This is a genomic window from Mesorhizobium sp. WSM4845, from assembly GCF_055811455.1.
The window spans coordinates 1-57,671 of the sequence record NZ_JBVVQA010000037.1; the positions used below are offsets into that span (position 1 = coordinate 1).

Genomic DNA, 57,671 nt, shown 5'->3' on the forward strand with positions numbered 1-57,671 from the left:
TGGTACAAGATGATCGCGCTGGTGCAGGGTCCGCTCGATGTCAGTGGGCTGATCACCCACCGCATCGGCGTGGACGACTTCCAGACCGGCTTCGAGGCGATGAAGAGCGGCAATTCCGGCAAGGTGGTGATGGACTGGTGAGTGTTGGCCGGGTGCCGTTCCGGAAACGTTGGAGGGGTGGGAAGGATCGCTGCATAGCAGTTTCATAGCTGCGTCGTTGATCTATCCAATGCCCCCTTAAGTGCCGCCATCCCTTCCCTGACCGCCGCTCGCTCGCTCGCGTTCAGCCTTCCCAGCAGGTCCCGCTCGAACGCTTTTGCCAACGGCACCATCTCGCGATAGGCGGCAAGGCCCGCGTTGGTCAGCGTCAGATGCTCGACACGGCGGTCTTTTTCATCAGGTTTTCGCGTCAGCCAGCGGCGTCGTTCGAGCTCGGCGATGGCGCGGGAAACCTTGGTCTTGTGCATGGCCGACTGTTCGCCGAGCGCTGTTGCCGTCATCGTGCCGTGCTGGCCGAGACCGGCCAGCGTGCGCCATTCGGGCCGCGTCAGGCCGTGGCGGTCCTTGTAAACCCTGGAAAATTCGCGGCTGACAGCATCGGCAAGGCGATAGAGCCGGTAGGGCAGGAAACTTTCAAGTTCGAGGGTGTCAGCCTCCACGGTCTGCTCCATCACGATTGATAGTTACATTTTCGATGGTTACAAATGAAACCAATTTGGTCAATCCAGGGAGAATGCCATGGCCTTTTCCTACATGCCGGGGTTCGGCAACGACTTCGAAACCGAGACTTTGCCCGGTTCGCTGCCGCAAGGGCGGAATTCGCCGCAGCGGCCGGCCTACGGCCTTTATGCCGAGCAGCTTTCGGGCTCGCCCTTCACCGCGCCACGCGGCACCAATGAGCGTTCCTGGCTTTATCGCATCAGGCCGAGCGTCAGGCACACCGGCCGCTTCAAGGCGGCGGATTATCCGCTGTGGAAAAGCGCGCCGAATGTCGGCGATCACGAACTGGCGCTTGGCCAGTACCGCTGGAACCCGGTGCCGATGCCGAAGGAACCCACCGACTTCATTGCCGGCATGCGCTCGATCACCACCGCCGGCGACGTGCTCGGCCAGACCGGCATGGCCGCCCATGTCTATGTCGCCAACCGCTCGATGGCCGACGATCATTTCTTCAACGCCGACGGCGAGTTGCTGGTCGTGCCGCAGGTCGGCAGTCTGCGCTTCGTCACCGAGATGGGCGTCATCGAATTGCGACCGGGCGAGATCGCCGTGCTGCCGCGCGGCCTCGTGTTCAAGGTCGAACTGATCGATGAAACAGTGCGCGGCTATGTCTGCGAGAACTACGGCGCCAAGCTGACGCTGCCGGATCGTGGCCCGATCGGCGCCAATTGCCTGGCCAATCCGCGCGATTTCAAGACGCCTTGCGCCTGGTTCGAGGACAAGGAGACGCCGTGCCGGCTGATCGTGAAATGGTGCGGCCAGTTTCATGTCACCGAACTCGATCATTCGCCGCTGGATGTGGTGGCGTGGCACGGCAACTACTCGCCCTACAAATATGATCTCGCAACGTTTTCGCCGGTCGGCGCCATCCTGTTCGACCATCCCGATCCGTCGATCTTCACGGTGCTGACCGCGCCGAGCGGCGAAGAGGGCACCGCCAACATCGACTTCGTCATCTTCCCGCCGCGCTGGCTGGTGGCCGAAAACACGTTTCGCCCGCCCTGGTATCACCGCAACATCATGAGCGAGTTCATGGGCCTGATCCACGGCCAGTACGACGCCAAGGAAGAGGGTTTCGTTCCCGGTGGCATCAGCCTGCACAATCTGATGCTGGCCCACGGGCCTGACGCAACAGGTTTTGAAAAAGCCTTCCACGCGGATCTGAAACCGGTCAAGCTCGACAACACCATGGCCTTCATGTTCGAGACGCGATTCCCACAGATGCTGACCCGCTACGCCGCCGAGGTTGAAACCCGGCAGGACAATTACATCGACTGCTGGGCCGATCTGAAGAAGCGCTTCAACGGCACGCCCGAGGGCGACTGGTCTTGAGCGCTGATCCAATGCGGGATCGGCTGGTGCTGCTGGGCTCGAAGGGCGGCCCGGCGCTCCGGCCGGGCGGTCGGTGGCCGAGTTCGTCGCTGCTGATATTCGGCGGACGTACCATTGTCGTGGATTGCGGGCTTGGCGTGACGCACGGGCTGGCCGAGACCGGCATCAGCCTGAAGTCGCTCGACCTGGTCTTCATCACGCATCTGCATTCCGACCATGTGCTGGAACTCGGTCCGCTGATCCACACCGCCTGGACGGCGGGTCTGGCGACACCGGTCACCGTGTTCGGCCCGCCCGGCACCGGCCATTACTGGCAGCGCTTTTGCCAGGCGATGGAATTCGACATCGAGATACGCATAGTCGACGAAGGCCGGCCTGATATCGCAGATTTGGTTTCGATCATCGAGTTCGGCGAAGGCCGGGTGATGGAGGAGCGCGGCCTGAAGGTTTTGGCGCTACGCGTCGACCATCCGCCGGTGAACGACTGCTTTGCGCTGCGCTTCGAGCATGCCGGACAGAGCGTGGTGTTTTCCGCCGATACGGCGTTCTTTCCGCCATTGGCGGATTTCGCCAAAGGCGCCGACATTCTCGTCCATGAAGCCATGCTGGAAGACGGCATCGAGCGGCTCGTCGCGAAAACCGGCAATGGCGCGCGGCTGAGGGAGCATCTGCTCGCCAGCCATAGTTTTGCTGAGGAAGCGGGGCGCATCGCCAGTGACGCAGGAGCCAAAAGACTGGTGCTCAACCACCTCATCCCGGCCGATGATCCCGAGATCGGCGAGGCCGACTGGATCGCCGCCGTCAGGAAAACATGGGCCGGAGACTTGACGATTGCCCACGACGGCCTTGTTGTGGGACTGGAGCATGATCCCGAACCGAAGGACCGCGTTAGCGAAAAGTGAGAACCGGTTTTCGGAAGAGATCATAAGAACAAAATTCAAAGCGGCACCAAAGCCGCATCAGGAGAGGAAACCGCATGAAGCTTGCCACATTGAAGGACGGGACGCGCGACGGAAAGCTGGTCGTCGTCTCGCGCGACCTGACGCGGTTCACCGATGCCTCGTTTCTGGTGCCGACGCTGCAGTCGGCGCTCGACGACTGGAACCGGATCGCGCCGCATCTGGCGACAATAGCGGAATCGCTGGAGAACAATGCGGTGCCGTCAGCGCGCTTTCACGAGCATGATGCCCATTCGCCGTTGCCGCGCGCCTACCAATGGGCCGATGGCTCTGCCTATGTGAATCATGTCGAACTGGTGCGGAAGGCGCGCGGCGCCGAGATGCCGGCAAGCTTCTGGACCGATCCGCTGATCTACCAGGGTGGTTCGGACAGTTTCATCGCGCCGCGTGATCCGATCCGCACGGTCGACGAGGCTCTTGGCGTCGACATGGAAGGGGAAGTCGCTGTCGTCGTCGACGATGTGCCGATAGGCGCAAGCCTCGATGCGGCAAGAGCCGCGATCCGGCTGGTCATGCTGGTCAATGACGTCACGCTGCGCTCCCTCACCGCGCCAGAGCTTGCCAAGGGCTTCGGCTTCTTCCAATCAAAGCCGTCCTCGGCGTTTTCGCCCGTCGCGGTGACGCCGGACGAACTTGGCGAGGCCTGGGATGGCGGCAAGGTCAACCTGCCGCTGCTGGTCGATCTCAACGGCAAGCCGTTCGGCCGCGCCAACGCCGGCGTGGACATGACATTCGATTTTCCGGCGCTGATTGTGCATGCCGCGAAAACCCGGCCGCTGGCCGCCGGCACCATCATCGGTTCGGGCACGGTCTCCAACAAGCTCGACGGCGGGCCTGGCAAGCCTGCCTCGGCGGGCGGCGCCGGCTATTCCTGCATAGCCGAGTTGCGCATGATCGAGACCATCGAGGCTGGCGAACCGACAACCCCGTTCCTGGGCCTTGGCGACATTGTGCGCATCGAGATGAAGGACAGGATCGGACATTCGATTTTTGGTGCGATCGAGCAGAAGGTCGAGAAATACATCAGGTAAGATTGCACTGGGAGGACGTCTGAAACGATTAACCTGCTGGACCATTTCAGCCGCATGGCGCGCAACAATCTCTGGTCGAACGACCGGCTCTATCGCGCCGTGCTGCAGCTTGAGCCCGGCGAATTCGAAGCCGAGCGAACCAGCTTCTTCCCGTCGATCATGGCAACGCTCAACCACATCCTGGCGGTCGATCATCTCTATCTCGATTTTCTCGAAGAGGGCGACGTTGGCGCCGCGGCCCATGACGATTTCGTGCCGTTCGATGAACCACAAGCGCTGTTTGACGCCCAGGGCGCATCCGACCGGCGACTGATCGCCTTTTGCGATCATTTGTCGGCGGCCGATCTCGACCGCCGTGTCATCACCGACCGGCGCGAGGACGGAAAAATACCGGAGCGCATCAGCGATCTGCTCGCCCACCTCTTCATCCACGACATCCATCATCGCGGCCAGGTGCACGCCATGCTGTCCGGCACCTCGGTAAAGCCGCCGCAGCTCGACGAATTCTTCCTCGACTATGATCTGAAGCTGAGGAGAGCGGAGGTCGAGCGGTTGGCGATTGATGGCGGCAATTAATTGTAGTTACGAAAATTCTTGACTTAATTATTGTAGGTACATAAATTTCGGATGAAGATCGTCTGGGACGAACCGAAACGGTTGGCCAACATCGAAAAGCACGGGTTGGATTTTGCCACACTGGATGAGGAATTTTTCCTTACGTCAACGATCCGTGCGGCCAAAGCTGATCGTCTCATGGCAATTGGTCGGATGATTGACGGGATCGTTGCCGTGATCTTTGCCCGGCTCGGCTCCGAGGGCATCTCGATCATTTCGATGCGCCCGGCCAACCCGGCTGAAAGAAGATTGTACAATGACAAAACCTAAGCTGCAGACAAAATTCGAACCGGGGCGCGGCTACAGCAAGGAAGATTGGGATGCCGTTTCGGACAATCCGGAATGGACAGAGGAGGATTTTCGAAACGCTCGTCCCTTCGCTGAAGTATTTCCGGACCTCGCCGAAAGCATTCGCCGTTCGCGCGGGCGGCCGGCGCTCGACAATCCCAAGAAACAGGTGACGCTGCGCCTCGACAGCGATGTGGTCGCTCGCTTTCGCGCCGGCGGTCCCGGCTGGCAGAGCCGGATTAACGACATTCTGCGCAAGGCCGCCGGCTTGCCCAAATAGGCGTCGCCTCACTCCGCCGCCTGCACCTTCAGCACGCCGCGCTTGATCTGGTCCTGCTCGATCGATTCGAACAGCGCGCGGAAATTGCCCTCGCCAAAACCCTCGTCGCCCTTCCTCTGGATGAATTCGAAGAAGATCGGCCCGATTACGGTTTTCGAGAAGATCTGCAGCAGGATCTTGGTCGTGCCGCCGTCAACCACGCCTTCGCCGTCGATCAGGATGCCGTGCTTTTTCATCCGCTCGATCGGCTCATCATGGCCGTGCACGCGGGCATGAGACATCTCGTAATAGGTTTCCGGCGGACCGGGCATGAACTTCAGCCCGTTGGCTGCCAGCCTGTCGGTGGCGCCGTAGATCTCGTCCGTGCCGACAGCGATGTGCTGGATGCCTTCGCCATTATACTTCTTCAGATATTCGGCTATCTGGCTGGTGTCGTCCTTGGACTCGTTGAGCGGGATGCGGATCTTGCCGCAGGGCGAGGTGATCGCGCGGCTGACCAGGCCGGTGATCTTGCCGTCGATGTCGAAGAAATGGATCTGCTTGAAGCCGAACAGGTCACGATAGAAATCCCACCATTTGTCCATATTGCCGCGATAGACATTGTGGGTGAGGTGGTCGAGATAATAGAAGCCGACGCCTTCCGGCTTCGGGTCGGGCTCGCCCAGCCAGTCGAATTCGGCTTCGTAGGCCGAGCCTTTGTCGCCGTAGACCTCGATGAAATAAAGCAGCGAGCCGCCAATGCCTGATATCGCCGGCACATCGAGCGCCTTGTCGGCGCCTTCATAGGGTGTGGCGCCTTTGGCGACAGCATGGTCGAACGCGTGCTTGGCATCGACCACCCGCCAGGCCATCGAGGAAGCGCAGGGGCCGTGCTTGTCGACGAATTTCATCGCATGCGAGCCGGGTTCGGCATTGACGACATAGTTGATGTCGCCCTGCCGCCAGACGGTGATGTTCTTGGTGCGGTGCTTGGCTACCGGTACATAGCCCATGCGGGTAAAAAGCTCGGCGAGCTTTTCCGGTTCGGGATGCGCGAACTCGACGAATTCGAAGCCGTCGGTGCCGGCGGGATTGGCCTTGCTGATCGTTGCGGGCGGTGCATCGTGCGGGAAGGGACCCATGGTGTTGTCCTCCTAAGCTGCTTGGCCGCAAAGGGCCATTTTGACGCTACTATAGCGCGGAGCAGGCGCATGGTGCTTGCATTCAAACGCTTTAAACGAATAAATCATGCGGGAATTGTGCATGGTGGATGAAAAAATCATGGATGAGGCGCGCATAGACCAGTTTGACCGCAAGATAATGGCTCTCTTGCAGGGCGACGCACGGCTGACCAACAACGATTTGTCGGAACGGGTGAACCTGTCGGCGTCGCAATGTTCGCGCCGCCGCCAGAGGCTGGAGGAGGACGGCTATATCAGGGGCTATCGCGCGGTGCTCGACCGCGACAAGCTCGGCTTCTCACTGGTCAACGTCATCTCGGTGACGCTCGCCACCCACAACCGTGACAATGCGCGGCGCTTCGGCGAGTTGGTGGCGCGGTTGCCGCAGGTGCAGGAGGCGCACGCGCTGACCGGCGAGATGGATTACATCCTGAAAGTGGTGACGCCCGACCTGAAATCGCTGTCGGAATTCGTCAACGGCGTGCTTCTGCCGCACGAATCCGTGCAGCATGTGAAGACGGCGATCGTGCTGGAAACGCTGAAGGAAACCGGCGCGCTGCCGATTTAGCCCTTCGACTGCTGGATCAGCCCAAAAAGGTTGGTGCAGCGTGCGCCGGAACGGCAATAGGCGAACACCGGGCCTTCGAGCTCATCGAGCGCCTCAGCCTGGTCCTCGACATTTTGGGCCGTGATCTGGCCGCTGATGACCGGGATGTAGCGGAAGGTAAGCCCGGCGGCTTCGACTGCCGCTTTGACCGTGTCCGCCGAAGGCTGGCCGGGCTGCTCGTCATCAGGCCGGTTGCAGATGACGCTCTTGAAGCCGGCGGCCTTGATGGCGGCGACTTCTTCGGGCTGGATCTGGCCGGAGACCGAATAGTCCTCGGTGATCTGACGATATTCCATGTTTCCTCGCAAAACTGGTTTGACCGCAGTCTTAAGACTCCCGGACGAGATCGGCAATCCGCGCAGAATGAAATCCCACTGCGCAGATAGTTATTTTCGACGGAGAATCCAACAGAGCCGGCGCGGCCCGGCTGGCTAGGAAGGCATCAGCTTCCGAGGATCGCGCCTTTGATCTGGGCGATGTTGTTGTGCATCAGGTCGATATAGGTCGAGGCCGGGCCGTCGGGTTGCGACAGCGCATCCGAATAAAGCGTGCCGCCAACCTTGGTGCCGGTCTCGCTGGCGATCTGCTCGATCAGCCGGGCGTTGCTGATGTTCTCGATGAAGACAGCCGCCGCCTTGTCCTGCTTCACCTGGCCGACCAGCTTGGCGACGTCGGCAGCGGACGGCTCCGACTCGGTCGATACCCCTTCGGGCGCCAGGAAGGTGAGGCCATAGGCCTTCTCGAAATAGCCGAAGGCGTCATGCGAGGTGATGACGACGCGTTTCTCTTCCGGGATCGACTGGATCGCCGTCTGCACTTCGCCCTCAAGCGCGTCGAGTTTCTCGGTATAGGCGGCGGCATTGGCCTTGTAGCCGTCGCAACCCCCAGCGTCGGCGGTGCAGAAGGCGTCGGCGATGTTCTTCACATAGATCTTGGCATTGGCGATCGACTGGAAGGCATGCGGATCGGTATCTTCGCCTTCAGCGGCGTCGGCATCGGCGAATTCGGGTTTGAAGTTGATCGGCGTGACGCCCTTGGTCAAAACGGCGATCGTCGCCTTGGTGGCACTGGCGTCGACCAGGCGCTGCAAAAAGCCTTCGAAATGCAGGCCGTTGACCAGCACCACATCCGCACCCGCCATCGCCACCGCGTCAGCCGGGCTCGGTTCGTAGACATGGGCATCGCCATCCGGCCCGACGATGGTGGTCAGATTGATCCGGTCGCCGCCGACATTTTTGGCGAAATCGGCAATGATCGTGAAGCTGGCGACCACTTTCAACGGCTCCGCGAGGGCCGACGACGCGCCAAAGGCTGACAATGTCATAACGCCCACTGCCAAGGCGGCGCGGATCGATTTCAGCATGGACAGCACTCCTTTGGGATCAGGCGGTTCTGTGGCGGTGATGGATAATGCGGGCGCGCAGGATGCCGCGCGTGCCGAACAGGATCGAAGCAAAATAGACAACGCCGGCCGACAGGATGATGGCCGGGCCGGAAGGCAGCGACACGTGGTAGGACAAAAGCAGCCCGGCGACACAAGAGGCAAAGCCGATCAGCACCGCCAGCACGCACATCGGCTCGACGCGCATGGCCCAGAAGCGGGCGGCAGCCGCAGGCAGCATCATCAGCCCGACCGATAGCAGTGTGCCGAGCGCCTGGAAGCCGCCGACCAGGTTGAGCACGACGAGGCCGAGGAAGATGAAATGCACCGGGCTGCCCAGCCGGCTGACCGAACGCAGGAACAGCGGGTCGAGACATTCGGCGACGAGCGCCCGCCAGAAGATGGCGAGGCTGACCAGCGTGACCAGCACAATGCCGCCGATCAGTGTCAGCGCTTCATTGTTGAGCGCAAGCACGGTGCCGAACAGCACATGCATGAGATCGACGCTGGAGCCGCGGATCGACACCATCAGCACGCCGATCGCCAGCGAAATCAGGTAGAAGGCCGCCATCGAAGCGTCCTCGCGCTGGATGGTGAAGCGCGAGACGGCGCCGGCGCCGAGCGCGACGATGATGCCGGCAATCAGCCCGCCGATGGTCATCGGCAGGATTTCCAGCCCATAAAACAGGAACCCGGCGGCAGCACCCGGCAGGATGGCGTGGGCCATGGCGTCGCCGGAAAGGCTCATGCGCCGCAGCATCAGGAACACGCCGACCGGGCAGGCGCCGAGCGACAGCATCAGCGAACCGGCAAGCGCCCGCTGCATGAAGGCGAATTCGGCGAACGGAGCGATGAGAAGACCGTAGAGCGTGTCCATCATGCTGCCCGCGGCCCGGGGCCGTGATGATGGTCGTGCGCATGGTTGTGCCCGGGGCCGTGACCGTGATCACCGTGCCTGTCGGGCTCGCACCAGGGCGCGTTCTCCTCCCAGGCTTCGTGGAAGCGGCGCGCGCGCAACAGGTTTTCCGGCCGCAGGGTTTCCCTGGTTTCGCCCCAGGCGATTGGCTGGCGCGCCAGCAGCAGCGTCTCGGGGAAGTTCTGGCGCACCAGTTCCAGATCGTGGACGACAACCAGGATCGTGCGTTCCTCGCCATGCCAGCGCTTGATTAGTGCGATCAGGTCGCCGACGGTCTTGGTATCGACGGCGTTGAACGGTTCGTCAAGCAGAATGAGATCGGCGTCCTGCAGCAGCACGCGGGCGAACAGCGTGCGCTGCAGCTGGCCGCCCGACAGCGTGTCGATCGGGCGCTTCTCGAAGCCGCCGAGGCCGACGGCCATCAGCGCCTGGCTGACCGAATCGCGATCTTCCCTAGTGTAGCGGCCGAGCAGCCCGCGCCGTGGCCACAGGCCGAGCGAAACCAGATCAACGACCCGGGCGGGAAAGGAGCGGTCGAGTTCCGACTGTTGCGGCAGATAGGCGGCGCGCACGCCGGGCGCCCGGACAACCGTGCCGGCCATCGGCTTCAACACGCCGACGATACCCTTCATCAGGGTCGACTTGCCCGATCCATTGGCGCCGACGACGGCTGTCAGCGACCCGCGGCGGATTGTGCCATCGAGATGATGGATCGCCGGATGGCTGTTGTAGCCCAGCGTCAGGTCGCGGAATGTCAGGCAGGTTTTGGTCATGTGACGATCCGTGGGACACGACTAATACGGCAGCGGCGGTGGATATGTGATGTTATTACATTAGTCAACAAGTCAATCCGGCGGAATTGCGGCGACCGGAGCAATTTGCGTGTGCCTATTTTCGCCCCACGCCTGCTGGCTCAAGAGGATTCGCTCATGCAACCTTGCCGCCAGCGAACCGCGACTCTAAAGAGGCGCGACCCACAAAGGAAGGAAACGTCCAATGAGCATTCGTCGCATCGATGTTGGCCCACGCATGAGCCAGATCGTCATCCACGGCAACACCGTCTATCTGGCTGGTCAGGTCGGCGAACCAGGCGGAAACGTCGGCACCCAGACCAGGGACATCCTGGCGGCCATCGACGAATTGCTGGCCAAGGCCGGCACCGACAAGACCAAGATCCTGCAGGCGATCATCTGGCTGGCCGACATGGGCACCTTTGCCGAGATGAACGCGGAATGGGACAAGTGGGTGCCACAGGGCAATACCCCGGCCCGCGCCACCGGCGAGGCCAAGCTTGCCGGGCCGGAATATCTGGTCGAGATTATTATTACTGCAGCGATTTGAGATGCGGCTCTTAACCCTCCCCCTCGAGGGCCCTCAGAGGGGGAGGGTTACCCCTGCGACGGCGTGAACCGCGCGACCAGCGTGTGGCTGTCGGCCGCATAGGTGAAACGGACATGGGTGACCGGGTGCTCGGCGCTCCATGTCCGTCGCTCGACCACAAGGCAGGGGGCGCCGGACTCGATTTCGAGTGCGGTCGCAATGTGTCTGTCGGCGGCGACGGCGCGGATGCGGTGCTCGGCGGCACTCCATGGCACGCGGGCGATCAGCCACGGCCCAGGCGCGACGGCAAAAAATTCCTCGTTGGCAGCCTCGGCCACAGCGGCCAGGTTGATCAGCCGCTGTTCGTGGGCGAACGGCCGCTTGCCAGCGAAATGCCAGCATTCCAGCGCCAGCACCGGCCCGTTGGAGTCGAGTTCCAGCAAGGCGCGATCCTCGGCGCTGCTGCGCCTTTTATGTCGCGCGACACGCTCGTAGCGATAGGGCAGGCCGAGCGCCTCGACCTCGATCCTGATGTCATGGATTTCCAACACCGCGGCTTGCGACTGCGGCCGCCGGACAAAGCTGCCAGAGCGGCGGCGGCGCTCTATCAGCCCCGCCTTGGCAAGCTGCGACAGCGCCTTGTTCACCGTCATGCGCGAACATTTGTACTCGGCCGTCAGTTCGTGCTCGAACGGGATGCGGTGGCCGGGCGCCCAGGCGCCGGACAGGATTCGTTCGCTGATGTCGGACAGGATGCGTTGATGCAGCGAGAGGGGCTCGCCGCCGTCCGCATCCATTGTCTGGATCATGCTCATGGCGAAAGCGCCGTCATCACCTTGCGAAAACGCTCGGCAATAAAATCGCGCCTTGCATGCCTGCCACTGCTGACGAGTTTCTTGCCATGCACCCAGACACAATCGACCTTGGACCCGTTGGCGAAGATCCAGGTGTCGAGCACTGCATCGCCCGTCTTGCCGGCAAGCGACGGGTGCTTGCCATCGAGCGAGATGAAATCGGCTGGGGCGGCAGCGGCGATCCGCGAGGGGCTTGCGCCGAGCGCTGCGCTGCCGCCGTCGAGCGCGGCATCGAACAGTGCGCGCCCGGTCGAACCGCCGGCGACCGCCAGCAGGTTGCGGGCACGGTGGGCGAGGCGCTGCGAATATTCGAGCTGCCGCAATTCGTCCGGCAGGCCGATCAGCACGTTGGAATCGGAGCCGACGCCGAAGCGGCCGCCATGCTGTTTGAACAAAGGTGCTGCAAAGGTGCCGTCGCCGAGATTGGCCTCGGTGATCGGGCAGAGGCCGGCGATTGCTCCGCTTTTCGCCATGGCCGCCGTCTCGGTCTCGGTCATGTGGGTGGCGTGGATCAGGCACCAGCGACTATCGACCCTGGCATTGGCGAGCAGCCATTCGACCGGCCGCGCCCCAGACCAGGCAAGGCAGTCCTCGACCTCCTTCACTTGCTCGGCGATGTGGATGTGGATCGGTCCGCCGGGTGCCATTGTCGCGATGTTTTCCAACTGCTCCGGTGTCACGGCGCGCAGACTGTGCGGGGCGATGCCGACGACCGCGTGATTCAAGGTGCGAACGGTTTCGTGACATTTCTCAACAAGCTGCGAGAACCGATTCATATCGTTGATGAATCGCCGCTGGCCTTCATTCGGCGCTGCGCCGCTGAAAGAGGAATGTGCATAGAAGACCGGCAGCAGCGTCAGCCCGATGCCGGTGTCGGCAGCCGCGGCGGTGATGCGGTCGGCCATTTCGGCGACGTTGGCGTAAGGCTGGCCGTCGCGGTCGTGATGCAGGTAGTGAAACTCGCCGACACGTGAGAACCCAGCCTCCAGCATCTCGACATAGAGCTGCGCGGCGACCGCCTCGACCTGATCCGGCGTCATCGACAGCGCGAAGCGATACATCACCTCGCGCCAGCTCCAGAAACTGTCGGCTGAAGGGCCGCGCAGCTCGGCTAGACCGGCCATGCCGCGCTGGAAGGCGTGGCTGTGCAGGTTCGGCATGCCTGGCAGCAGAATGGCATGGCGTTCGTCGCCGGGCTGGGATGCGGTGTTCGGCTCGACCGTGGCGATGTGGCCATCACTGACGACGATCCGGGCATTGGAATGCCAGCCGTCTGGCAGAAGCGCCTGTTCCGCAAAGATCGCCGTCACGTTTTTCTCTCCGATTCCCTTTGTCCCGTGCAATGATACCACTTGCAGTGCGTTTCAATATGTATATACATAACCGCGGCCGATTGAAACGGAAAAGATGATGGCTGGAGAGAGCAAAAGCCGGGCAGGGGAGATCCGCCTCTGGCGCAATGCGCGTCTGGCGACCATGGCCGACAGCGCCGCCGGACTGGGTATCGTCGAAGACGGCGCGATCGTCGCCCGCGATGGTCTGATCGTCTATGCCGGCCCGGAAGCCGACATGCCGGCAGCCTTCAGCCAGAATGCCGAAATTGTCGATTGCGAAGGCCGCTGGATCACACCCGGCCTGATCGACTGCCATACTCATCTGGTCCACGCCGGCAATCGCGCCAACGAATTCGAGATGCGGCTGGCCGGCGCCACCTATGAAGAGGTCACCAGGGCCGGCGGCGGCATCGTCTCGTCGGTCAAGGCGTTGCGCGCTGCCAGCCAGCAGGAATTGGTTGCGCAGTCGCTGCCGCGCCTCGAAGCGCTGATCGCCGAAGGCCTCACCACCATCGAGGTTAAGTCGGGCTACGGGCTCGATCTCGAAAACGAGAAGAAATCGCTGCACGCCGCGCGGCTCCTGGGCGAAAACCGTCCAGTAACGGTAACAACGAGCTTCCTCGGCGCGCATGCCCTGCCGCCTGAAGCGAAAGGCGACAAGGACGCTTTTATCGATCTGGTCGCAAACGAGATTTTGCCGGCCGTCACCGCCGAGGGCCTGGCCGACGCGGTCGATGGTTTTTGCGAAGGCATCGCCTTTTCGCCCGAGCAGATTTCTCGCGTGTTCGACGCGGCGAAAGCAGCGGGCCTGCCGGTAAAACTCCACGCTGACCAATTGTCCAATCTGCACGGCGCAGAACTTGCGGCGCGCTATGGCGCCCTGTCGGCCGACCATCTCGAATACACTGACGAGGCGGGTGCGGCGGCGATGGCGAGGGCCGGAACCGTGGCGACGATCCTGCCCGGCGCCTACTATTTCATCCGTGAGACCAAGAAGCCGCCGATCGGCCTGTTTCGCCAGCATGGCGTCAAAATGGCGGTCGCCACCGACTGCAATCCCGGCACCTCGCCGCTGACCTCGCTGCTGCTGACCATGAACATGGCGGCGACTTTGTTTGGTCTGACTGTTGACGAATGCCTTGCCGGTGTCACCCGCGAGGCCGCCCGCGCGCTCGGACGGCTCGGAAGCACCGGCACGCTGGAGGCTGGAAAATCGGCCGACCTGGCGATCTGGGACATCGAGCGCCCGGCCGAACTCGTCTACCGCATGGGCTTCAACCCGCTGCATGCCCGCATCTGGAGGGGACAATGAGTGAACTCAAACTCAAGCCGGGCAACACGACGCTGGCCGACTGGCGCGAAATCTATCGTGGCGCGATGCCGAAGCTGGACGCGGCCTGCTGGCCAAAGATCAAGGCCAGCGCCGAGGCCGTTGCCCGCATCGTCGCCAAGGGTGAGCCGGTCTATGGCATCAACACCGGTTTCGGCAAATTGGCCAGCGTCCGTATCCCCGCCGCCGATCTCGAGACGCTGCAACGCAACATCGTGCTGTCGCATGCCGCCGGCGTCGGCGAACCGATGCCGGTCGGTGTTTGCCGGCTGATGATGGCACTGAAGCTGGCCAGCCTGGCGCAGGGCGCCTCCGGCGTGCGGCCGCAGACCATTGAGCTGCTCGAAGCGATGCTCGCCAACGACGTCATTCCGGTGGTGCCGGCGCAAGGCTCGGTCGGCGCATCCGGCGACCTCGCGCCACTGTCGCACATGACAGCGGTGATGATCGGCGTCGGCGAATGTTTTACCCCGCATGGCCGGTTCCCGGCCAAGGTCGCCTTTGTCTCGCACGGGCTGGAGCCGGTCACGCTTGGCGCCAAGGAAGGGTTGGCGCTGCTCAACGGCACGCAGTTCTCGACCGCCTATGCGTTGGCCGCCTTGTTCGACGCCGAAGTGCTCTACCAGTCGGCGCTGGTCGCCGGTGCGCTCTCGACCGATGCCGCCAAGGGTTCCGACGCCCCCTTCGATCCGCGCATCCACCTGCTCAGGAGGCATCCTGGCCAGATCGAGACGGCAGAGGCGCTGCGCAACCTGATGGCCGGCAGTGCCATCCGTGAATCGCACCGGGTCGGAGACGAACGCGTGCAGGACCCGTACTGCTTGCGCTGCCAGCCGCAGGTGATGGGTGCAGCGCTCAGCGTGCTGCGCCAGGCCGCCGGCACGCTGGGCACCGAGGCCAACGGCGTCACCGACAATCCGCTGATCTTCGCCGAGGACGACACAGCACTTTCCGGCGGCAATTTCCACGCCGAGCCGGTCGCCTTCGCCGCCGACATGATCGCGCTCGCCGTCTGCGAGATCGGCTCGCTGTCGGAACGGCGCATCGCCATGCTGGTCGATCCGGCGCTGTCGGGCATGCCGGCCTTCCTGACGCCGAAGCCAGGCTTGAATTCCGGCTTCATGATCCCGCAAGTGACGGCGGCGGCACTCGTCTCGGAAAACAAGCAAAAGGCCTATCCGGCCAGTGTCGATTCGATCCCGACCTCGGCCAATCAGGAAGACCACGTCTCGATGGCGGCACATGGCGCGCGCCGGCTGATCGGCATGATCGAGAATGCGACGGCCGTCATCGGTATCGAATTGCTGGCCGCCACGCAGGGCTGCGATTTCCATGCGCCGCTGGCATCGAGTGCGCCGCTCGAAGCGGTACGCAGGCTGGTCAGGGCCGAAGTGCCGCATCTCGACAATGACCGGCATTTCCACCCGGACATGGAAAAGGCCATCGCCATGGTGCGCAGCGGCGCTGCCGTGAAGGCAACGGGCGCGGTGGCGCTGCCGGGAATCGCGTCGTGAGGGCGCACACCTCGATAGGTCGCGATCCTTCGCGCCGTAGAGCGCCGGCGCAGGGAGACCATTCATGACTTTACCCTCCTGGCTCACTGTAACGCCCGGCACCGCCCCGCTGCTGGTCTCGATCCCGCACACCGGCATCGATCTCGTCGGCCTTGAGAACCGGCTGGTGTCGCCTTGGCTCGGCCGCCGCGACGCCGACTGGTGGATCGACAAGCTGTATGACTTTGCCGAAGACCTCGGCGCGACGGTGGTGCATACCGCGATCTCGCGCACCGTCATCGACGTCAATCGCGATCCGTCTGGAGTCTCGCTCTATCCCGGCCAGGCAACCACCGGCCTGTGCCCGACCGAGACCTTCGACGGCGATCCGCTCTATCGTGTCGGGGAAGAGCCTGATGCCTCGGAGGTCGACGAGCGCCGCGAAAAGTACTTTGTGCCTTACCATGCCGCCATGCAGGCCGAGATCGACAGGCTGCGCGCCGTGCACCGGAAGATCGTCCTCTATGACTGCCATTCGATCCGCTCGATGCTGCCGCGGCTGTTCGAAGGCACGCTGCCGGTGTTCAACCTCGGCACCAATGACGGCAAAAGCGCCGACCCGGGCTTGCAGGCAATGGTTGGCCAGATCCTCGCCGAGACCGGCGAGAGTTTTGTCGTCAACGGCCGCTTCAAAGGCGGCTGGATCACGCGCCATTTCGGCCAGCCGCACAACAACGTCCATGCGCTGCAGATGGAACTGTCCAACCGCGGCTATATGCGCGAGCCCGAGGGCAAAGGTACGCCCGACAATTGGCCGGTGCCTTACGACCCGGCATTCGCCGCGCCGATCCGCGCCACACTGAAGCGGATCCTGGAAAGCGCGATTGCCTGGGCCGGGCGCTGACGCATCGTCGCGCAGCTCATTCGAAAGGAAAAATGACGCCATGACCGATCCTCGCCACAACCTCCGCGAAGTCCGCAGCCCGCGCGGCAGCGAGCTCAACGCCCGCACATGGCTGACTGAAGCGCCGTTGCGCATGCTGATGAACAATCTCGATCCCGACGTCGCCGAAAACCCCAACGAACTGGTCGTCTATGGCGGCATCGGCCGCGCGGCGCGCACCTGGAACGACTTTGATCGCATCGTCGCCTCTCTGAAGACGCTTGGAGACGACGAGACGCTGCTGGTGCAGTCGGGCAAGCCGGTCGGCGTGTTTCGTACCCACACCGATGCGCCGCGCGTGCTGATCGCCAATTCCAACCTCGTGCCGCACTGGGCGACATGGGAGAAATTCAACGAGCTCGATAAGAAGGGCCTGATGATGTACGGCCAGATGACGGCCGGCTCGTGGATCTACATCGGCACCCAAGGCATCGTGCAGGGCACCTACGAGACCTTCGTCGAGGCTGGCCGCCAGCATTACGACGGCAATCTCAGGGGCAAATGGCTCCTGACCGGCGGCCTCGGCGGCATGGGCGGCGCCCAGCCGTTGGCCGCGGTGATGGCCGGCGCCTGCTGCCTGGCGATCGAATGCGATCCCGACCGTATCGATTTCCGGCTGCGCACTCGCTATGTCGACGAACGCGCCGACACGCTCGACGAGGCACTGGAAAGGATCGAGCGCTGGACCAGGGCCGGCGAGGCGAAATCGGTCGGCCTGGTCGGCAACACCGCAGACATCGTGCCGGAACTGGTGCGGCGTGGCGTGCGCCCCGACCTGGTCACCGACCAGACATCGGCGCATGATCCGCTCAACGGCTATCTTCCCAAGGGCTGGTCGCTCGCCGAATGGCGCGAGAAGCGCACCAGCGACCCGAAGGCGGTCGAAAAGGCGGCGCGCGCGTCGATGCGCGAACATGTCGAGGCGATGGTGGCGTTCTGGAATGCCGGCGTGCCGACGCTCGACTATGGCAACAACATCCGCCAGGTGGCGAAGGAGGAAGGGCTCGACAATGCCTTTGCCTTCCCGGGTTTCGTGCCGGCCTATATCCGGCCACTGTTTTGTCGCGGGATCGGTCCGTTTCGCTGGGCAGCCCTCTCCGGCGATGCCGAGGACATCTACAAGACCGACGCCAAGGTGCGCGAGCTGACACCCGGCAACACCCACCTGCACAACTGGCTCGACATGGCGCGTGAGCGCATCGCCTTCCAGGGTCTGCCGGCGCGCATCTGCTGGGTTGGTCTCGGCGACCGCCACCGGCTCGGCCTCGCCTTCAACGAGATGGTGGCGAAAGGCGAGCTCAAGGCGCCGGTGGTCATCGGCCGCGATCATCTCGATTCAGGCTCGGTTGCCTCGCCGAACCGCGAGACGGAATCGATGAAGGACGGCTCGGACGCCGTGTCCGACTGGCCGCTGCTCAATGCGCTGCTCAACACCGCCTCCGGCGCAACCTGGGTATCGCTGCATCATGGCGGTGGCGTCGGCATGGGCTTTTCGCAACATGCCGGCATGGTCATCGTTGCCGACGGCACACGCGAAGCGGCCAAACGCCTGGAGCGGGTGCTATGGAATGACCCCGCAACCGGCGTCATGCGCCACGCCGATGCCGGCTATGACCTCGCCATCGACTGCGCCAGGGAGCACCAGCTCAACCTGCCAGGCATCCTCGGCTGAACCGCGCCTTGCGCATCCTCCGGGCAGCCGAATACCGGTCCATGCCGTGGAAGAACGGCGGCGGGGTGACGACGGAAATCGCCGTCTCGCCCGCAGGTGCTGCGCTCGACGATTTCGACTGGCGCGTCTCCATGGCGCGCGTCGAAAGCGGTGGGTCATTCTCCGAATTTGCCGGAGTCGACCGGAGCTTGGCCGTGCTGGAAGGCGAAGGGATCATCCTTGATTTGGCCGGCCGCCCGGCAGCTACGGTGACCAAAACGTCCGCCCCGCTTTCCTTTCCGGCCGATGTGCCGACGGAAGCGGCGCTGATCGCCGGTCCGATCGCCGATCTCAACGTCATGACACGGCGTGGACGGATGACCCATGCCGTCGAACGCCTGGTGATTTCAGCCGCGACGGACATCCAGTCAGCCGCCGATGCGACCCTCATCCTGTGTGTTGACGGCGAGATCTCGGTGGCCGGCGCGGCGCCTGTCCACATCGGACCGCGCGACGCGCTGTTGCTCGGGCCGGACGACGCTCTGTCACAGCGCCTGGAGCCTGCGCGACCAGCGACGCTGTTCGTGATCCGCATCGATCGCGTTTCGGCAAACGATTAACGCCTGTTTCGAAACATGATCACAACACCGGCGAAATATGCCGTAAGCTCAAGCCCAGATCACGAAAAAGCCTGAATCCTTCCGTCGATCAACTCCCGGCGGGAGGGAGGTGGTTCGTCTGCAGGTCTTGGTGCGAAAATAAACTTTCGGCCCTTGTTTCGATGCAACTAATTCCATTTCAATCGGTTCTAGGGACATTGCCGTGGCGGTGACGCCGGTAACGCGTCCCCCATGCGGAATTTTCAATGAATATCCAGACAGACCCCACCCAAATGGAAAAGACAAGCGCGAGCTTTCCGGCCATCACGGAAGAGCCGATACGCTCCAATTTCCTGCCGGAAGAGCGCCTGCGCACGCTGGGTGCAAGCCTCGCCAAGGGTGACGTCAAGGATCTGTTCGGCCTGGAGCCGTTCGATTTCCAGCCACGCGTCCGCGACAGCGCCAGCAAGATTCTCGAAGTCTACCGTTCGACCAATGCCGCGCAGGCGAGAGGCGAGACGATCACGCCGGCGGCGCAATGGCTGCTCGACAACAATTATCTGGTCGAAGAAACCATCTTCCAGGTCAAGCGCGACCTGCCACGCCGCTTCTATCGTCAGTTGCCGACCCTGAAACTGTCCGACGGCGCCAGCGTGCCGCGCGCCCTTGCGCTGGCCTGGACCTATGTCGCCCATTCGGACAGTTCGGTCTCGGCGACCATGTTCAAGGCGATCGTCGAAGGCTTTCAGGCCGTCGAGCCGCTGAAGATCGGCGAACTCTGGGCGCTGCCATCGCTGCTGCGCTTCGTTTTGATCGAAAATCTTCGCCGGATCGCGGTTCGGGTCAGTCGTACCCGGCAGATGCGCCAGATTGCCAACGAGGTCGCAGACCGCGTGCTGGCACTCGATGAAACCGCCGACCGTCAGGCGATCCTGTCGAACTACGTCGCCCATGCACAAGACACCACCTTTGCCACCCAATTGCTCTACCGCCTGCGCGACGGGTCGCAAAATGCCGGCAGGGCGCTGGAATGGCTGGAGGGCGAGCTTGAAAGGTCCGGCTCCGATGCCGAGGAAATCATCATCAGCGAGCATCGCACGTTGTCCAGCGGCAACGTAACCACCGGCAACATCATCCGCGGCCTCAGGCTCATCAACGATATCGACTGGACGGTTTGGTTCGAAGACGTCAGCCGCATCGACACCTTGCTGCGCGAGCGCACCGATTTTGCCGCGCTCGATTTCTTCTCGCGCGACCAGTACCGGACCGCGATCGAGGAAATGGCGCGCCGCTCCGATCGTTCCGAATTCCGCGTTGCTGAAAAGGCGATCGAACTCGCCGGCCATGCCGCTGTCGCCGATACCACCGTCACCGGTCCGACCGCTCACACCGACGTCGGGTTCTTTCTGGTCGGTCCGCGCCGGCTGGAACTGGAAAAGGCGATCGGCTATCGGCCGACGGTCAGCGTCACGATCAAACGGGCGTTCCACAAGACCGGATGGCTGGGCATTGTCGTGCCGGTGTTCGCGCTGACGGTCCTGCTTCTTGTCCTCTCCGGCAACGCCCTTGCCAGTCTCGGCCTGTCCATACCGTCGATCGTCCTGATGCTGGCGCTGTTTGCCGTGCCGGCCAGCGAAGGCGCGCTTGCCTTCTTCAACACCGTCGTATCGTTGTTCCTGAAGCCGACGCGCCTCGTCGGCTACGACTATAAACGCGGCATGCCGCCCGAGGCGCGCACGCTGGTGGTGGTGCCGTCGCTGATCGGCTCGCGCGACGACGTCGAGGAGAACATCCGCAACATCGAAGTGCACCACCTGGCCAACACGGCGGACGAAATCCATTTCGCTCTGCTTTCGGACTGGCCGGACAGCAAAACCGAAATCGATGCGGCGGATATCGAGATCCTCCAATATGCTCGCGACGAGATCGCGCGGCTGAACGCCCGCTATCCCAGCGAAGGCGCGCCGCGTTTCTATGTCCTGCACCGCCGGCGGCTCTACAATGAATCCCAGGGCGCCTGGATGGGCTGGGAACGCAAGCGCGGCAAGCTCCACGAACTGAATCTTCTGCTGCGTGGCGACAGCGACACCACCTTTCTGCCGCTGGACGTGCCGTTGCCGGAAAAGGTCATCCATGTGATGACGCTGGATGCCGATACGCGCACCACCCGCGATGCCGTCGCCAGTTTGGCTGGAAAGCTTTGCCATCCGCTCAACCGCCCGCATTACGATGCGGCAAAGCGCGTCGTCACCGCCGGCTACACCATCCTGCAGCCGCGCATCACCGCTCCGCTGACCAGCGGCGACGACGCATCCTTCTTTCAGCGGGTCTTTTCTGCCAATCGCGGCCTCGATCCCTACGTATTTGCCGTCTCGGACATCTACCAGGACGTCTTCGGCGACGGCTCCTTCACCGGCAAGGGGCTCTATCACGTCGACGCCTTTGAGGCGGCGCTGAAGGGCCGCATCGAAGAAAACACCGTGCTCAGCCACGATCTGCTCGAAGGCGCGTTGGCGCGCGCGGCACTGGTCACCGACGTCGAACTGGTCGAGGACTATCCGACCCGCTATTCGGTCGACGCGTCGCGCCACCATCGCTGGGCGCGCGGCGACTGGCAGCTTCTGGGCTTCATTCTCAATCCGCGTTCCGGCGTGCCGGCGCTGTCGCGCTGGAAGATGGTCGACAATCTGCGCCGGTCGCTGACGCCGATCTTCTGGGTGATGGCCGCGATCGCCGGCTGGACGCTGCTGCCCTTCACCCAGGCGGCGCAATGGCAGGCGCTGCTGATCCTCACACTTTTCATGGCGCCCACATTCGACATCGTCCACGCCATCCTGCCGAAAAGCGGCGACCAGACGCCGCGCGGTCATTTCTCGGCGCTGGCGCGCGACGTCGTCTTCGGCACCGCCCTGGTGGCTCTGAAGATCGTGCTGATGGCGCATCTGGCCTGGATGATGGGCGATGCCATCATTCGCACGCTCTACCGCCTGTTCGTCAGCCGGAAGAACATGCTCGAATGGCGCACTGCCTCGCAGGCTCACAAGATCGGCGACAACGATCTCGGCTCCTATTACGGCATGATGTACGGCGCTGTGATCGTCGGCGTCGTCGGCCTCGCCATCCCTGTTGTGGCCGATTCCACCGGAGCTTTCGTCGCCTTCTTCTTCGCGCTGTTCTGGATCGGCTCGCCGGCCTTCGCCTTCTTTATCAGCCGCTCGGCCGAAACCGAGGACCGTTTGCGCATATCGGCGGCGGACATCCATGTGCTGCGCACGATTGCGCGGCGCACATGGCATTATTTCGAGACCTTCGTGACGGCCGAGCATCACAATCTGCCGCCCGACAATTTCCAGGAAAGCCCGGCGCCTGTCGTGGCCCCCCGCACCTCACCGACCAATATCGGCGTCTATCTCCTGTCAGTTGTTTCGGCGCGCGATTTCGGCTGGATCAGCCTGTCCGACGCCACCACCCGCATCGACGCGACGATGTCGACTATCGAGAGCATGCCGCGTGAGCGCGGCCATCTCTTCAACTGGTATGACACGACGACGCTGAAGCCGCTCTATCCGCTGTACATTTCCGCTGTCGATAGCGGCAATCTCGCCGGCCATCTGGTGGCGGTGGCGGCAGCCTGTGCCGAATGGGCGGAAGCGCCTGCAGTCCACCTTCAGGGCGACTTCGAGGGTATCCTCGATACGGTGACGATCCTCGACGAAAGCCTGGCGGAGTTGCCTGACGACCGCCGTCAGTTGCGGCCGTTGCGCCAGCGACTTGCCGATCGCCTCGATGGCATGCGACGCGCGGTCGAATCGATCAAGGCACAGCCCGAGATGGCTTCGATCCGCACCATCAATCTGGCCGTTCTGGCCGGCGAGATCCGCAAGCTCGCCATCGCCATCCATACTGAGGCCGCATCGACGCAGAGCGACACCATCGCCGACTGGGCGGCGAGACTGGAAGCCACCTGCGAAGCGCATGTCCATGACGCGCATAGCGACGACACTGCCGTCGAGGCGCTGCGGGCCAAGCTTCTGTCGTTGCGCGAGCGTACGCGCCGCTTTGCCTTCGAGATGGATTTCTCCTTCCTCATGCGCAAGGAACGCAAGCTTCTGTCGATCGGCTACCGGGTCGAGGAGCATCAGCTCGACGAAAGCTGCTACGACCTGCTGGCTTCCGAGGCGCGGCTGACCAGCCTGTTCGCCATAGCTAAGGGCGATCTGCCGACGGAGCACTGGTTCCACCTCGGCCGGCCGATCGTCGAGATCGGGTTCAAGGGCGCGCTGATGTCCTGGTCCGGCTCGATGTTCGAGTATTTGATGCCGCCGCTGGTGATGAAGGAGCCGCAAGGCAGCATCCTTAACCAGACCAGCAAGCTCATCATCAAGCGCCAGATCCAGTACGGCCGCTCGAAGGACGTGCCTTGGGGGATTTCGGAAGCGGCCTACAACGCCCGCGATCGCGAACTGACCTACCAGTACACCAATTTCGGCGTGCCCGGGCTGGGCCTGAAGCGAGGTCTCGGCCAGAACACGGTGATTGCCCCTTATGCGACCGTGCTGGCGGCGCAGTTCACCCCGCGTGAATCGGTGCAGAACCTGGCCAGGCTGCGGCGGCTCGGCGCCCTTGGCCGGCACGGCTTCTACGATGCGGTCGATTTCACGCCGCAACGCGTGCCGGAGGGCACCGACCATGTCGTCGTGCTGAACTACATGGCCCACCATTCCGGCATGTCGATCGCCGCCGTCGCCGACGCCATCTTCGAAGGACGCCTGCGCGACCGCTTCCACAGCGATCCGGTGATCGAGTCGGCCGAGTTGCTGCTGCAGGAAAGAGCGCCGCGCGACATCCCGACCGCCACCGTCAGGACCGAGGCCGACGAACGGTCGAAGGACGAAACGGAAGCCGAAAGCCCCGATACGCGCATCGTGCTCAACCCGCTCAAGGCGCTGCGTTCGACCAGCGTCATGTCCAATGGCCGCTACTCGGTCATGGTTACCGCGACCGGCTCCGGCTATAGTCGCTGGGGCGAGCTTGCCGTCACGCGCTGGCAGCCGGACCCGACCGAGGATCGGCTTGGCTCCTACATCTTCCTGCGCGACTCCGGCACCGGCGACTGGTGGTCGGCCACCGCCGAGCCGAAGCGTGCCACCCACGAAGAGGTGCGGACGCTGTTCTCCGACGACAAGGCGAGCTTCGTCAAGTCAGTGGGATCACTGCGTTCGGAGGTCGAATGCATCGTCATTTCGGAAGGAAATGGCGAAGGCCGGCGGGTGACGCTCTACAATGACGGCCCGGTCGACCGGCATATCGAAGTGACCTCGTTCGCTGAACTGGTGCTGGGCTCCGAAGCATCCGACAACGCGCATCCGGCGTTCTCGAAAATGTTCGTGGAAACCGAAATCGCTGCGAATAACGCAGCGATCTTCGCCACCAGACGTAAGCGGGAAACGGACGAGCCTGATGTCGCCATGGTGCATTTCGTCACCGACCCGTCTGGGTCGACGCGCGACGCCGAGGCCGAAACCGACCGGCGCGCCTTCATAGGCCGCGGCCGCACCATTACCGAGGCCGCCGCCTTCGATCCCGGCGCCAAGCTTGGCGGCCATTCCGGCTTCACGCTGGATCCGGTCGCGGCACTTCGCCGACAGGTGCGCGTGCCGGCCAACAAGAAGATAGCGCTGACCTTCTGGACTGCCGTCGGCGCCAACCGTGCCGAACTCGAAGAAGCCATTGCGCGGCTTGATCATCCGGAAGCCTTCGCGCGCCAGGCGATGCTCGCCTGGACCCGCTCACAGGTGCAGACCCGGCATCTCGGTCTCAGCCTTGCCGATGCCGCCAATGTGCAGAATCTGGCGCGCTACCTGATCTATCCGGATCCGTTCCTGCGGCTTCCGGCCGAATCGATCGCTTCCGGGCTCGGTAGGCAATCGGGCCTATGGCCGACCAGCATATCCGGCGACTTTCCGATTTTCCTGGTCAGGATCGGCGATGTCGCCGATCTCGAAATCGTTGCTCAGGCGCTCCGCTTCCAGGAATACATGCGCGCCCGAGGCATGATGATCGACTTTGTCGTCATCAACGAGCAGGCTTCGTCCTACGTGCAGGACCTGCAACGGGCGGTCGAGACGCTGTGCGAAAACAGCCGCCTGCGCGGCAAGGAGCTAGGACCCCGCCAGCACATCTTCGCGGTGCGCCGCGACCTCATGGACGAGGCGACCTACAAGACGCTGCTGGCCACTGCTCGCGTCGTTCTGCACACGCGCAACGGCACCATCTTCGATCAGATCGAGCGCGCCGAGGCCGCTGCGCTGCAAGCGCGGGACGCCTTGCAGCCGGCGGGTGCAGCAGCGCTTCGTGAACCGTCTCCGCCGGCGCCACAGACGTGGGCCCAAGCCTCGTTCGACGGCAGTGCCGACGGCAGCGGGCTTAACCAGTGGAACGGTTTTGGCGGTTTCGAGGGCGACGGACGCCACTATGTCGTGCGCCTTGCTGGCCGCCGCACGACGCCGCAGCCCTGGATCAACGTCGTCTCCAACGCCTCGTTCGGTTTCCACGTTTCGGCTGAGGGCGCTGCCTTCAGCTGGAGCCGAAACAGCCGCGACTATCAACTGACGCCGTGGGCGAACGACCCGGTCACCAACCGGCCAGGCGAGGGCATCTATATCTACGATCATGCCAGCGGCCGGGCGTTCTCGCCGCTGGCCGCCGTGGTCCGCGATCCCGCCATGACCTACGAAACATGGCACGGGCAGGGGTTTTCGACCTTCCGTTCGAAGCGCGGGCCGCTGTCGATGGACCTTACCCATGTGGTGGATTCCGTCGATCCGGTGAAAATCTCCCGGTTGCGCATCCAGAATTCCGGTTCGGGGCCGGCGCGCCTGCGCGTCTATGCCTATGCGGAATGGGTTCTTGGCAGCCATCGTTCGCGCACGGCGGCGACCATCGTTCCCTCGAGGGATGCCGCGACGGGCGCGTTGCTGGCGCAAAATCCCTACGGGCTCGATTTCAGCGAGCGGGTCGCCTTCCTGGCCGCCGACGGCGCGGCACACTCGGTGACGGCCGACCGCGGCGAGTTCATCGGCCGAAACGGTACCAGCGAACTCCCGCAAGCCGTGCTCAGCGGCGCAAGCCTGTCGGGCCGCGTCGAGGCGGGCGACGATCCTTGTGCGGCAATTGCACGCGACGTCGACATCCCTGCCGGCGGCGACGTGACGCTGCTCTGGCTGCTCGGCGATGCAGCCTCTGCCGAGGAAGCCAGCGCGCTGGTACAGCATCATGGCAGCAAGGATTTCGATCAGCGGCTGACTGACAATGAACGCACCTGGCGAGGGTTTCTCGACACCATCCAGGTCGAGACGCCGGACAGGGCGCTCAACGCGATGGTCAACCACTGGCTGCCCTATCAGAGCCTTGCCTGCCGCATCCGCGCCCGCTCGGCGTTTTACCAGGCGAGCGGCGCCTTTGGCTTCCGCGACCAGTTGCAGGACACGCTGGCCCTGCTTCTCCATGATCCGAAACTGGCGCGCGACCAGATCCTCAACGCGGCGCGGCGGCAATTCCCCGAAGGCGACGTGCAGCATTGGTGGCTGCCGCGAACCGAGGCAGGCGTCCGCACCATGATTTCCGACGACGTGGTCTGGCTCGCCCACGCCACGGCACACTACTTGCTGGTGACCGGCGATACCGCGATCCTCAGGGAACAATTGCCCTTCATCGAAGGGCCGTCGCTGGAAGAAGGTGAGCACGACGCCTTTTTCACGCCGGAGATATCGAAGAAGACCGCTTCACTCTATGATCATTGTGCGCGCGCACTTGACCTTGCCATCAAGCGCAGCAGCCCCGCCGGACTGCCGCTGATCCTCGGCGGTGACTGGAACGACGGCATGAACCGTGTCGGCGAGCACGGTAAGGGCGAGAGCGTCTGGCTGGGTTGGTTCCTGCTGAAAACGCTGGGCGACTTTGCAGCTGTCGCCAAGGCGGAAGGCGACGCCAAGCATGCGCAAGCCTGGACAAAACACGCCGGCGTGCTGAAGCGGGCGCTGGAAAGCACGGCCTGGGACGGTGAATGGTACCGTCGCGGCAGCTTCGACGACGGCACGCCGCTGGGGTCGCGCAGCTCGCAGGAATGCAAGATCGACTCGATTGCCCAGTCGTGGAGCGTGCTGTCGGGCGAGGGCGATCCGGCGCGATCGACGACGGCGATGCAGCAGGCGATGAAAATGCTCGTCGACGACGAGCTCAACATCGTAAAGCTTTTCACCCCTCCCTTTTCCAGGACGGAACAGAACCCAGGCTACATCAAGAGCTACCCGCCGGGTGTCCGTGAAAACGGCGGCCAGTACACCCACGCAGCGACATGGTTCGTCATTGCGCTCGCCGAAATGGGGCGCGTCGACGACGCCTACCGCTGCTTCTCGATGCTCAACCCGGTCAACCATGCGCTCGACGAGGCCGCTGCCGAGCACTACCGCGTCGAGCCTTACGTCGTCGCGGCGGACGTCTACGCCGGGCAAGGCAAGGGCGGCCGCGGCGGCTGGACCTGGTATACCGGCTCGGCCGGGTGGCTTTATCGCGCGGCGGTCGAAGGCATCCTCGGCATCGAGCGCAGGGGCGAGCGCATCCAGTTCAGGCCGAAACTGCCCAGCCATTGGGATGGCTATGCGGCAACGCTCAAGGTGCTGGGGGCCGAGCTCAGGGTTCAGGTTGTCCGCGACAAGAAGGCCAAAGCCGTCTCGCTCGAGGTAAATGGTAAAAAGACGAAGGCTTCGTCTTTCGAACCGAAAGCCGGCGACAAGGCCGATCTGGTCGTCAGGATACCGGCGTAGCTTCAAGGATTTGGAGCGTCTTTGTACATCTTGAGGATGTGCGTTATTTAAAGTTGCTCGAGCAATTCTATTGCGCATGAGATGTCCCAAAAGCCGATGCAGGCTTTTGGGATTCGTACATGCCAAGTTGCTGATTAAAATTTCGGCAGTGCTTCCGGCCTGCCACGATTTTGCCGCAAGGCTGACATTTTACCTTTTTTCTCAAACCGTTAGGTGATCACGACAGATTTCGCAGCGTCGCCATCTTTTGTTCGCGAATTGGGAACTGAAGGGGTACGAGGGCATTGTTTCGCGACACGTCAACGAGTACGAGTCAGAAAATGATGCAGTGCACAATAACAATTTGCCGGAGTAGCTGAAGTGTCCCTTCTGCAAATCTACTGGAGAGCGCTCGGTTATCTCGCTGCCGACAGAAAACGCGTCGCGTTTATCTGTGGGGCGAATGTCGCGCTTGCGATTATCGCCATCCTTGAGCCGATCATGTTCGGACGGGTGATCGATGCCATTTCCGATAGCGGCTCGGTCTTTTCGACGCTCGGACTATGGGCCGGTATCGGCGTCTTCAACGTCATCGCCTTCGTTCTGGTGGCGCGCGGCGCGGACCGTTTTGCCCATGCGCGGCGCAGCGAGGTTCTTTGCCAATCATTCGAGCGCGTAATCACCATGCCGCTTGCCTGGCATCATCAGCGCGGCACCTCCAATTCCCTGCATACGCTGCTGCGCGCGGTCGAGACCTTGTTCAGCCTCTGGCTCGAGTTCATGAGGCAGCATTTGTCCACGGTTGTCGCGCTGGTTCTGCTGGTGCCGACGGCGCTCAGCATGGACATTCGCATGTCGATGGTCCTGCTGGCGCTGGGCGCGCTTTACGTCGGAATTGGCCGGCTGGTGATGCGTCGCACCAGGGAAGGCCAGGCGTCCGTGGAGCGGCATTTTCACCAGGTGTTCGCGCATGTGAGCGACTCGGTCAGCAATGTCGCCGTGCTGCAGAGCTACAATCGCATCGGCCACGAGACCGACGCCTTGAAGCGCTATGTCAAGAACCTGCTTGATGCCCAGTATCCGGTGCTCGACTGGTGGGCGTTGGCCAACGCCCTGCACCGTCTGTCGTCGACCATTTCGATGATGGTCGTGCTGTTGATCGGCTCCTATCTGGTCATGCATGGCCAATTGCGGATCGGTGACGTCATCGCGTTTACCGGCTTTGCCACGCTGCTGATCGCCCGGCTCGACCAGATGTCGGCCTTCGCCAACCAGATTTCGGAAGCCAGGGCCAAGCTCGAGGAATTTTATCGCCTTGAGGACTCCGCGGCCGAGGCCGCCGAGCCGGACGGGTTGCGTGACCTGGTCAACGTCACTGGTCATGTGCGTTTCGAAAACGTCAACTTCGAATTCGCCAATTCGGGGCAGGGCGTGAACGACGTGTCGTTCGAGGTCCATGCCGGGCAGACCGTGGCCATCGTCGGCCCGACCGGCGCAGGCAAGACCACGCTGATCAATCTCCTGCAGCGGGTCTTTTCGCCGTCCAGCGGCCGGATCCTGATCGATGGCATCGATACCCGCACGGTGACCCGCAAGTCGCTGCGCCACTCGATCGCCACCGTGTTCCAGGATGCGGGCCTGCTCAACCGCTCGATCGAGGACAATATCCGCGTCGGGCGCGCCGAGGCGACCTATGATGAGGTCCACGCCGCCGCGAACGCCGCTGCCGCGCAGGATTTCATCCTGTCGAAGAGCAACGGCTACGATACGGTCGTCGGCGAACGCGGTGGACAGCTTTCGGGCGGCGAGCGCCAGCGTATCGCAATCGCGCGCGCCGTGCTGAAGGATTCACCCATCCTGGTGCTCGACGAAGCGACCAGCGCGCTTGACGTCGAGACGGAAGACCGCGTCAAGGAAGCGATCGACGAATTGCGGCGCGGCCGCACCACCTTCATCATCGCGCACCGCCTGACCACTGTTCGCGATGCCGATCTGGTCGTCTTCATGGACAAGGGCAAGGTGGTCGAAATGGGTGGCTTTGCAGAATTGTCGATGCGCAATGGCCGCTTCGCCAGCCTGCTGCGCGCCGGCGGCCTGCTAAACGACGAGGAAGTCCGCCGCCTCAGCCGAACCATCACGGACGCGGCCGCCTGAGTTCTTCCCTTCTCCCCTTGTGGGAGAACGTGTCGCCGAAGGCGACGGATGAGGGGTGCTCCAGCTTGGCGCCGGCCTCCCTCAGGCCAGCACCCCTGATCGGACCGAGCTTCGCTCGGCCACCTTCTCCCACGGGGGGGAGAAGGCAAGACCCCGCCTGCGACACGGTGCTGTAGTTGCCCCAAGCCTGTCACCGGTTTATGTAAAGCTGCATGAGTGACATGACTTCGCGCCTCAGCGGCTGGATGGATTTCGCCAACCCGACGCGGTTTGTCGGGTTGGCCGACAAGGTGGTGCCGTGGCTGGCAACCATCGCCACACTCCTCCTGGCCGCCGGGCTCTACATGAGCTTCACGGCGCCGGAGGATTTCCAGCAAGGCATCACCGTACGTATCATGTACATCCATGTGCCCTTCGCCTGGCTGGCCATGATGTGTTTCACGCTGATGGCGGTTTCCGCGTTGGGCACGCTGGTGTGGCGCCATCCGCTGGCCGACGTCGCGCTCAAATCGGCGGCACCCATCGGCGCCGTCTTTACAGCGCTCGCGCTGATCACCGGTTCGATCTGGGGCAAGCCGATGTGGGGCACCTGGTGGGTGTGGGATGCGCGGCTGACCTCGGTGTTCGTGCTGTTCCTGATGTATCTCGGCATCATTGCGCTGACGCGGGCCCTCGATGATGCCGCGCGCGCCGCCTGGGCCGCTGCAGTCATCACCCTGGTTGGATTCATCAACATCCCGATCATCAAATTCTCCGTCGACTGGTGGAACACGCTGCATCAGCCGGCTTCGGTGATCCGGCTCGGGGGGCCGACCATCGATCCCAGCCTGTTGCGGCCGTTGCTGGTGATGGCTTTGGGCTTTACCGTGCTGTTCTTCGCGCTGCATCTGATGGCGATGCGCACGGAAATCCTGCGTCGCCGGGTCATTGCCATGCGCCGCGTCGCGGCACGGCAGGCCGAACGGCAATCAGCCTGACTCACTTCAGCTTTGCCCCTCGCAGGCTCAGGGGGTCAAAGCTCGAAAGCCAAGCAATTGGCTTTCCGTCCGCTCCGCGGACCGCTTCTCATCCCATGCGGCCGCGCGCCGCCACCGGCAGCGTCTCCAGCACCTGTTCTCCGGCGATCAAGTGAACTTCGTCGAACAGATTGGTGACGACGCAGCAATGGTCGGGCACGATGCGCACGCGCTCGCCGATACGCAGCCTGGCGTCGCCGGAAAGCGTGACGTTGCCGTGCTCCTCACTGAGGCTGGTGACGGTGGCGCCGGGAGTACCCAGCAATTCGCCGAAATCGGGCAGCCCCAGCGTATCGCTGGACAAGGCCTTGCTGCCGGCATCGAGGATGGCCCGTGTCGGCGTCGGATGGCTGACCACCGTCGACAGCACCGTCAGCGCGCAATCGTCGAGGCTGCCGACGCCCTTGGCGACCTGGTAGCGGTCGAGATAGATGTAGGTGCCAGGGCGGTACTCGGTGACGACGGAAGCCTCGCTTGCGCGCCACAAATCCGGCGTGCCGCCGCTGGAGATGCGTTCGCAGGCGAGGCCGGATGCGGCGAGCGCCTGGCGCGCATCGGCGAGCCAAGTCTCGGCCTCGGCGGCGCGGCCTGCCGCCGGATAGGTCATCAGCCCGCCGAAGGCGAGCCCCCTGGCCTTGTCGATCTCCCTGGCCAGCGCGACAGCCTCGCTGGCCGACTGGACGCCGCAGCGGCCCATGCCGGTATCGCACTCCACCAGCACCTGTAGCGGCCGGCCTGGATCGGTGAAGGTGGCGGCGAGACCCGCAAACGTCTCCATGCTGTCTGACGTCACCGACAGCGTCACGCGGTCGTGCAGCGCCTTGAGGCGCTCCAGCTTGGCCCTGCCCAGAATGTTGTAAGGCAGAAAAATGTCGGTGAGCCCAGCATCGGCCATCACCTCGGCTTCACCGATCTTTTGGCAGGTGATACCGACCGCACCCGCTGCGATCTGCTTCTTTGCCCAGTAAGGCAGTTTGTGGGTCTTGATGTGCGGCCTGAGCTTCAGCCCTTGGCGGTCGGCGTGGGCCTGCGCCCGCGCGATGTTGGCTTCGGCGCGGTCGACGTCGATCAGGATCGCCGGCGTATCGAGTTCGTCTATGCTCAGCATGGAATGCCACCATCAGGAAACTGGTTGCCGTTATGACCTTGATTGGACCGGATGTCATGAGGCCAGCTCATGCAGTTTACGTCGACACCGTACCGGGGTTCGGCTATTCGGTTTGGAGATCGCCTAGGCCGACTGGAAGGAACCACGACCATGAAACGCTCCGCTATCAACGACATCATCCGCGACGCCGATGCCTTCATCCGTTCGTTCGGCTACATCATGCCGCCCTTCGCCTATTGGTCGCCGGAAGAGATGAAGGCTCGCCGGCAGGATTCGTCGGCCATCTTCTCCTCCCGGCTCGGCTGGGACATCACCGACTACGGCCAGGGCAAGTTCGACGAGCTCGGCCTCTTCCTGTTCACCGTTCGCAACGGTCGCTACGAGGACATGAAGAAGGGCATGGGCATGCTCTATGCCGAAAAGATCATGATCTCGCGCAAGGATCAGCTGTCGCCAATGCATCGCCACAATATCAAGGCCGAGGACATCATCAACCGTGGTGGCGGCAAGCTGGTGCTGGAACTGTTCATGCACGATCGCGATGGCGGCATCGATCCGAAGGCCGAGGTGTCGGTGCCTGTCGACGGAACCATCCACAGGCTGCCGGCGGGCGGGCTGCTGAAGCTCGATCCGGGCGAGAGCGTCACGCTTTTGCCAGGCATCTGGCATGCGTTCTGGGCCGAGGGCAAGGATGTGCTGATCGGCGAGGTGTCGACCGTCAACGACGATCTCACCGATAATGTCTTCCGCGAACCGATCGGCCGCTTCGCGGACATCAACGAGGATGTAGCGCCGCTGCACCTGCTCGTGTCCGACTATGAGAAGTGGGTGGGCTAGGAGGCAGCCTTGCTGCTCTAATTTGCTCGATTGAGGAGCGCGCGCAGTCTGCGCACTTCGGCGATCAGGCGAGGAACATCCTGGCGCGCGGCTGCCATGAAATCCTGGTCCGCGACCGTCGCGGCGGTCATTTCGATGTCTTCGCCGCGATCCGCCCCTTGGCCGGTCTGGATGAAATTTGAGCCGCCTAGAAAGTCCCGGCCCTCGACCCATGATTTCCACGGGCCAGCTTGGGCCGCGGCAGCTCGGGCTTCCATCCCTTGAAGTTCAAGCTCGGATAGAGATGTGTTCATGGCAGCCTCGTTGGTCCAGCGTTGCTACCGCGCGCGTGCTTGTCGGCCTTGCGGGTGCCGAGAAGAAGCTTGCGTTCGAGATGCGCCCTGAGATCCGCGTAATACACGGTCAGGAACGGACGGGCGTCATGCGCCTGCGGCGTTGAGCCGATCTTGCGTCCGATCGTCTCAGCCACCGCCCGCAGCGCGAAATAGTCGTCGCGGCGCAGCACCTCCTCCAGCTTGTGCAGTTCGGCGATGCCATAGGCATCGAGCTGGGCGTGGCTGAACTGAAAAGTCCTGGCGACCGGATCTTTTCGTGCCGACAGATCCTCCATCAGCGTGCGCTTAGGCGCCTCGACGACCCAGGTTCCCGCCAGGAGGTCGCCAATCCGCAACCGGTCGCGATTGAAGAGCGGGAACAAGGCGAACAGCAGCGCCCATATCAGTCCGAAGACTGTCGTCAGCGTATCGGCGACGCCCATTCCACTCCGTCCGGCGATAATCGACAGCGGCAGAAAGACTTCGATCTCGCGCATCAGATTGCGGGCGATGACCTGATCGACCGACAGGCCGGCTCCGTTGCGTGATGCCACCCTGATGCCGATGATCCGCTTGCCGGGCGTGGACGCACGCCGGCCCGCCTCGAAGGCGATGAAGTAGACGTTTCGCAGAAAAAAGATCACGATGATCCAGACGATGAAAAGCGGCTGCAATTGATCGGTGCCGAAACCTGTTACTCCGAACAGCGCAACTATCGTGACCGCGATTGCAGCCGTGGCGATAAACACGACATCGAGCAGGAAAGCGGCAGCGCGGGTGCCGGCGTCGGCCAGCTTTATCTGGAGATCGACACCTTCAGGCGTGATCAGCGAGCGCATCGTCGCCAGCGCAGCGCGCCTAGCGGTCGCCATTGCGCACCACCTGGAACAGGTAGAAGTAGCCGATCCACAGTGCGAGCATGCCGGTGCCAATGGCATAGCGGGTGACGTCGCTGGTGATCGTCTGCCTGCCGATGCCCTCGAGCAGTCCGGCAAACAGCAGCATGACCGAAACGCCAACCATCGCGGTCGCCGCTATGCGTCCGGCATGGGCGGCTGCCGTCATGCGGGTCAACTCGCCGGGAAAGGCGATGCGCGTGCCGATCCGCATGCCGGCAGCGCCGGCCAGTGCGATGGCGAACAATTCGGTGGTGCCGTGAATGGCCAGCCAGCCGCCAAGCTCCATGCCAAGCCCCTTTGCCCAATAGACCTGGAACAGCGCACCCAGCATGCAGCCGTTGAACAGCATCAGCAGCACCGTCGGCACGGCGAAAGCAAATCCAAGCGCGAAGGCGAGGATTGCGACCTGGACGTTATGGGTGAAAAGATAAGCGGCAAAGCCTGAGAGAAAGCCATTGTCGCCATCATAAAGCATGCTGCGCAGTATCTCGGCCGAAGCGTCGGGACCGCGGCCGGCAGCCAGGCCTGACGGGATGATCGCGTCGAACCAGCCCTTGTCGGACGCTACCAGCCAGGCGCCGGCGCCGATGCCGACAATCATCAGCGCCACCGACACCAGCGTCTCGCGCCACAAATCGCGGATGGCACCCGGCCAGTCGTGCAGGAAAAAATCGGCGATGCGCTGGCGCAGCCCGCGGCGTGCCCCGTAGAGATAAAAATAACCCCGCAGCGACAGGGATTCGAGATAGGCGATCAGTGCGCTGTCGAGGGATGTCGCTCTCGCCACCGAAAGCGAAGATAATGCCGACCGGTAGAGCAGCGGCAGCGACAGCAGCTCTTCTTCCGACAGTGTTCGCGGCGCGCGTTTCTCGACGCGGGCGAGTAGCGCCTCGAACGCCTTCCAGTCGGCCTCGCGCTCCCGACGGAAGCTGGCCAGCGACTGGCGTACGGCATCATCGCGTCCAGCATCGCCGGGAACTGGCGCAGTCACAACAAATCCTCGCGCTTGAACTGCAGGTAGCGCTCGACCAGCGCCGGCCCCAGCCTGTGATGGTCGGCTTCGATCACATGCGCGCCGAGCAGCCGCAACCGGCCGATGACGACCTGCCTTTCGCGCAAAAGCCCGCCGGCGACGACGGCGCGGGCGACATCCTCGCCTGATGAAGGCGGCATGTCGGCCAAGCTCTCCAATTCGACATCTCTGATCATCATGAACAACACCAGATGCCGCTCGGTGAGCCGGCCGACGGTACGCAGCATCAATTCCGCGCTGATCGGATCGACGAAGTCGGTGAAGATGATTACCAGAGAGCGCCGGTCGAGCCGTGCCGCAAGCGTGGTCAGCGCCAGGGTGAAATTGGTCTCCTCGTTGGAATAGTCGATCTCAACCGCCCGCTTCTGGATCATTGCAAAGCTGGCCGAGCCGCGCACCGCGCCGCTGGCGACGCGCGGCCGCGCATCGAAGCTGAACAGGCTGACCATGTCGCCGCCCTTGAGCGCAATGAACGCCGACAGCAAGGCGGCAGCCACCGCCCGGTCCACCTTCGGGAGGCCGTCGACCGGCTCGCACATCAGGCGTCCGCTGTCGATGGCCAGCACGATGTTGTTGTTCTCCTCGATACGGAACTCGCGCGCCAGAAGCCTGCCGTGGCGGGCGCTGCGCTTCCAGTCGATCATCCGCCGGCCCATGCCGGGCTGATAATCCTTGAGCGCCTCGAATTCCCGGCCGTGGCCGGCCCGGCGCTGCGCATGCCCGTCGGGCAGGGCGTTGCGCTGCAGCAGCGTGATCGCCTGGTCGCGGGCGCTGCGGACGTCGGGCAACACTGCCACCTTGCTTTCCATCGGCAGGACGACCTGGTTCCAGACCAATCCGAACGGCCCGCGCCAGCGCAGCCACAGACGATCGAAGCTGGCGATGCCGCGCCGCAGCGCCTGGAACCGCAGGTCGAGAGATCCGCCATCTCCGGTGGCAGCCAGGGGACCGCCGGTACCGCCGATCGGCGCCAGGCGCGCATCATGACCGACGCGCGCCTCCAGGGTTGGCATCCGGCCTGAAAAACGGGCGGCGACGTGGACGGTGAACTGGCCGCCGACGCCGACCTGCGGCGGCGCGTGGAGGCTGGCGGCCAGCGATTTCCGCCCGCGTCCCGCCGCGGTGTCCACCGCCAGGAAGGCCAGCAGCAGGCAGATCCACAGCAATCCGAGATACCACAGCGACGGCAGCGCCAGCGCGACCAGGAAGGCCGGCACCGCGCCCGCCGCTGCCGCCCACACCGCTCGGCCGCTGGGATAGATCAACGCGGCGCTTCCGTCTGGTCGACCAGGTCGGAGACGATCTGCTCGACCAGCCGGCCATCGATCTGCGCGGCCGGCGACAGGACGACGCGATGGCGCAGCGCCGGCACCGCCAGCGCCTTGACGTCGTCTGGGACCACATAGGCGCGCCCGTCGAGCGCTGCCCGCGCCCGCGCCGCCCTGGCCAGCATGGCGCCCGCGCGTGGACTGGCGCCAACCTCCAAATCGGCGGTGTCGCGTGTGGCGCGCACCAGCGCCGCGATGTAGCCGACGACGTCGTCGACGAGGGTGACGGAGCCGACGGTTTCGAGTGCCTTCTCCAGCGTCTTGCGATCCGTCTGGGCCTTGATGCCGTATTGCGCGATGTCGTGCGAGGCGGAGCCGCCGCCGTGATGGATGATGATGGCCCGTTCCTCCTCGGGACCGGGATAGCTGACCCGATGCTTGAACAGGAAGCGGTCGAGCTGTGCTTCGGGCAGGGGATAGACACCCTGATGCTCGATCGGGTTCTGGGTCGCGACCACCATGAAGTTGCGGCCCAGCGAATGCGTGGTGCCGTCGAAAGTGACCGCATGCTCCTGCATCGCCTCCAGAAGTGCTGCCTGTGTCTTGGGCGGCGTGCGGTTGATCTCGTCGGCAAGCAAAAGATCGCAGAAGATCGGACCGCGCGTCAGCGTGAACTGTCCAGTCTGGAAATTGTAGATGTTCGATCCGACGATATCGCCAGGCATCAGGTCCGGCGTGAACTGGATGCGCCCGTAGGCGACACCCAGAGCCTGCGCGAAGCAGCGAGCGGTCATTGTCTTGGCCGTGCCCGGAGGGCCTTCCAGCAGGATATGCCCGCCGGCGAACAGGGCGGTCAGCATCAGGTCGACCGTGTCGTGCTGTCCGGTGATCGCCTTGGCCACTTCTTCCCTGATCCGTGTCGCCAGGGCCTTCACATCACCGACGTTCACCGAGCCTCCTTGCCGTCCAATCGTGCAGCCGCTCGGCTGCCTCGTGCATTTGTGTCAGGTTTTTCGCCTCGCCGGCGGCTTGCGCCCGCGCGGTGAATCCGCTGACTTCGTCCTTATCGCGAGAATCGAGCCAGCGGTCGAGCGCTTCGCCTTGCAGCCCCTGCGGCGCTCCCAGCAGTGCGCCGGCGCGCACCCGCATCAAGGCCGCGTAACGGCCTCCCAGTTCCTCGAGCCGCCCGGCGCGCCGCAACAGCATGGCCGTCGTATCCACCAGCGCACGCTTGCCGAAGGCAATGGCGCGCTGCTCGGCGCGCGGCGGGCCGAAACGGCCGAGGCCGCGCAGGAAAGCCAGCGCCGCCGCGGCCAGGATCGTCAGCGTCAGCGCCAGAAACGGCGGTTCGACCAGGAGCTTGGCAAGGTCGTATTTTCGCCCCGCGCCATGCAGCGTGAGATCGAACATGACCTGGCCCTTCTCGGGTTGCAGCAATGCAATCAGGTCGAGCGCGGCTGCCGCCTTGTCGGGATTCCCAATCGCGGCGTTGTTGATCAGGTCGGGGTCAGTCAGGACATAAAAGGGCTTGCCGTCCACTTCGGTGAGCACAGCCTTGTTGTTGCCGGCTACTATGATTGGATGCTCGTCCGCCACCCACTGCAATTCATCGGGGGCGGCAACAAGCTGGCCCTCGATGTCGAGTTGCTGCACCGTGCTTTGGCCGACGCCGATCTTTGCATTGGCGATCCGGCCGAGCCATTGGTTCACCACGGGATCGGGCAATCGCCCGAATTTCATCTTCCAACCTTCGTGCTCTTCCAGCGGCAGGGTTTGCCATTTCGGCAGCACGAAGAGGGTATTCAGGTCCTGCCGAAGTTCGAGGATGTGGTCGAGCGCGGCGGGATCGCTCTCTGGCGAAATGGTGACGATCAGCAGCATGTCGGTGCCGAGATCCTGATCGGTCCGCGCCATGGCTGGCGTCTCGCCGGTGAGCCGCAACCATTCCGCCAGGCCGGCATAGCCGACGCCGCTTTTCGACAGCGGCGTGGCGCTGCCATTGCCGGGTTGCCGGAAGTCGGGCGCATAGGTGGACAGCAGGAAGAAACCCGCTGCCGCAAGCAGGCTGGCGAAAATGCCCCAAAACAGCGTTCTTCGATTGAACGGTTCCTGTGCCGCTGGTTCGACCGTCGCAGCGCTCATATCCAGGCATCCCGGAAGACGAACCGCTCATAGGCGCCGCGTGCTTGCCGCCAGCCTTCGGCGCCGACCGGCCGGCGCGCGAACAATGCGGCTTCAACGATGCGTGCGATCTCGGCAAACGCCGCGCGGGCCTTGGCGGGAACCGAAGCAGCAGCGGCGATGTCGCGCGCCGTGAGCGACGGGCGCAAAAAATCCGGCAGCCGGCCGGCAATATCGGCGACACTGCGGCGAAGCAGGAGATGAACCGCTTCGTCATAGTCGCCTCGCGCGGCCAGCGCGTCGGCTTCCGACAGCAGGATCTGCGCGGCGCCGGCGTCGGGACGCCATGCTTCCTCCGCGTCGGTTTCGCGCCGTGCGCGCTGCCAAGGCAGGCGCCAGGCGATACCTTTCATCTCGAGGAAGACCAGGAGCAGGATAATCGCGACACCTGATAGCACCGCGCCCCAGAACAGATAGATCATATAGGGACCGAGCGACGACAACAGGTCCAGCAGCGGCTTCAGCCAGTCAGGCGGCTGAGGCGGTACATAGGCCGGCAGGTCGAACTGGATCGACTTATCCGAGATCAACTGCTCATGCGCTCTTGCCAGCCATTCGGCTTCCGCTGTGCCTGGCTGTGCCACTGCCAACTGTCCCCTGCAACCTGTGGTCCCCAGTCGACACTGGCAATGCACAACGGCAATTGCAAGTGGGCTAGACGTCGATCTCCAATGTTGGCACATTTGATGCGGGGATCACCAGCCGATATGCGGTGATTAAGCGGGGGACGCATCATGGTTTCAACGACATTGGAACGGCCGGACAAGTTTCGCATCGGCAGGGTTTTCAACGACAGCTTTGCTGTCATCAGCCGCAATATCGGTCTGTACCTTGGACTCGCGCTGCTGTTCTCAGGTCTGCCGGCGACAGTTCTCCGACTCTGGACCGAATCGACCTTGAGCGGGACTGCACTGGGCGACCCGACCGCGGTGGCCGATCCTAGTATGATGTTTTGGAATTCTTCCGTCGGCATTGCCGCCGGATTAGTATCCTTTATCCTGTCGCTGCTGCTCCAGTCGGCACTCGTGCGGGCGACGATCGAGGATTTGAACGGCAAACGGCCGTCCTTTGGCGACTGCATCCAGATAGCCATCCGCTATTTGCTCCCAACCCTGGGGATCGGCCTGCTCGTAGTGCTGGGGGCGGGCCTTGCTTCATTAGCTCTGCTGGTCCCCGGAATCATATTGTGGCTTGGTTGGTCGGTGGCTATTCCAGTTCTGATACAGGAGCGCCTAGGTGTGCTCGGCAGCATGTCGCGCAGCCGCGTCCTGACCAAGGGCAGCCGCTGGGCGCTATTTGGTCTTTTCCTTATCCTTATGATCATCACGATGGTCATTCAGTCGGTGATGGCGGCTATCGTTCTCCTGCTAGACGGAATTGTCGCCGATGTGGCGGCAACCATGCTGTCGACCGTGGTTTCTATGGTGCTGTCGGTAGCCACGGCGGTCAGCTATGTCGAACTGCGTCAGGTCCAGGAAGGCACCAGCGTCGACGAACTGGCGGAAATCTTCTCATAGCGGCAAGGCCGCGTTCATCGCATCAGGATCCGCCTGGACTGGACGGGTTACATCATGTCTTCAACGACACTGGAACGACCGGACAAGTTTCGCATCGGCAGGGTTTTCAACGACAGCTTGCCGTCATCGGCCGTAACGCCGTTCAGGCGTCACTGGTGCGCGCCACCATCGAGGACCTGAACGGCAAGCAGCCTTCGTTCGGTGACTGCATCGCGAGAGCAGTCTCCTTCCTCCTGCCGACGTTCGCCATTGCCCTGTTGGTTGGTTTAGGCGTGGGCCTCGGTTTTATCCTGCTGATTGTGCCTGGCATCATGTTGGCGCTCCGTTGGTCGGTCGCGGTGCCGGCACTGGTGCAAGAGCGGCTCGGCGTATTCGGCTCGATGGCCCGCAGCCACGATCTGACCAAGGGAAGCCGCTGGGCGCTGTTCGGCCTGTTCATTATCCTGATCATTATCGCCATTGCCATCGAGTTGGCGCTCGGCACTGCAACCGCGCTGTTTGGAGGGGGGATAGTGGGTGCGGTGGTGGATGCATTGGTGACGAGTGTAACGTCTATGGTGATGTCGATCGCCACCGCAGTCAGCTATGTCGAGCTGCGGCAGGTTAGGGAAGGCACCAGCGTCGACGAACTGGCGGAGATCTTCTCCTGACGCGAGAGGTCGCCTACCACATCATGAACGAACCGATCCGCGTCGGAGACCTTGCCGGCGCTCACGTCGGCGATTGCCTGATCGACGATGGCCGCGCCCTCTCTCCCGGATGTCCACAACGATTACCCGGTGCTGCTGTCGGAAATGACCCCGACGAGCCGAGCGACCTGTTCGGGATGCTGCTCAGGGCGGCATCGGCGAAGACTGCGCAGCCGGCGTTGTAGTGCCGGCGGGTAGCATTCCCGGCGGCAGGGGTGACAGCAGCAGACAAATCCCGTATACTCACATAAAGATGTCTTTATGTCGCTTAAGCGCGACCGTCGCCCTGAGGACGAAATATGTCGCAAAACCCATCGTCGTTGGACGACCTGTTCGGCCCCGTCGCGGCCAAGCCCGACGGTTCGGAAGTGCTTGCTGCGCTGACGGCGGCGGCGCGCGAACGCATCCTCATCCTCGATGGCGCCATGGGCACGCAGATCCAGGGCCTGGGCTTCGACGAGAACCATTTCCGTGGCGACAAATTCGCCGAGTGCGCCTGCCACCAGCAGGGCAACAACGACCTGCTGATCCTGACGCAGCCCAAGGCGATCGAGGAGATTCACTATCAATACGCCATCGCCGGGGCGGACATTCTTGAAACCAACACCTTCTCCTCGACCTCCATCGCCCAGGCGGATTATGGCATGGAGGACGCGGTCTACGCTCTGAACCGCGACGGTGCACGGCTGGTGCGCAGGGCAGCGGCAAGGGCCGAGCAGGAGGACGGCAAGCGTCGTTTCGTCGCCGGTGCGCTGGGACCGACCAACCGCACCGCCTCGATGTCGCCCGACGTCAACAATCCCGGCTACCGCGCCGTGACATTCGACGACTTGCGCCTTGCCTATGGCGAGCAGCTGCGCGGTCTCATTGACGGCGGTGCCGACATCATTCTGATCGAGACCATTTTTGATACGCTGAATGCCAAGGCGGCAATCTTCGCCTGCAACGAGATCTTCATCGAGAAGGGCGTGCATCTGCCGGTGATGATTTCCGGCACGATCACCGACCTGTCCGGCCGCACGCTGTCGGGCCAGACGCCGACGGCTTTCTGGCATTCGGTCCGCCACGCCAACCCGTTCACGATAGGCCTCAATTGCGCGCTGGGCGCCAAAGCCATGCGCGCGCATCTGGACGAAATATCCGGCGTCGCCGACACCTTTGTTTGCGCCTATCCGAATGCCGGCCTGCCCAACGAATTCGGCCAATATGACGAAAGCCCGGAGTTCATGGCTGCGCAGATCGAGGATTTCGCGTGCGACGGCCTGGTCAATATCGTCGGTGGCTGCTGCGGCTCGACGCCCGACCACATCCGCGCCATCGCACAGGCCGTGAAGAAATATCCGCCGCGCGCTGTTCCCGACATCGAGCCGCAGATGCGCCTTTCGGGGCTCGAGCCGTTCACGCTGACCGACGAGATTCCGTTCGTCAATGTCGGCGAGCGCACCAATGTCACCGGCTCGGCGAAATTCAGGAAGCTGATCACCGCGGGCGACTATGCCGCGGCGCTCGAAATCGCCCGCGACCAGGTCGCCAACGGCGCGCAGATCATCGACATCAACATGGACGAAGGCCTGATCGATTCGAAGCAGGCAATGGTCTGTTATCTCAACCTGATCGCCGCCGAGCCGGACATCGCCCGCGTTCCCGTAATGATCGACAGTTCCAAATGGGAGATCATCGAAGCCGGCCTGAAATGCGTGCAGGGCAAGCCGCTGGTCAATTCCATCTCGATGAAGGAGGGCGAGGAGGCTTTTCTGCATCATGCGAAGCTCGTCCGCGCGTATGGCGCGGCGGTGGTCGTCATGGCCTTCGATGAGGACGGCCAGGCCGACACCCAGGCGCGCAAGGTCGAAATCTGCACCCGCGCCTACAGACTTTTGACCGAGCAGGCCGGATTCCCGCCCGAGGACATCGTTTTCGATCCGAACATCTTCGCCATCGCCACCGGCATCGACGAGCATAACAATTACGGCGTCGACTTCATCGAAGCCGCTAGGCAGATCACCGCGACGCTTCCGCATGTCCACATATCGGGCGGCGTGTCGAACCTCTCCTTCTCGTTTCGCGGCAACGAGCCGGTGCGCGAGGCCATGCATGCCGTGTTCCTCTACCATGCCATCCAGGCCGGCATGGACATGGGCATCGTCAACGCCGGACAGCTTGCCGTCTATGACACCATCGATCCCGAACTGCGCGAAGTCTGCGAGGACGTCGTCAACAATCGTCAGCCGAAGGGCGGCGGCAGCGCGACCGAACGCCTGCTGGAACTCGCCGAACGTTTTAGGGGCACGGCGGGCAAGGAAGCGCAGGAACGCGATCTCGCCTGGCGCGACTGGCCGGTCGAGCAGCGCATTTCGCACGCACTGGTCAACGGCATCACCGAATTCATCGACCAGGACACGGACGAGGCGCGGCGCGCCGCCGAGCGTCCGCTGCATGTCATCGAAGGTCCTCTGATGGACGGCATGAATGTCGTCGGCGATCTGTTCGGCGCGGGAAAGATGTTCCTGCCGCAAGTGGTGAAATCCGCTCGCGTCATGAAACAGGCCGTCGCCGGCCTGCTGCCGCACATGGAGGCGGAGAAGCTGGCGAATGCCGCCAAAGGCGTCGACACCGGTGAACGCCAGACCGCCGGCAAGATACTGATGGCGACGGTGAAGGGCGATGTCCACGACATCGGCAAGAACATCGTCGGCGTGGTTCTGGCCTGCAACAATTACGAGATCATCGACCTCGGCGTCATGGTGCCGGCGGCAAAGATCCTGCAGACGGCGCGCGAGCAAAAGGTCGACATCATCGGCCTGTCCGGCCTGATCACGCCCTCGCTCGACGAGATGGCGCACACGGCCGCCGAGATGGAGCGCGAGGGTTTTGACATTCCGCTGTTGATCGGCGGTGCTACGACCAGCCGCGTGCATACCGCAGTAAAGATCCATCCGCGCTATATCAGTGGCCAGACCGTCTATGTCGCCGATGCCAGCCGCGCGGTCGGCGTGGTGTCGGCACTTCTGTCGAACGAGACCAGGGGCGGTTATGTCGACAACGTTCGCGCCGAATACAAGAAGGTCGCCGATGCGCATGCGCGCAGCGAAGCCGACAAGCAGCGCCTGCCGCTGGCCAAGGCGCGGGCCAACGCCCACAGGATCGACTGGTCGGCCTACGCGCCGCCAAAACCGTCCTTCCTCGGCCTGAAAACCTTCGAAGCCTGGGATCTGGCCGAGCTCGCGCGCTATATCGACTGGACGCCGTTCTTCCAGACCTGGGAGCTAAAGGGTCGCTATCCCAAAATCCTATACGACGAGGCGCAAGGGCCGGCGGCACGCCAGCTCTTCGACGACGCCCAGGCGATGCTGGCCAAGATCATTGCGGAAAAATGGTTCGCGCCAAAGGGCGTCATCGGCTTCTGGCCGGCAAATACCGTCGGCGACGACATCAGGCTGTTCACCGACGATGCTAGGTCGCAGGAGCTGGCGACCTTCTTCACGCTGCGCCAGCAGCTGACCAAGCGCGACGGCAAGGCGAACGTCGCGCTGTCGGATTTCGTCGCGCCGTTGGACAGCGGCAAGGCCGACTATCTCGGCGGCTTCATCGTCACCGCCGGCATCGAGGAAGCGGCGATCGCCGAGCGCTTCGAACGTGCCAATGACGACTACTCGTCGATCATGGTCAAGGCGCTGGCCGACCGTTTCGCCGAAGCCTTCGCCGAACGCCTGCACGAGAAGGTGCGCAAGGAGTTCTGGGCCTATGCGCCGGATGAGGATCTGGCGCCGGACGAGCTGATCGGCGAACCCTATCGCGGTATTCGCCCGGCGCCCGGTTATCCGGCGCAGCCCGACCACACCGAGAAAGCGACGCTTTTTCGACTGCTCGACGGCGAGCGCAACGCCGGCGTCAGCCTGACCGAGAGCTTTGCGATGTGGCCGGGCTCCTCCGTGTCGGGTATCTACCTGTCGCACCCCGAAAGCTATTACTTCGGCGTGGCCAAGGTCGAGCGCGACCAGGTCGAGGACTATGCGCGCCGCAAGGCCATGCCGCTAGCCGAGGTCGAGCGCTGGCTCGGCCCTATACTCAACTATGTGCCGACCCCCTTCGCCGAAGCCGCGCAGTAAGGCAGCAGCTTTGACCTGACATCGCGGTCGATGACCAGGTGAATCGCTTCGAGAGCAACGGCCTGGCCCACTCATCATGCGATGAAAGGAGAGGCTTGCCGAATTCGCTGACCAATCGATCAGCCCCGGTGGTGCACCGTACCGCCACGGATTGACGCGCGACACTTTAGCTGCAAGGTATATTAACGTTCTGTTTACCATATATATTGGTCTCGGCAGGGACTTGAGGGGGCAATTTGGAACCGTTTCTGGGCGCGAACCGCCTTAATTGGGATGATCGAGCCGAGCTGCATTCGACCGACACAACGGGCAGCTACCACATAGAAAATGTGCTGGCTGGCGGATCCAATCTCTATGAGCTGGAAACGCGCGAGGTCGGTGACATTGTCGGCAAGGATATCGTCCATCTGCAATGCCATATCGGGCTCGACACGATCAGCTTGAAGAATCTGGGCGCCGGCAGCGTGACCGGCCTCGACTTTTCACCGACGGCGATCGCAGCGGCGCGGGATTTCGCTGCAAAGGCAGGCACTGACGTGCGCTTCGTGGAGGCGCCACTGTTCGAGGCAGTCGAAGCGCTTGGCCGGACCTTTGACATCGCTTACGTTACCTGGGGTTCGGTAAACTGGCTTGACGACGTGTTCCGCTGGGCGCGGGTGGTTGCCGATCTCCTGCGGCCCGGCGGCCGGCTCTATCTCGCCGAGGGCCATCCGTTGATGTTCCAGTGTGACCGCAAGGCTGCGGCGCTGGAGTTCAAGCATGACTGGCGAACGCCAATAGCTCGACCACTCGCATGGAACGAAGAACTCACCTATACCGGCGACGACCGCATCTTGAAACATCCGCGCTACTATGAGTGGATTCATCCGGTCAGCGACGTGGTGAACGCGCTGATTTCAGCTGGGCTGACGCTGGATTTTCTCAATGAGCATGACACGGTTTCGTGGCAGCACTTTTCATTTGCCGTGAGGGCCGGCAAGGATATGTACGGCTTGCCAGAGAACTCTCCCAAGATTCCAATGGCCTATTCCATTGGCGCGACGAAGCGTAGCGTCGGCAAGATACCCTACCTGGTTACCGCCAAGGCGATTGAGGGCCACTAATGCATGTCGCGCAAAAGCATGCCATCGGGCTTGAACCGAGGGTGTGCGGCGGTTTTGCAGTAACGACATGCATAAAACAAAACTTGAAGGGCGTCGCATGAATCCATTCAGCCGCGACGCGCTTTAAGTCGTCAGCCGGAGCCGCAGGTCCGTGTCAGCCACTCCGGCCACCTCAGGCGGTTGGAGGGTGCAAAATTTTTTAGGACCCGTGAAGGTCAAAATTAAACATTGATAGCTAATATACCTTGGTCGGGTTGGCCCAGAACCTGAATAGTATCTGAGGAATCGCCTATTGGCTCCTTTCCGCGCTAGGTTCGGCGGTATCAAGAAGGCCGTTTTCTCGTCGGCAAATATCCCGGCGGCAATGGCGGTGATCGTTATTGCCGTTGGCACAGCGTTCGCGGACCACCAGAACAAAGTCGTCTCGGATCAAGCCGCCCGAGCGGATGTCCTGGCCAAGGTCAATCTTATCCGCGCCAAGCTTGAAGGCAACATCAACGGAAACCTTCAACTGGTGCAGGGACTGGTCGCGGCGGTCGTGACTGAGCCCTATATGGGACAGCAACGCTTCGCCTCGCTGGCGAGCAACCTGTTTGGCAGGGGCTCGCAATTGAAGAATATTGCCGGCGCGCCCGATCTGGTCATTTCTCTGATGTACCCGATGAATGGCAACGACAAGGCGATAGGCCTCGATTACCGCAAGGACGAGCGGCAGCGTCTGGCCGCGCTCAGGGCGCGAGACAAGCGCGAGCTAATTCTTGCCGGTCCCGTCGACTTGAGGCAGGGAGGGCAAGGCTTCGTCGGCCGTATTCCCGTCTTTGTACGCAGTGCGGGCAACACCGAAAGGTTCTGGGGCATCATTTCGGCCGTCGTCGACGTTCAGCGCCTCTATAAGGCGAGCGGCCTGCTTGACGATGATCTCGGGATTGACATAGCGCTGATCGGTAAGGACGCTCTCGGTCCAACCGGAGAGCAATTCTTCGGCAATGAGCGCGTCGCCAAAAGCAATCCGGTGACAGCCGACGTTCTGCTCCCGTCCGGTTCGTGGCGGATCGCAGCCATTCCCAAAAACGGCTGGCCTTCGACGCCCGACAACGCGTGGTTCTTGCGCGCCATCATGGCGGTGGCCGGGGCATTGGTTGTGATCCCATTCCTGGTGACCGGTCGCCTGATTGGCGAGAGACAGCGCAACTATGCGGAACTGAGTCGATTGTCGAGACGCCTGGAACTCGCTCTGGAAGCGTCGGCTATTGGCGTTTGGGAACACGATCTCGCGACCAACGAACTGACGTGGGACGACCGCGTCAATGAAATATACGGCAAACCAGCTGGGGAGGGCCGCGGCTACCTGGACTGGGCGGGAGCAATCCACCCGGATGATTTGGCTGGCGCCAACGCCGATTTCGACCGCGCGATGGTCGACGGCGGGCCATATTTGTCGGAATACCGGATTATTCGGCCGGATGGCGAGATACGCCATGTCCGATCCAAGGCGATAATTTACCGGGCCGCAGACGACACCCCAAAAATGATTGGCGCCGAATGGGATGTGACAGCCGATGTCCTGTTGAACAAGGACCTGGTACGCGCAAAACAGCTTTCCGAGTCGAAAAATGCAGAACTCGAGTCGGCCAAGGCGCGCATAGAGCACATTGCGCTCCACGATTCGCTGACCGGTTTGCCCAACCGGCGTTACCTCGACCAGGTGCTGGAAGACTACGCGGCAAACGCCAGGCGGACCGGCGGGTATGCCGCACTGCTCCACATAGATCTCGATCGGTTCAAGCACATTAACGATACGCTTGGCCACGCCGCAGGCGACGCAATGCTTGTTCACGCCTCGACCGTGCTCCGATCCAAGGTCGATGGCGAGGGATTCGTCGCTCGGATCGGAGGAGACGAATTCATCGTCCTGTGCGCGGTGCATGACGATATCGAGCAACTGGCGCTGCTCGCTGACCGCGTCATCAGCCAGATGCGGGAACCGGTCTACTATCAGGGCCATCGATGCCGTTTTGGCGTGAGCGTGGGAATTGCAGTCGATAACGGAAAAGATGTCGAAGCCAAACACCTGCTGGTCAACGCTGACATCGCGCTTTACCGGGCAAAGAGTCGTGGGCGCAATCGATACGAGTTCTTCACCGAGGCGATGCAAAGCGAGATCGTCGAGACAAAACGGATTGCCGACGAAATTCTCGGCGGCCTTGAGCGCAACGAGTTCATTCCCTTCTACCAGCCGCAATTTGACGCAAAAACCCTTGAAATTGTTGGGGTTGAGGCGCTGGCGCGATGGCGGCATCCGGAGAAGGGCATTTTGGCGCCCGACGTCTTCCTAAGGATTGCGGAAGAATTGAATGTCGTCTCGATCATCGATCGAAACATATTAGAGCAATCCCTTTTGGATCTCGAAGGGTGGTCTGCTGCGAATCTCCATATTCCGCGGGTGTCAGTCAATGTTTCGGCACGCCGCCTTCAGGATGAGGAACTCATAAAGAGTCTTAGGGAACTAAATATCAAGAAGGGAACAGTTGCCTTCGAGCTCGTTGAGTCAATTTTCCTTGACGAAAATGATGATTTTGTTACCTGGAATCTTGAGCAGATAAAAGAGCTCGGCATTGACATAGAAATAGACGATTTTGGCACGGGCTACGCCTCTATAGTCAGCTTGCTCAAGCTGCAGCCTCGCCGGTTGAAGATAGATCGCCAATTGGTCATTCCTATTGTCAAATCGCCGCAACGAAGGCAGGTCGTCTCATCGATCATTGAAATCGGCAAATCCCTGGGTATCGAGGTCGTAGCCGAGGGTGTCGAGACGATGGAGCACGCACAGACACTCAAGAGCTTGGGCTGCGACATATTGCAGGGTTATGCCTTCGGGCATGCGTTGGATGCCGACGGACTAAAGGCATTTGTTCGATCTCGGCGTCTGCGCCCGAAACGGGTTTTGGATGAACCGCTCCGGTTGGGTAGAGTATAAGCGCATAAGCCTCACGTCACAGAGTAGCGCTTCGCTTGAGTCTTGGGATTTGGAGATTGGCCGATCACGGCAGCGAAGTTCTGGGGGCCTATGCACCCGATGAGACCTGGCCCCGGACAGCTGATCGGCGACCCCTATCTCGGCATCGGCCCGGCGCCGGAGGCAGGACCAAACGCACAATGGCAGCCTTGGCGGTTGTCCAGGCAATGGCGCGGATATGTCGGCAGACGATCGATGATCTACCAGATTAACTGGGAACTAGTCGCGATGTTGCTCGCCGGTTGCGAAGGGGCGCTGTCCTTCATCATGAGGGGGATGTGAAACGTCCGGCTCTTCTGCAGGACGTCGTCGCCGATCGCCCGGCAATCGCGGCGGCCGGCGAAGCAGGCCGAAGTGCACTTGTCACTGACCAGGGAACGATATCGGTCCCCATGTGTTAGAAATCCATGGACACTTTGGAACCCCAGGGTCACGGGACGGTGGCCGACATTTTGACGTCGGAAGTTGCCAATGCCAGGCAGCGCATTCACCGGACCGAGCTCGCGCTTCAACGCACTGAAGAAATGCTGGCCGAGAACCTGGCGCTGCGCAACAGGATACGAACTGCGGTCGAGGCCGCAGACCGCTTGGTGAAGATCGATCCCCCCAGCTTTGAAGGACGTCGCGCGGGTTGAACTGGGCCGGCGTTTCATTCGTCGCGCCCTTCAGGCCACCGGCGCCACCACTCTCGCTCCAGAACTTTGCCAACCACATCTACGTCTGGGCTGCACGCTCGCCAACAGCCGGAACCAACGGCGACCACAAGCGGTTTACCAATCAAAGGGACCGCAATGGATTCGGAATAATGGAACTTTTAGATATGGAACTGGCGCGAGCCCGACAGCGGCTTAATCGGGCCGAGCGCTCCCTTGAGCGTGCGAACGAGATGCTGGATGATGACTGCGGTGTCGGCATCAATATCGCGCTGTGCAGCAGGATACGGGCTGCGCAACAGCGCGTAATTGAGGCCAGATCGCGGTTGACGAAGATCGATCCCACCAGCGCTGACGGAATTCGCACGGGTTGATCCGGCCCGTCGACGTGCCGCCTCGGGCATATAGGACGATCGGTTCGGCACTCCGGCGGTCGCGCATCAAGCAAGCCAACGCACTGCTTGAGGCGACGCGTTCGGTCCTAAGGCCAACCATTTTGCTTGGCGATCTCAACGAATGGCGGGTGCACAGCAGATCCTCGTTGCTGGCGCTACTGCCGCATTTTGGTCCAATTCACACCGTGCTGTCCAGTTTCCCTTCGCAATTCCCTTGTTGCGCTCGATCGGATCCTGGCCAAACCACCAAGTCTGATTTCCAGCCTCGAAGTGCACCATACATCGCTATCTCGGATCGCCTCCGATCATCTACCGATCATGGCACGATTAAATCTCCAGGGGATTCGACAGCTACATTTGCAACCAGATTACCTTTGAAGGGTTCTTGCTACGATTTTGAGCGAGGCCGGGTTTCTATCGCTGAAGGGTAGAAAATTTTATGGAAGTATCCATTACGCGGATTGCACACGACAACATCAAAGCAGGCAAGAGCGGCTTGCTGCTGGTCCCGGACAATTATGACGCCTTCGCCGGGCGCGTTCTGGCGGCAAGGAGTGCCGTTCGCAGTCTCGATCTCATGTACTACCTTTGGCACGATGACCACACTGGCCGCTTGCTCTTGCAGGAAGTTTTCCGGGCCGCTGAGCGCGGCGTGCGAGTTCGCATGCTCCTTGATGACGCCAATCCGCGAAAGAACGATGCGGCCTATCTGGCCTTGAGCAATCATCCAAACATCGAGTTGAAGTTGTTTAATCCGAGCGGCGTCAGGCAACGCAGCGTCATGCGCGCTGTGGAAATTGTGTTGCGACTATTTGCGTTGACCCGGAGGATGCACAACAAGGCATGGATCGCTGACGACAACGTTGCTATCGTAGGCGGGCGCAACGTTGGCGATGCCTATTTCGACGCAGCAGAAACCAATTTTCGCGACTTAGACGTGCTGCTCCTCGGTCCTGCCGTGCAGCAAACCGCCGAAATATTTGAGGCATTCTGGGCTTGCGAGGACGCGAAATCAATCAGTGTCCTGGGTCCAGACGCGGGGAACGAGCATTCCGGTTTGTTTTCAGGAAGCGATCTCGAAACCGAATCAATGCTTTTGAACGGGATCGGTGACCGAGGGTCCATCGCAGAGTTCATCGCGGCCAGCAACGACGTGCATTGGGTGGATCGAGTTCGGGTGATTTCCGATCCTCCAGAGAAGGTGAGAGGTTGGAGACGTCGCAGCTGGCTTACCAAGGAGTTGCTTCCCCTCATAAAGTCGGCGCGCAACAATCTGGAAATTGTATCTCCCTATTTCATCCCTGGCAAAAGGGGCTCCGCGGTCCTGATGGACCTCGTCAGCAATGGGGTTGACGTTTCCGTTTTGACCAATTCCTTGGCCGCTACAGACGTCGCCGCGGTTCATGGGGCTTATGCAAACTATCGCAAGCGATTGCTGAGGAATGGCGTAAGACTGTTCGAGCTCCAGCCCTTCACTCGCGGTCAGGGAATTTCGGTGTTTGGCTCGAAGGGTGCCAGTCTGCACACCAAATCGTTCACCGTTGACGACAGGGCTGGCTTCGTCGGTTCCTTCAATTTTGATCCCCGGTCAGTGTCTTTGAACTCGGAGATGGGCGTGCTCTTTGAGGATGCCGAATTAGTCGGTGAACTTCGGCGCTTTTTTCAAGCGGAGATATCACTAGAAGCCAGCTATCGGCTGGAACTAAAGAACAATGTGCTGCACTGGCATGGATGCGAAGAAGGCAAACTCCAAGAATACACACACGAACCAGAGGCCGGAATTTTTCGCCGGGTTCTGGCGGCCTTGGTCCGCCACCTTCCGGTTGAGTCTCAGCTTTAGCCAGACCCACTAAGATAGCATAGGTGCTAACGGCGGGATCGACGCGGCGTTCTTGCCGCGCGCGGTACGGCATACCTGAAGAACGGCGACGTGAATGTGCCAAGCACAGCGCCGGGGCCGCGGTGGAAAGGCCGGGAGCATGAAGCATCCGCCCTCTGGCAATTGTCAGCTTGCTGCCGCCGATCGCGTGAAGACGATGGTGACCTTCGTCCCTTCGCTAGCGCTCGAGGCGACGTTGAACTTTGCCTTCGCGTTCTCTGTCAGCGAGCGCGCGATCAGCGCGCCGAGCTTGCCGGACTTGGGCCATGTCTCCCCTTCCGGCAGGCCGATACCGTCGTCCGCAACTATCACCAGGCAGCCGTCGCCATCGGCGATGCTGTGCAGCTTTATCGTCCCGCCTTCACGCCCTTGGAATGCATGCTTGAGTGCATTTGTGAGCAATTCGTTCACGACCAGTCCCGTTGGCATGGCGACGTTGATCGATACCGGATAGGTATCCACCTTCATGTCGAGGCGGATCCCCTCAACTGCATGCGACCCCATCACCGCGGAGGCGATCTGGCTAAGATAAACGCCGAGATCGACCTCATCCTTCTGCTCGTCTGCCGATAGCGTCTGGTAGAGGATCGCCAGAGCGTCGACGCGGCCGGCGAGCCTCTCAAATCTTTTCTGGTCGGGCTCGGTCGCGTTACGGGTTTCTAGACGGATCAATGCGGTGATCATCTGTAAGTTGTTCTTCACCCGGTGCTGCAGTTCGCGCAACAGGGTGTCCTTCTCGCGGACGCGCTCCTCCACCAAGCGCGCTTCTTCAGATTCGCCATGGGATGAGACGTCGACCAGAGCCACCAGTCGGAAGCAGTTCGTGCCGTTATCGTCCACGATGATGTTTGAATAAACGTCGACAAGAGCCGGGTTGGCCCCGACGGGCTCCAGCCGGAAAGTGCCGACGAAATCGGTTTCCTCGACCAAGGCCTCGGGCAGAGGCCGGCCCTTCTGCTGGTGGATGCCAATGCCGGAAAGTGCTCCCCAGTTTTGCCGGGTAAGCTCGGCTGAATTCAGGCCTGACACTTTTTCGAATTCTGGATTAGCATAGACGACGCGCTCCTTCGCGCCTAAGTCCGACACGGCGATAGCGATCGGCACCTGGTCAAGAAATTTTTTGAACTGCTCGCTTTCCAGCGCGGTGGCAAGGTCCGGTGTATCGAGCAATTGCTCAACTGCCTCAGCCTTGTCTGAATCTGATGTCATCTTGGTCGCCTGTGCTTTGCGTGGGAGCCTCAGTCTCAGTCATGCACTTTGCTCGACACCGACACCGCTGGAAGCGGCTGCGCGATGTCAGGAGTAGGACGAGCCCGCGTCACGGAGCGGCAGAGCCATGGGCAACACAGGCCGTCTTGCTGAGAGTTCAGTCAACCTTGCGTCACTTTGCACGGCCACGACCTTTTTTCCAACAGCGTTGTGCCAAAATCCCGTCTCTGCCCATCGAAATTGACGATCTGCACGTCGCCGGAACTGCCGACAGAATATTTCCGCCATTTGCAATGGGCTCACCTGGCAGCGGCGGCGCCGGTGGCGGCATGCGGTGGCCAAACCGCACCCCGCATGTGCTCATCCAGGTCTGGCTGCTTCGCCGCGACACGATGGGCGAAACGGTATGCTGCGTCGGTTCCGGCCGCCTTGGAGTTGCCCGGGTTGGCTCGCGGGACCTATCGGGTCATCGCCTGGGATACCGCGGCCGGCAGGCAAACGGGGGAATGGCAAGCGAATTCCGACATGGCTGAAACTTGATGTGCCGCCGTTCTCTGCCAATGTCGCGCTTGCCATTCGCCGAACCTGAGCAGGATGGAGACTGCGCCTGAAGGTATTCATTTGCTCGCTGATCTGACTTGTCATTGCCCAAGGTCTTTGCAACTTCGTCGCCAATGCCGATCTCAGTGATCTGCGCCAAGCGAAGTTGCGCGGAGATCTCAGGAGATCTGCGCATTAGGTGTTGCGCTCGCCCGAACCCCTATCCGGGCCCGCAAAATCCAAACAGAAGGAGTAACGAGTGTTGGCCAGTCAACGAGGAACGCGCGTCCGCGCTGAGATTGCTCTTGCCCAGAACCTGATGCTCGCACCCTGGGTTGTGGGGTTGCGGTTGCCGATCCTGGTTGCCGAGGCAACCGGTTCGCTGGTTTCAGGTCGGCCGGAAACCGTCAAGGCGGTGAGCGAAAAAGTTTCGGCCCTTGCGCAGGGGATTCTTGCGGCACAGGTGGCTTGGACGCGGGGCGCATTGACATTGCCGCTCGCCATAGCCGACGCGTCATCGCCGCTGGCCGATATCGGGCGATCAATGGCCCTTGCTGCTCTTGAGCCTGCGGGGCGGCAGGTTCGCCTAAATCACCGCCGGCTTTCCAGGCGCCGCAAACGGTTAAGCCGCAAGAGGCGAAAACACCCGCAGCAACGCTGCAACTGCCGCAGTCCATCGATGAATGTGCGATGGCAGTGTAAAACTTGGCGGAATTTCAATGAAAACCTCTTCTGGGGCGGCGGCGCAGAAAATGATTTCTACCACCGTATACCGGGCGGTCGCGATCACCTGACAGACGCGAAAAGAACGCGCCGTCGGCGGATTGACACTTCAGTTGGGATACAGCTCCTTGCCGTTAATAGAGGCGTCGGGAACTGAGCTTCGGTTCGGCGGTTAAAAAGAGGAGAGTTACGGAGGTTAAGGTGAACGGCTTGCTGAAGACTGGACTTTCGACAGGCGTGACCGGAACGGTCGCAAGTGTTGTGACGGCGGCGTTCCTCGCCCTTCTGGCCAAAGCCGAAGGAAAGTCGGCGCTGCAGCCGACCAACGCCACCAGCCACTGGCTCCACGGCGACAAGGCTGGTGCGATTAGGAAGGCCGACCTCGCGCACACGGCGGTCGGCTTGGGCACCCATCATGCTTCGGCCATATTCTGGGCCGCTCCTTTCGAGGCTTGGCTCGCCAGAAATCCTCCGCGGTCGCCGCTACTGATGCTGCGCGATGCCTCCGCGTTAGCCGCGATCGCCGCGGCTGTGGACTATCTCGTTGTGCCGAAGCGGCTGACCCCGGGCTGGGAGACAGTGCTTTCTAAGCGCTCCATCGCAGCTGCGTATGTAGCGCTCGCTGTGGGTTTGGCTGCCGGCGGACTAGTCGCGCAGGAGATGCGAAAAGGCGAGGTAGGGCCATAGCGCCGGGCATTTCGTGGCCATTGAACTCCTGTGCAAAAGCTTCTGCACTACGGCACGAAGTGGAGAACGTACGGCCGCGACCGCGGGTGTATCGATTCAGTTCGTGAACATAAACCCGGACGGCCTGTTGCTCGAACTGCCGAGCCAAGGCGGCAATGCTCACGCCGCTTTCGGCAGGAAGATTGCCGACGTTCTCCCGTAGCCAGTTTTCGAAGAACTCTTTTGTAGGGCTCATGCGCATCTCCTTCGGGAGATGAACGCCCTACGGCCCGAGGGTCCAGGCACCCCTTAATTTGAAGCACGCTGCTGCACGACCATCTGTCGACGATCGAGGGTGGAGAGAGATTCGCGCCGGCAAAAGTTTGCCGCCTTACAGGAGGGCTGCCAGGCGGCCAGACCGCTATCTACTTTGTTTGAGCAGTTCCAAGGAACCAACGGGTTTTCCCGCAGTTTTGTCAGTCAATGGAGGAAATTATGAACAACCAAAACACGGAACGGGATTCCGCGCCAAAGACACCAGATGACAGTGCAAAGAAGGACGTTGGCGCAACAGTGAGCGGTGCGTTCTCCAAGGCATCCGATTTAGCTCAAGAGGCAGCCGATACGGTCAAGCAGTCGGCCGCTGATGGTGCGTCAACAGTTGCCAGCCAAGTAAAGGAAATGCTGGATCGTCAGGTCGGCAGCGGTGCCGAGGTGATGGGTCAGCTCGCAAGCTCCACAAAACGCGCTGCCGAGGACCTCGACGAAAGCGCACCGCTAGTCGCCGGTGTGGTCCGTACGTTCGCGAACCGAATCGACGGGTACGCAGACGATCTGCGGGACCAGTCGGTCGATCAGCTGGTCCGCGCCGCCTCCGATTTGACAAGGCGTCAGCCGGCATTGGTGTTCGGACTTGCCGCCCTTGCGGGTTTTTTGACATTTCGAACGCTGAAGAGCGCACCTCCGGCGTCGCCGCTTTCCAACGAGCCTATGCACGAACGTAACCGACAAGGAGCGAACGAATTCCATGGCACATGAGCAGCTCAAGAATTCCACGCTTCCTCGCGCACTGTCCGACGTCGTTGCCGACCTTGCCGATCTTGTTCAGAAGGAGCTGCGACTGGCGCGCGCGGAGTTGTCTGAAAATCTCTTTGCCAAATTTCGGGCGGGTATTTGGATGTCAACTGCTGGCGTGCTGGGGCTGATCGCGGCATTTTTGGCAGTGCAGGCGATTGTCTTCGGGATAGCCAGCCTTGGGATTGCAGTGCACTGGTCCTGCCTGATTGTTGCCGCCATCACGGCCGGGGCTGGAGCGCTCGCCTGTTACAAGGGCCGCATGGACGCACACAAAGAGATAACGCCGACCCGTTCCATCCATCAGATCAAGCAGGACATCTCGACAACCAAGGAGCATCTGTCATGAGCCGCGAATCACGTACGGCCAATCTCGGAACGGCGGAATGGCTCATCGGCGCCGCCAAAAACAACCCGGAAGGTCTTCTCCTCGTTGCGGCCGGCTGCGCATTGTTGATGCGCCGCGGCGGGTCATCGGCCATCAGTAGCTTCGGGCATGCTGAGGAATCCCGCGGAAACAATGGCCACCGAAAGGCTCAGTCAAGGTCTTCGAGCACGCGCCCCGATAGACACGAGGCGGAAACCAGAGAAGGCGGCGCCCCAGCGGCGGTAGAGGCAGCACGTGAATATGTTACCGAGATCGGCGAGAAGGTGGCGGCAACCGCAAGTTCCTACGCATCCTCGGCATCGACATATGCGGACGAGGCGCGGCGCAACGTCTCCGAGACATCGGAACAATTCGCCCGGCAGGCCCAATCCACTCTCCAGGATACGATGAGCCGTGTGGCGCAAGAGCAGCCACTGACGCTGGCGCTGCTCGGTTTTGCCGCCGGGGCGGCTGTTGCAGCTGCCTTCCGGACCACCGACATTGAGAACCGGACCCTTGGCCCAGCCGCAGAGCAGCTGACGGACACCGTAGAAAGGGCTGGCGAACGGCTAAAGGAATCGACAGAGGAGGCGGGCAAACGTCTCAGGAGGGCAGCCAAGGAGCGCGGCCTTGATGCCGATGGCCTCAAGGAGGTTGCGAGCGACGTGGCTGGTGCGTTCGGCAGCGCCTTGTCGGGCGAGCAGCCAACCGAGTCCGCGCAGGCGCCATCCGCGAGTTCGGGTGGATCGCGCGCTCAATCGGCTCAGCGCGGCATGCCCCAGTCGGGCGGCATGGGCCGCTCGCAAGATAACTCGGCCAAATCGGACCAATCGCCACAATCGGATGCCTCTCGGCCGAGCAAATCCGGACGGTCTAGCGGCAAGCGAGGCTCATAATGGGTGAGGCAAGTCTCCGCCAGCTCGAACATGATGTAGAGGCAGCCCGGGCTAGGCTCGCCGAACATCTGTCGGCGCTGCGATCGCCAAATACATTGTCCGAGTTTACCGACGAGCTGAAGCAAGAGGCGCTCGAGGCAAAGGACGCGCTGGTCGAAAAAGCAAGATCGACCGCGCAGTCGACGGCGCAGGGGATCGTCGATGATCTCAAGGCAAAGGCGGCAGCCAACCCGAGCGCCGCATTGGTGATTGGGGCTGGTCTCGCTTGGCGCCTCCTACACCGTCCGCCGATCGCAACTGCTTTGATCGGAGCGGGACTATTCAGCCTGTTGCGGACACCTTCAATACCAGATATGGGCGAGCAAGTTGATCATTTCTCCTACGCCACAGAGCGCTTGAAGGAGCAAG

The 57,671-nt window shown here is 62.1% G+C and carries 49 protein-coding genes and 1 pseudogene (1 of these 50 running past the window's edge); 33 read left to right on the plus strand and 17 right to left on the minus strand.

Translation table 11 applies throughout. The features are described from left to right. Window positions 1–141, plus strand: a pseudogene (gene tdh / locus AC0L2C_RS29320) (L-threonine 3-dehydrogenase); the annotation flags it as partial. Window positions 142–203: 62 nt separating this feature from the next. Here tdh and AC0L2C_RS29325 read toward each other — a convergent pair. Next, on the minus strand, window positions 204–659 hold the full coding sequence (locus AC0L2C_RS29325; RefSeq protein ID WP_287257750.1) for a MarR family winged helix-turn-helix transcriptional regulator: 456 nt from the start codon (window positions 657–659) through the stop codon (window positions 204–206). 79 nt (window positions 660–738) lie between these two features. Between AC0L2C_RS29325 and hmgA the strand changes: the two genes are divergently transcribed. The 6 genes from hmgA to AC0L2C_RS29355 all read left to right on the plus strand — a co-directional run bounded on the left by hmgA (window position 739) and on the right by AC0L2C_RS29355 (window position 5,225). After that, window positions 739–2,052 carry a homogentisate 1,2-dioxygenase gene (gene hmgA / locus AC0L2C_RS29330; RefSeq protein ID WP_287257749.1) on the plus strand — a complete coding sequence of 438 codons (1,314 nt, stop codon included), beginning with the start codon at window positions 739–741 and terminating at the stop codon, window positions 2,050–2,052. Between the two features lie 11 nt (window positions 2,053–2,063). Continuing rightward, window positions 2,064–2,954 carry an MBL fold metallo-hydrolase gene (locus AC0L2C_RS29335; RefSeq protein ID WP_473525089.1) on the plus strand — a complete coding sequence of 297 codons (891 nt, stop codon included), beginning with the start codon at window positions 2,064–2,066 and terminating at the stop codon, window positions 2,952–2,954. Window positions 2,955–3,028: 74 nt separating this feature from the next. Then, complete coding sequence (locus AC0L2C_RS29340; protein ID WP_287174344.1) at window positions 3,029–4,042, plus strand: fumarylacetoacetate hydrolase family protein; 1,014 nt, start codon at window positions 3,029–3,031, stop codon at window positions 4,040–4,042. Between the two features lie 27 nt (window positions 4,043–4,069). Next, complete coding sequence (locus AC0L2C_RS29345) at window positions 4,070–4,618, plus strand: DinB family protein (RefSeq protein WP_128170245.1); 549 nt, start codon at window positions 4,070–4,072, stop codon at window positions 4,616–4,618. 51 nt (window positions 4,619–4,669) lie between these two features. After that, the gene (locus AC0L2C_RS29350) at window positions 4,670–4,927 is read left to right on the plus strand and encodes a BrnT family toxin (protein WP_128170246.1); all 258 of its coding nucleotides are present in this window, start codon (window positions 4,670–4,672) and stop codon (window positions 4,925–4,927) included. Beyond that, window positions 4,914–5,225 (plus strand): BrnA antitoxin family protein, encoded by a 312-nt coding sequence (locus tag AC0L2C_RS29355; protein WP_027153896.1) that lies wholly within the window; start codon window positions 4,914–4,916, stop codon window positions 5,223–5,225. The genes AC0L2C_RS29350 and AC0L2C_RS29355 overlap by 14 nt, the downstream gene beginning before the upstream one ends. Window positions 5,226–5,233: 8 nt before the next feature. On the opposite strand, the gene hppD is transcribed toward AC0L2C_RS29355, so the two are convergent. Next, on the minus strand, window positions 5,234–6,346 hold the full coding sequence (gene hppD / locus AC0L2C_RS29360; protein WP_128170248.1) for a 4-hydroxyphenylpyruvate dioxygenase: 1,113 nt from the start codon (window positions 6,344–6,346) through the stop codon (window positions 5,234–5,236). A 139-nt stretch (window positions 6,347–6,485) separates the two neighbouring features. Between hppD and AC0L2C_RS29365 the strand changes: the two genes are divergently transcribed. Further along, window positions 6,486–6,953 carry an Lrp/AsnC family transcriptional regulator gene (locus AC0L2C_RS29365; RefSeq protein WP_023803215.1) on the plus strand — a complete coding sequence of 156 codons (468 nt, stop codon included), beginning with the start codon at window positions 6,486–6,488 and terminating at the stop codon, window positions 6,951–6,953. Here AC0L2C_RS29365 and AC0L2C_RS29370 read toward each other — a convergent pair. The 4 genes from AC0L2C_RS29370 to aztA form a co-directional block, all read right to left on the minus strand. After that, on the minus strand, window positions 6,950–7,288 hold the full coding sequence (locus AC0L2C_RS29370; protein WP_128176911.1) for a protein tyrosine phosphatase family protein: 339 nt from the start codon (window positions 7,286–7,288) through the stop codon (window positions 6,950–6,952). The two genes, AC0L2C_RS29365 and AC0L2C_RS29370, sit on opposite strands and share 4 nt — an antisense overlap. A 146-nt stretch (window positions 7,289–7,434) precedes the next feature. Beyond that, a complete protein-coding gene (gene aztC / locus AC0L2C_RS29375; protein WP_287239485.1) occupies window positions 7,435–8,355 on the minus strand; it encodes a zinc ABC transporter substrate-binding protein AztC in 921 nt (306 codons plus the stop codon). 19 nt (window positions 8,356–8,374) lie between these two features. Beyond that, the gene (gene aztB, locus AC0L2C_RS29380; protein ID WP_287239483.1) at window positions 8,375–9,250 is read right to left on the minus strand and encodes a zinc ABC transporter permease AztB; all 876 of its coding nucleotides are present in this window, start codon (window positions 9,248–9,250) and stop codon (window positions 8,375–8,377) included. Further along, window positions 9,250–10,062: a zinc ABC transporter ATP-binding protein AztA gene (gene aztA / locus AC0L2C_RS29385; RefSeq protein WP_128184418.1), complete on the minus strand. Its 813-nt coding sequence runs from the start codon at window positions 10,060–10,062 to the stop codon at window positions 9,250–9,252. Before aztA ends, aztB begins: the two co-directional genes overlap by 1 nt. 223 nt (window positions 10,063–10,285) lie before the next feature. Between aztA and AC0L2C_RS29390 the strand changes: the two genes are divergently transcribed. Next, window positions 10,286–10,630 carry a RidA family protein gene (locus AC0L2C_RS29390; RefSeq protein ID WP_287239481.1) on the plus strand — a complete coding sequence of 115 codons (345 nt, stop codon included), beginning with the start codon at window positions 10,286–10,288 and terminating at the stop codon, window positions 10,628–10,630. 47 nt (window positions 10,631–10,677) lie between these two features. On the opposite strand, the gene hutC is transcribed toward AC0L2C_RS29390, so the two are convergent. Further along, a complete protein-coding gene (gene hutC, locus AC0L2C_RS29395; RefSeq protein WP_473525090.1) occupies window positions 10,678–11,418 on the minus strand; it encodes a histidine utilization repressor in 741 nt (246 codons plus the stop codon). Window positions 11,419–11,420: 2 nt separating this feature from the next. Then, window positions 11,421–12,773 (minus strand): formimidoylglutamate deiminase, encoded by a 1,353-nt coding sequence (locus tag AC0L2C_RS29400; RefSeq protein WP_287239477.1) that lies wholly within the window; start codon window positions 12,771–12,773, stop codon window positions 11,421–11,423. A gap of 100 nt (window positions 12,774–12,873) precedes the next feature. On the opposite strand from AC0L2C_RS29400, the gene hutI reads away from it, so the two are divergent. The 8 genes from hutI to AC0L2C_RS29440 all read left to right on the plus strand — a co-directional run bounded on the left by hutI (window position 12,874) and on the right by AC0L2C_RS29440 (window position 30,748). Next, a complete protein-coding gene (hutI, locus tag AC0L2C_RS29405) occupies window positions 12,874–14,109 on the plus strand; it encodes an imidazolonepropionase (protein ID WP_287239476.1) in 1,236 nt (411 codons plus the stop codon). Next, a complete protein-coding gene (gene hutH, locus AC0L2C_RS29410; protein ID WP_473525073.1) occupies window positions 14,106–15,641 on the plus strand; it encodes a histidine ammonia-lyase in 1,536 nt (511 codons plus the stop codon). The genes hutI and hutH overlap by 4 nt, the downstream gene beginning before the upstream one ends. A gap of 64 nt (window positions 15,642–15,705) precedes the next feature. Next, window positions 15,706–16,524 carry an N-formylglutamate deformylase gene (gene hutG, locus AC0L2C_RS29415; protein WP_128247824.1) on the plus strand — a complete coding sequence of 273 codons (819 nt, stop codon included), beginning with the start codon at window positions 15,706–15,708 and terminating at the stop codon, window positions 16,522–16,524. A gap of 40 nt (window positions 16,525–16,564) precedes the next feature. Next, window positions 16,565–18,235: a urocanate hydratase gene (hutU, locus tag AC0L2C_RS29420; RefSeq protein ID WP_128247823.1), complete on the plus strand. Its 1,671-nt coding sequence runs from the start codon at window positions 16,565–16,567 to the stop codon at window positions 18,233–18,235. An 8-nt stretch (window positions 18,236–18,243) separates the two neighbouring features. After that, window positions 18,244–18,834: a HutD/Ves family protein gene (locus AC0L2C_RS29425; RefSeq protein ID WP_128247822.1), complete on the plus strand. Its 591-nt coding sequence runs from the start codon at window positions 18,244–18,246 to the stop codon at window positions 18,832–18,834. A 245-nt stretch (window positions 18,835–19,079) separates the two neighbouring features. Next, complete coding sequence (locus AC0L2C_RS29430) at window positions 19,080–27,638, plus strand: glycoside hydrolase family 94 protein (RefSeq protein WP_128247821.1); 8,559 nt, start codon at window positions 19,080–19,082, stop codon at window positions 27,636–27,638. Between the two features lie 360 nt (window positions 27,639–27,998). Further along, on the plus strand, window positions 27,999–29,771 hold the full coding sequence (locus tag AC0L2C_RS29435) for a glucan ABC transporter ATP-binding protein/ permease (protein WP_128170259.1): 1,773 nt from the start codon (window positions 27,999–28,001) through the stop codon (window positions 29,769–29,771). A 212-nt stretch (window positions 29,772–29,983) separates the two neighbouring features. After that, window positions 29,984–30,748 (plus strand): heme ABC transporter permease, encoded by a 765-nt coding sequence (locus AC0L2C_RS29440; RefSeq protein WP_023803199.1) that lies wholly within the window; start codon window positions 29,984–29,986, stop codon window positions 30,746–30,748. A gap of 88 nt (window positions 30,749–30,836) precedes the next feature. On the opposite strand, the gene AC0L2C_RS29445 is transcribed toward AC0L2C_RS29440, so the two are convergent. After that, window positions 30,837–31,895 carry a D-TA family PLP-dependent enzyme gene (locus tag AC0L2C_RS29445; RefSeq protein ID WP_128170260.1) on the minus strand — a complete coding sequence of 353 codons (1,059 nt, stop codon included), beginning with the start codon at window positions 31,893–31,895 and terminating at the stop codon, window positions 30,837–30,839. 150 nt (window positions 31,896–32,045) lie between these two features. On the opposite strand from AC0L2C_RS29445, the gene AC0L2C_RS29450 reads away from it, so the two are divergent. Next, window positions 32,046–32,732: a D-lyxose/D-mannose family sugar isomerase gene (locus tag AC0L2C_RS29450; RefSeq protein WP_473525074.1), complete on the plus strand. Its 687-nt coding sequence runs from the start codon at window positions 32,046–32,048 to the stop codon at window positions 32,730–32,732. Window positions 32,733–33,021: 289 nt separating this feature from the next. Here the strand turns inward: AC0L2C_RS29450 and AC0L2C_RS29455 are convergent, their stop codons facing one another. The 6 genes from AC0L2C_RS29455 to AC0L2C_RS29480 are packed head-to-tail and all read right to left on the minus strand — an operon-like array spanning window position 33,022 to window position 39,011. Continuing rightward, window positions 33,022–33,918 carry an RDD family protein gene (locus AC0L2C_RS29455; protein ID WP_473525075.1) on the minus strand — a complete coding sequence of 299 codons (897 nt, stop codon included), beginning with the start codon at window positions 33,916–33,918 and terminating at the stop codon, window positions 33,022–33,024. After that, the gene (locus tag AC0L2C_RS29460; RefSeq protein WP_473525076.1) at window positions 33,905–34,936 is read right to left on the minus strand and encodes a stage II sporulation protein M; all 1,032 of its coding nucleotides are present in this window, start codon (window positions 34,934–34,936) and stop codon (window positions 33,905–33,907) included. The genes AC0L2C_RS29455 and AC0L2C_RS29460 overlap by 14 nt, the downstream gene beginning before the upstream one ends. Then, complete coding sequence (locus tag AC0L2C_RS29465; protein ID WP_023803194.1) at window positions 34,933–36,243, minus strand: DUF58 domain-containing protein; 1,311 nt, start codon at window positions 36,241–36,243, stop codon at window positions 34,933–34,935. The genes AC0L2C_RS29460 and AC0L2C_RS29465 overlap by 4 nt, the downstream gene beginning before the upstream one ends. Then, window positions 36,240–37,196 (minus strand): AAA family ATPase, encoded by a 957-nt coding sequence (locus AC0L2C_RS29470; protein ID WP_473525077.1) that lies wholly within the window; start codon window positions 37,194–37,196, stop codon window positions 36,240–36,242. The genes AC0L2C_RS29465 and AC0L2C_RS29470 overlap by 4 nt, the downstream gene beginning before the upstream one ends. Beyond that, on the minus strand, window positions 37,183–38,388 hold the full coding sequence (locus AC0L2C_RS29475; RefSeq protein WP_287239464.1) for a DUF4350 domain-containing protein: 1,206 nt from the start codon (window positions 38,386–38,388) through the stop codon (window positions 37,183–37,185). Before AC0L2C_RS29475 ends, AC0L2C_RS29470 begins: the two co-directional genes overlap by 14 nt. Beyond that, window positions 38,385–39,011, minus strand: coding sequence for a DUF4129 domain-containing protein (locus AC0L2C_RS29480; RefSeq protein WP_287174317.1), 627 nt, complete (start codon window positions 39,009–39,011; stop codon window positions 38,385–38,387). The genes AC0L2C_RS29475 and AC0L2C_RS29480 overlap by 4 nt, the downstream gene beginning before the upstream one ends. Before the next feature lie 150 nt (window positions 39,012–39,161). Between AC0L2C_RS29480 and AC0L2C_RS29485 the strand changes: the two genes are divergently transcribed. The 8 genes from AC0L2C_RS29485 to AC0L2C_RS29520 all read left to right on the plus strand — a co-directional run bounded on the left by AC0L2C_RS29485 (window position 39,162) and on the right by AC0L2C_RS29520 (window position 49,496). Beyond that, window positions 39,162–39,944, plus strand: coding sequence for a hypothetical protein (locus AC0L2C_RS29485; RefSeq protein ID WP_023803190.1), 783 nt, complete (start codon window positions 39,162–39,164; stop codon window positions 39,942–39,944). A gap of 155 nt (window positions 39,945–40,099) precedes the next feature. Continuing rightward, on the plus strand, window positions 40,100–40,594 hold the full coding sequence (locus AC0L2C_RS29490) for a glycerophosphoryl diester phosphodiesterase membrane domain-containing protein (RefSeq protein ID WP_128170268.1): 495 nt from the start codon (window positions 40,100–40,102) through the stop codon (window positions 40,592–40,594). A gap of 23 nt (window positions 40,595–40,617) precedes the next feature. Then, window positions 40,618–40,818 (plus strand): hypothetical protein, encoded by a 201-nt coding sequence (locus AC0L2C_RS29495; RefSeq protein ID WP_023803189.1) that lies wholly within the window; start codon window positions 40,618–40,620, stop codon window positions 40,816–40,818. 114 nt (window positions 40,819–40,932) lie between these two features. Further along, the gene (gene metH / locus AC0L2C_RS29500) at window positions 40,933–44,742 is read left to right on the plus strand and encodes a methionine synthase (RefSeq protein WP_473525078.1); all 3,810 of its coding nucleotides are present in this window, start codon (window positions 40,933–40,935) and stop codon (window positions 44,740–44,742) included. A 236-nt stretch (window positions 44,743–44,978) separates the two neighbouring features. Beyond that, window positions 44,979–45,845 (plus strand): class I SAM-dependent methyltransferase, encoded by an 867-nt coding sequence (locus AC0L2C_RS29505; RefSeq protein WP_023803186.1) that lies wholly within the window; start codon window positions 44,979–44,981, stop codon window positions 45,843–45,845. A 364-nt stretch (window positions 45,846–46,209) separates the two neighbouring features. Then, window positions 46,210–48,822: a bifunctional diguanylate cyclase/phosphodiesterase gene (locus AC0L2C_RS29510; RefSeq protein ID WP_287239645.1), complete on the plus strand. Its 2,613-nt coding sequence runs from the start codon at window positions 46,210–46,212 to the stop codon at window positions 48,820–48,822. A 99-nt stretch (window positions 48,823–48,921) separates the two neighbouring features. Next, window positions 48,922–49,143: a hypothetical protein gene (locus AC0L2C_RS29515; protein WP_287364551.1), complete on the plus strand. Its 222-nt coding sequence runs from the start codon at window positions 48,922–48,924 to the stop codon at window positions 49,141–49,143. Window positions 49,144–49,301: 158 nt separating this feature from the next. Continuing rightward, window positions 49,302–49,496 carry a hypothetical protein gene (locus AC0L2C_RS29520; RefSeq protein ID WP_031256726.1) on the plus strand — a complete coding sequence of 65 codons (195 nt, stop codon included), beginning with the start codon at window positions 49,302–49,304 and terminating at the stop codon, window positions 49,494–49,496. A 179-nt stretch (window positions 49,497–49,675) separates the two neighbouring features. Here the strand turns inward: AC0L2C_RS29520 and AC0L2C_RS29525 are convergent, their stop codons facing one another. Further along, window positions 49,676–49,918: a hypothetical protein gene (locus AC0L2C_RS29525; protein WP_167366355.1), complete on the minus strand. Its 243-nt coding sequence runs from the start codon at window positions 49,916–49,918 to the stop codon at window positions 49,676–49,678. 430 nt (window positions 49,919–50,348) lie between these two features. Here AC0L2C_RS29525 and AC0L2C_RS29530 point away from each other — a divergent pair, with 430 nt between their 5' ends. Continuing rightward, window positions 50,349–51,749 carry a phospholipase D family protein gene (locus AC0L2C_RS29530; RefSeq protein ID WP_473525079.1) on the plus strand — a complete coding sequence of 467 codons (1,401 nt, stop codon included), beginning with the start codon at window positions 50,349–50,351 and terminating at the stop codon, window positions 51,747–51,749. A gap of 165 nt (window positions 51,750–51,914) precedes the next feature. Here AC0L2C_RS29530 and AC0L2C_RS29535 read toward each other — a convergent pair whose 3' ends face one another. After that, window positions 51,915–52,997: a sensor histidine kinase gene (locus AC0L2C_RS29535; RefSeq protein WP_287068279.1), complete on the minus strand. Its 1,083-nt coding sequence runs from the start codon at window positions 52,995–52,997 to the stop codon at window positions 51,915–51,917. Window positions 52,998–53,799: 802 nt separating this feature from the next. Here AC0L2C_RS29535 and AC0L2C_RS29540 point away from each other — a divergent pair. The 6 genes from AC0L2C_RS29540 to AC0L2C_RS29565 all read left to right on the plus strand — a co-directional run. Continuing rightward, entirely contained in the window at window positions 53,800–54,417 is a 618-nt protein-coding gene (locus AC0L2C_RS29540; protein WP_473525080.1) for a hypothetical protein, read from the plus strand. A gap of 44 nt (window positions 54,418–54,461) precedes the next feature. Then, entirely contained in the window at window positions 54,462–54,947 is a 486-nt protein-coding gene (locus AC0L2C_RS29545) for a hypothetical protein (RefSeq protein ID WP_473525081.1), read from the plus strand. Window positions 54,948–55,421: 474 nt separating this feature from the next. Then, window positions 55,422–55,964: a hypothetical protein gene (locus AC0L2C_RS29550; RefSeq protein WP_287068282.1), complete on the plus strand. Its 543-nt coding sequence runs from the start codon at window positions 55,422–55,424 to the stop codon at window positions 55,962–55,964. After that, a complete protein-coding gene (locus AC0L2C_RS29555) occupies window positions 55,954–56,349 on the plus strand; it encodes a phage holin family protein (protein ID WP_473525082.1) in 396 nt (131 codons plus the stop codon). The genes AC0L2C_RS29550 and AC0L2C_RS29555 overlap by 11 nt, the downstream gene beginning before the upstream one ends. Next, window positions 56,346–57,263 carry a hypothetical protein gene (locus tag AC0L2C_RS29560; protein WP_473525083.1) on the plus strand — a complete coding sequence of 306 codons (918 nt, stop codon included), beginning with the start codon at window positions 56,346–56,348 and terminating at the stop codon, window positions 57,261–57,263. The genes AC0L2C_RS29555 and AC0L2C_RS29560 overlap by 4 nt, the downstream gene beginning before the upstream one ends. 95 nt (window positions 57,264–57,358) lie before the next feature. Beyond that, window positions 57,359–57,671 carry the start of a hypothetical protein gene (locus AC0L2C_RS29565; RefSeq protein ID WP_473525084.1) on the plus strand. The gene runs 335 nt beyond the window's last position, so the window shows 313 of its 648 coding nt (coding positions 1–313); it begins with the start codon at window positions 57,359–57,361; its stop codon lies beyond the right edge, outside the window.

Excerpts from the sequence above, each read along its gene's own strand:
- hutG (WP_128247824.1), top strand. The coding sequence starts at position 15,706 with ATGACTTTACCCTCCTGGCTCACTGTAACGCCCGGCACCGCCCCGCTG.
- hutU (WP_128247823.1), top strand. The coding sequence starts at position 16,565 with ATGACCGATCCTCGCCACAACCTCCGCGAAGTCCGCAGCCCGCGCGGC.
- AC0L2C_RS29440 (WP_023803199.1), top strand. The coding sequence starts at position 29,984 with ATGAGTGACATGACTTCGCGCCTCAGCGGCTGGATGGATTTCGCCAAC.
- AC0L2C_RS29535 (WP_287068279.1), bottom strand. The coding sequence starts at position 52,997 with ATGACATCAGATTCAGACAAGGCTGAGGCAGTTGAGCAATTGCTCGAT.
- hutC (WP_473525090.1), bottom strand. The coding sequence starts at position 11,418 with ATGATCCAGACAATGGATGCGGACGGCGGCGAGCCCCTCTCGCTGCAT.
- AC0L2C_RS29515 (WP_287364551.1), top strand. The coding sequence starts at position 48,922 with ATGAGACCTGGCCCCGGACAGCTGATCGGCGACCCCTATCTCGGCATC.
- AC0L2C_RS29365 (WP_023803215.1), top strand. The coding sequence starts at position 6,486 with ATGGATGAGGCGCGCATAGACCAGTTTGACCGCAAGATAATGGCTCTC.
- AC0L2C_RS29560 (WP_473525083.1), top strand. The coding sequence starts at position 56,346 with ATGAGCCGCGAATCACGTACGGCCAATCTCGGAACGGCGGAATGGCTC.
- AC0L2C_RS29530 (WP_473525079.1), top strand. The coding sequence starts at position 50,349 with ATGGAAGTATCCATTACGCGGATTGCACACGACAACATCAAAGCAGGC.
- aztC (WP_287239485.1), bottom strand. The coding sequence starts at position 8,355 with ATGCTGAAATCGATCCGCGCCGCCTTGGCAGTGGGCGTTATGACATTG.
- AC0L2C_RS29430 (WP_128247821.1), top strand. The coding sequence starts at position 19,080 with ATGAATATCCAGACAGACCCCACCCAAATGGAAAAGACAAGCGCGAGC.
- AC0L2C_RS29350 (WP_128170246.1), top strand. The coding sequence starts at position 4,670 with ATGAAGATCGTCTGGGACGAACCGAAACGGTTGGCCAACATCGAAAAG.
- hppD (WP_128170248.1), bottom strand. The coding sequence starts at position 6,346 with ATGGGTCCCTTCCCGCACGATGCACCGCCCGCAACGATCAGCAAGGCC.
- AC0L2C_RS29555 (WP_473525082.1), top strand. The coding sequence starts at position 55,954 with ATGGCACATGAGCAGCTCAAGAATTCCACGCTTCCTCGCGCACTGTCC.
- AC0L2C_RS29445 (WP_128170260.1), bottom strand. The coding sequence starts at position 31,895 with ATGCTGAGCATAGACGAACTCGATACGCCGGCGATCCTGATCGACGTC.
- hutI (WP_287239476.1), top strand. The coding sequence starts at position 12,874 with ATGGCTGGAGAGAGCAAAAGCCGGGCAGGGGAGATCCGCCTCTGGCGC.
- AC0L2C_RS29495 (WP_023803189.1), top strand. The coding sequence starts at position 40,618 with ATGAACGAACCGATCCGCGTCGGAGACCTTGCCGGCGCTCACGTCGGC.
- AC0L2C_RS29525 (WP_167366355.1), bottom strand. The coding sequence starts at position 49,918 with ATGCCCGAGGCGGCACGTCGACGGGCCGGATCAACCCGTGCGAATTCC.
- AC0L2C_RS29370 (WP_128176911.1), bottom strand. The coding sequence starts at position 7,288 with ATGGAATATCGTCAGATCACCGAGGACTATTCGGTCTCCGGCCAGATC.
- AC0L2C_RS29450 (WP_473525074.1), top strand. The coding sequence starts at position 32,046 with ATGAAACGCTCCGCTATCAACGACATCATCCGCGACGCCGATGCCTTC.
- hutH (WP_473525073.1), top strand. The coding sequence starts at position 14,106 with ATGAGTGAACTCAAACTCAAGCCGGGCAACACGACGCTGGCCGACTGG.
- AC0L2C_RS29390 (WP_287239481.1), top strand. The coding sequence starts at position 10,286 with ATGAGCATTCGTCGCATCGATGTTGGCCCACGCATGAGCCAGATCGTC.
- AC0L2C_RS29340 (WP_287174344.1), top strand. The coding sequence starts at position 3,029 with ATGAAGCTTGCCACATTGAAGGACGGGACGCGCGACGGAAAGCTGGTC.
- AC0L2C_RS29335 (WP_473525089.1), top strand. The coding sequence starts at position 2,064 with ATGCGGGATCGGCTGGTGCTGCTGGGCTCGAAGGGCGGCCCGGCGCTC.
- metH (WP_473525078.1), top strand. The coding sequence starts at position 40,933 with ATGTCGCAAAACCCATCGTCGTTGGACGACCTGTTCGGCCCCGTCGCG.
- AC0L2C_RS29455 (WP_473525075.1), bottom strand. The coding sequence starts at position 33,918 with ATGGCGACCGCTAGGCGCGCTGCGCTGGCGACGATGCGCTCGCTGATC.
- aztA (WP_128184418.1), bottom strand. The coding sequence starts at position 10,062 with ATGACCAAAACCTGCCTGACATTCCGCGACCTGACGCTGGGCTACAAC.
- AC0L2C_RS29550 (WP_287068282.1), top strand. The coding sequence starts at position 55,422 with ATGAACAACCAAAACACGGAACGGGATTCCGCGCCAAAGACACCAGAT.
- AC0L2C_RS29355 (WP_027153896.1), top strand. The coding sequence starts at position 4,914 with ATGACAAAACCTAAGCTGCAGACAAAATTCGAACCGGGGCGCGGCTAC.
- AC0L2C_RS29510 (WP_287239645.1), top strand. The coding sequence starts at position 46,210 with ATGGCGGTGATCGTTATTGCCGTTGGCACAGCGTTCGCGGACCACCAG.
- AC0L2C_RS29475 (WP_287239464.1), bottom strand. The coding sequence starts at position 38,388 with ATGAGCGCTGCGACGGTCGAACCAGCGGCACAGGAACCGTTCAATCGA.
- aztB (WP_287239483.1), bottom strand. The coding sequence starts at position 9,250 with ATGGACACGCTCTACGGTCTTCTCATCGCTCCGTTCGCCGAATTCGCC.
- AC0L2C_RS29485 (WP_023803190.1), top strand. The coding sequence starts at position 39,162 with ATGGTTTCAACGACATTGGAACGGCCGGACAAGTTTCGCATCGGCAGG.
- hmgA (WP_287257749.1), top strand. The coding sequence starts at position 739 with ATGGCCTTTTCCTACATGCCGGGGTTCGGCAACGACTTCGAAACCGAG.